This is a genomic window from Shewanella sp. 10N.286.52.A9, from assembly GCF_041468985.1.
Taxonomy (GTDB): Bacteria; Pseudomonadota; Gammaproteobacteria; order Enterobacterales; family Shewanellaceae; genus Shewanella; species Shewanella japonica.
In genome coordinates this window covers 1-57,671 of record NZ_JBFRJQ010000016.1, presented here as the reverse complement: position 1 = coordinate 57,671, position 57,671 = coordinate 1, and the positions used below count along the sequence as shown (strand labels likewise).

41 protein-coding genes and 1 riboswitch (1 of these 42 running past the window's edge) are annotated in these 57,671 nt (G+C 41.3%); of the genes, 23 read left to right on the top strand and 18 right to left on the bottom strand.

Annotated elements, in window-relative coordinates:
- From AB4128_RS13525 to AB4128_RS13515, 3 genes are all read left to right on the top strand, one after another.
- Positions 1-895, top strand: the 3' portion of a protein-coding gene (locus AB4128_RS13525) for a lipocalin-like domain-containing protein (RefSeq protein ID WP_372038076.1). 332 nt of this gene lie to the left of the window's left edge; only the last 895 of its 1,227 coding nucleotides appear in the window; its start codon lies beyond the left edge, outside the window; its stop codon occupies positions 893-895.
- 427 nt (positions 896-1,322) lie between these two features.
- Positions 1,323-3,806: a nitrate reductase catalytic subunit NapA gene (gene napA / locus AB4128_RS13520; protein WP_055022650.1), complete on the top strand. Its 2,484-nt coding sequence runs from the start codon at positions 1,323-1,325 to the stop codon at positions 3,804-3,806.
- Positions 3,807-3,913: 107 nt separating this feature from the next.
- Positions 3,914-4,339, top strand: coding sequence for a nitrate reductase cytochrome c-type subunit (locus AB4128_RS13515; protein WP_055022651.1), 426 nt, complete (start codon positions 3,914-3,916; stop codon positions 4,337-4,339).
- 416 nt (positions 4,340-4,755) lie between these two features.
- Here AB4128_RS13515 and fusA read toward each other — a convergent pair whose 3' ends face one another.
- Together fusA and AB4128_RS13505 are read right to left on the bottom strand one after the other, a co-directional pair.
- Entirely contained in the window at positions 4,756-6,840 is a 2,085-nt protein-coding gene (fusA, locus tag AB4128_RS13510) for an elongation factor G (protein ID WP_055022652.1), read from the bottom strand.
- Between the two features lie 435 nt (positions 6,841-7,275).
- The gene (locus AB4128_RS13505) at positions 7,276-11,832 is read right to left on the bottom strand and encodes a biotin carboxylase N-terminal domain-containing protein (RefSeq protein ID WP_055022653.1); all 4,557 of its coding nucleotides are present in this window, start codon (positions 11,830-11,832) and stop codon (positions 7,276-7,278) included.
- A gap of 124 nt (positions 11,833-11,956) precedes the next feature.
- Here AB4128_RS13505 and AB4128_RS13500 point away from each other — a divergent pair, with 124 nt between their 5' ends.
- The 11 genes from AB4128_RS13500 (at position 11,957) to AB4128_RS13450 (ending at position 23,891) form a co-directional block, all read left to right on the top strand.
- Positions 11,957-12,868 (top strand): LysR family transcriptional regulator, encoded by a 912-nt coding sequence (locus AB4128_RS13500; protein ID WP_055022654.1) that lies wholly within the window; start codon positions 11,957-11,959, stop codon positions 12,866-12,868.
- 53 nt (positions 12,869-12,921) lie between these two features.
- A complete protein-coding gene (locus tag AB4128_RS13495; RefSeq protein ID WP_372037984.1) occupies positions 12,922-14,091 on the top strand; it encodes a hypothetical protein in 1,170 nt (389 codons plus the stop codon).
- Positions 14,092-14,312: 221 nt separating this feature from the next.
- Positions 14,313-14,822: a SprT family zinc-dependent metalloprotease gene (locus AB4128_RS13490; protein ID WP_372038075.1), complete on the top strand. Its 510-nt coding sequence runs from the start codon at positions 14,313-14,315 to the stop codon at positions 14,820-14,822.
- Positions 14,823-15,038: 216 nt separating this feature from the next.
- Positions 15,039-15,752 carry an endonuclease gene (locus AB4128_RS13485; protein ID WP_372038073.1) on the top strand — a complete coding sequence of 238 codons (714 nt, stop codon included), beginning with the start codon at positions 15,039-15,041 and terminating at the stop codon, positions 15,750-15,752.
- Positions 15,753-15,761: 9 nt separating this feature from the next.
- The gene (gene rsmE, locus AB4128_RS13480) at positions 15,762-16,496 is read left to right on the top strand and encodes a 16S rRNA (uracil(1498)-N(3))-methyltransferase (protein WP_372037983.1); all 735 of its coding nucleotides are present in this window, start codon (positions 15,762-15,764) and stop codon (positions 16,494-16,496) included.
- A gap of 37 nt (positions 16,497-16,533) precedes the next feature.
- On the top strand, positions 16,534-17,487 hold the full coding sequence (gshB, locus tag AB4128_RS13475; RefSeq protein ID WP_055022659.1) for a glutathione synthase: 954 nt from the start codon (positions 16,534-16,536) through the stop codon (positions 17,485-17,487).
- 71 nt (positions 17,488-17,558) lie between these two features.
- Positions 17,559-19,064 carry an alkaline phosphatase gene (locus tag AB4128_RS13470; protein WP_235530818.1) on the top strand — a complete coding sequence of 502 codons (1,506 nt, stop codon included), beginning with the start codon at positions 17,559-17,561 and terminating at the stop codon, positions 19,062-19,064.
- 161 nt (positions 19,065-19,225) lie between these two features.
- Positions 19,226-20,257, top strand: coding sequence for a methyltransferase (locus AB4128_RS13465; protein WP_055022660.1), 1,032 nt, complete (start codon positions 19,226-19,228; stop codon positions 20,255-20,257).
- Positions 20,258-20,434: 177 nt separating this feature from the next.
- The gene (locus AB4128_RS13460; RefSeq protein ID WP_372037981.1) at positions 20,435-22,102 is read left to right on the top strand and encodes a DUF342 domain-containing protein; all 1,668 of its coding nucleotides are present in this window, start codon (positions 20,435-20,437) and stop codon (positions 22,100-22,102) included.
- Positions 22,103-22,280: 178 nt separating this feature from the next.
- Positions 22,281-22,661, top strand: a complete 381-nt coding sequence (locus AB4128_RS13455; RefSeq protein WP_372037980.1) for a DUF4144 family protein — start codon at positions 22,281-22,283, stop codon at positions 22,659-22,661.
- A gap of 99 nt (positions 22,662-22,760) precedes the next feature.
- Positions 22,761-23,891, top strand: coding sequence for a site-2 protease family protein (locus AB4128_RS13450; RefSeq protein ID WP_192022092.1), 1,131 nt, complete (start codon positions 22,761-22,763; stop codon positions 23,889-23,891).
- 60 nt (positions 23,892-23,951) lie between these two features.
- Here the strand turns inward: AB4128_RS13450 and AB4128_RS13445 are convergent, their stop codons facing one another.
- From AB4128_RS13445 to AB4128_RS13435, 3 genes are all read right to left on the bottom strand, one after another.
- Positions 23,952-25,091, bottom strand: coding sequence for a succinylglutamate desuccinylase/aspartoacylase family protein (locus AB4128_RS13445; protein ID WP_192022091.1), 1,140 nt, complete (start codon positions 25,089-25,091; stop codon positions 23,952-23,954).
- 53 nt (positions 25,092-25,144) lie between these two features.
- A complete protein-coding gene (gene lysC / locus AB4128_RS13440; protein ID WP_055022664.1) occupies positions 25,145-26,494 on the bottom strand; it encodes a lysine-sensitive aspartokinase 3 in 1,350 nt (449 codons plus the stop codon).
- A 143-nt stretch (positions 26,495-26,637) separates the two neighbouring features.
- Positions 26,638-26,814, bottom strand: a riboswitch (Lysine riboswitch).
- Positions 26,815-27,266: 452 nt separating this feature from the next.
- Entirely contained in the window at positions 27,267-27,701 is a 435-nt protein-coding gene (locus AB4128_RS13435) for a DUF3293 domain-containing protein (RefSeq protein WP_372037979.1), read from the bottom strand.
- A gap of 682 nt (positions 27,702-28,383) precedes the next feature.
- Here AB4128_RS13435 and arcA point away from each other — a divergent pair.
- Complete coding sequence (gene arcA, locus AB4128_RS13430; RefSeq protein WP_055022666.1) at positions 28,384-29,100, top strand: two-component system response regulator ArcA; 717 nt, start codon at positions 28,384-28,386, stop codon at positions 29,098-29,100.
- Between the two features lie 48 nt (positions 29,101-29,148).
- Complete coding sequence (locus tag AB4128_RS13425) at positions 29,149-29,292, top strand: hypothetical protein (RefSeq protein WP_160319065.1); 144 nt, start codon at positions 29,149-29,151, stop codon at positions 29,290-29,292.
- A gap of 51 nt (positions 29,293-29,343) precedes the next feature.
- Here the strand turns inward: AB4128_RS13425 and AB4128_RS13420 are convergent, their stop codons facing one another.
- Positions 29,344-31,614, bottom strand: coding sequence for a DPP IV N-terminal domain-containing protein (locus AB4128_RS13420; RefSeq protein ID WP_372037977.1), 2,271 nt, complete (start codon positions 31,612-31,614; stop codon positions 29,344-29,346).
- 234 nt (positions 31,615-31,848) lie between these two features.
- On the opposite strand from AB4128_RS13420, the gene AB4128_RS13415 reads away from it, so the two are divergent.
- Positions 31,849-32,841 (top strand): class 1 fructose-bisphosphatase, encoded by a 993-nt coding sequence (locus tag AB4128_RS13415; RefSeq protein WP_372037976.1) that lies wholly within the window; start codon positions 31,849-31,851, stop codon positions 32,839-32,841.
- An 86-nt stretch (positions 32,842-32,927) separates the two neighbouring features.
- Here the strand turns inward: AB4128_RS13415 and AB4128_RS13410 are convergent, their stop codons facing one another.
- From AB4128_RS13410 to AB4128_RS13365, 10 genes are all read right to left on the bottom strand, one after another.
- Positions 32,928-33,683 carry a thioredoxin family protein gene (locus AB4128_RS13410; RefSeq protein ID WP_372037975.1) on the bottom strand — a complete coding sequence of 252 codons (756 nt, stop codon included), beginning with the start codon at positions 33,681-33,683 and terminating at the stop codon, positions 32,928-32,930.
- A 129-nt stretch (positions 33,684-33,812) separates the two neighbouring features.
- Positions 33,813-35,057 (bottom strand): dicarboxylate/amino acid:cation symporter, encoded by a 1,245-nt coding sequence (locus tag AB4128_RS13405; RefSeq protein ID WP_055022669.1) that lies wholly within the window; start codon positions 35,055-35,057, stop codon positions 33,813-33,815.
- Positions 35,058-35,649: 592 nt separating this feature from the next.
- Complete coding sequence (locus AB4128_RS13400; protein ID WP_372037974.1) at positions 35,650-36,870, bottom strand: phosphoenolpyruvate carboxylase; 1,221 nt, start codon at positions 36,868-36,870, stop codon at positions 35,650-35,652.
- A complete protein-coding gene (locus AB4128_RS13395; RefSeq protein ID WP_225442170.1) occupies positions 36,867-37,556 on the bottom strand; it encodes a hypothetical protein in 690 nt (229 codons plus the stop codon). Before AB4128_RS13395 ends, AB4128_RS13400 begins: the two co-directional genes overlap by 4 nt.
- Positions 37,556-41,233, bottom strand: coding sequence for an ATP-binding protein (locus AB4128_RS13390; RefSeq protein WP_372037973.1), 3,678 nt, complete (start codon positions 41,231-41,233; stop codon positions 37,556-37,558). The genes AB4128_RS13395 and AB4128_RS13390 overlap by 1 nt, the downstream gene beginning before the upstream one ends.
- Before the next feature lie 440 nt (positions 41,234-41,673).
- On the bottom strand, positions 41,674-43,293 hold the full coding sequence (locus AB4128_RS13385; protein WP_065109794.1) for a methyl-accepting chemotaxis protein: 1,620 nt from the start codon (positions 43,291-43,293) through the stop codon (positions 41,674-41,676).
- A 196-nt stretch (positions 43,294-43,489) separates the two neighbouring features.
- Complete coding sequence (locus AB4128_RS13380) at positions 43,490-44,599, bottom strand: GGDEF domain-containing protein (RefSeq protein ID WP_192022084.1); 1,110 nt, start codon at positions 44,597-44,599, stop codon at positions 43,490-43,492.
- Between the two features lie 260 nt (positions 44,600-44,859).
- Complete coding sequence (gene ahpF, locus AB4128_RS13375; protein WP_192022083.1) at positions 44,860-46,467, bottom strand: alkyl hydroperoxide reductase subunit F; 1,608 nt, start codon at positions 46,465-46,467, stop codon at positions 44,860-44,862.
- A gap of 204 nt (positions 46,468-46,671) precedes the next feature.
- Positions 46,672-47,241: an alkyl hydroperoxide reductase subunit C gene (gene ahpC, locus AB4128_RS13370; RefSeq protein ID WP_055022675.1), complete on the bottom strand. Its 570-nt coding sequence runs from the start codon at positions 47,239-47,241 to the stop codon at positions 46,672-46,674.
- A gap of 180 nt (positions 47,242-47,421) precedes the next feature.
- Positions 47,422-48,165 (bottom strand): spermidine synthase, encoded by a 744-nt coding sequence (locus AB4128_RS13365; protein ID WP_372037971.1) that lies wholly within the window; start codon positions 48,163-48,165, stop codon positions 47,422-47,424.
- Between the two features lie 150 nt (positions 48,166-48,315).
- On the opposite strand from AB4128_RS13365, the gene AB4128_RS13360 reads away from it, so the two are divergent.
- On the top strand, positions 48,316-48,873 hold the full coding sequence (locus AB4128_RS13360) for a mechanosensitive ion channel domain-containing protein (RefSeq protein WP_055022677.1): 558 nt from the start codon (positions 48,316-48,318) through the stop codon (positions 48,871-48,873).
- A 104-nt stretch (positions 48,874-48,977) separates the two neighbouring features.
- Here AB4128_RS13360 and AB4128_RS13355 read toward each other — a convergent pair whose 3' ends face one another.
- On the bottom strand, positions 48,978-49,715 hold the full coding sequence (locus AB4128_RS13355) for a dienelactone hydrolase family protein (protein WP_055022678.1): 738 nt from the start codon (positions 49,713-49,715) through the stop codon (positions 48,978-48,980).
- 95 nt (positions 49,716-49,810) lie between these two features.
- On the bottom strand, positions 49,811-50,800 hold the full coding sequence (locus AB4128_RS13350) for a 2-hydroxyacid dehydrogenase (protein ID WP_192022081.1): 990 nt from the start codon (positions 50,798-50,800) through the stop codon (positions 49,811-49,813).
- A 188-nt stretch (positions 50,801-50,988) separates the two neighbouring features.
- On the opposite strand from AB4128_RS13350, the gene AB4128_RS13345 reads away from it, so the two are divergent.
- The 5 genes from AB4128_RS13345 to AB4128_RS13325 all read left to right on the top strand — a co-directional run bounded on the left by AB4128_RS13345 (position 50,989) and on the right by AB4128_RS13325 (position 57,532).
- Positions 50,989-51,408, top strand: coding sequence for a hypothetical protein (locus tag AB4128_RS13345; RefSeq protein ID WP_372037969.1), 420 nt, complete (start codon positions 50,989-50,991; stop codon positions 51,406-51,408).
- Between the two features lie 36 nt (positions 51,409-51,444).
- The gene (locus AB4128_RS13340; RefSeq protein WP_055022681.1) at positions 51,445-51,735 is read left to right on the top strand and encodes a hypothetical protein; all 291 of its coding nucleotides are present in this window, start codon (positions 51,445-51,447) and stop codon (positions 51,733-51,735) included.
- A gap of 128 nt (positions 51,736-51,863) precedes the next feature.
- Positions 51,864-52,541, top strand: a complete 678-nt coding sequence (rluA, locus tag AB4128_RS13335; RefSeq protein ID WP_372037968.1) for a bifunctional tRNA pseudouridine(32) synthase/23S rRNA pseudouridine(746) synthase RluA — start codon at positions 51,864-51,866, stop codon at positions 52,539-52,541.
- 420 nt (positions 52,542-52,961) lie between these two features.
- Positions 52,962-53,423, top strand: coding sequence for a transcriptional regulator AsnC (gene asnC / locus AB4128_RS13330; RefSeq protein WP_055022683.1), 462 nt, complete (start codon positions 52,962-52,964; stop codon positions 53,421-53,423).
- A 254-nt stretch (positions 53,424-53,677) separates the two neighbouring features.
- Entirely contained in the window at positions 53,678-57,532 is a 3,855-nt protein-coding gene (locus AB4128_RS13325) for a S8 family serine peptidase (RefSeq protein ID WP_372037967.1), read from the top strand.
- Positions 57,533-57,671 lie beyond the last annotated feature (139 nt).

The following is a 57,671-nucleotide window of genomic DNA, read 5'->3' as shown; positions in this document are numbered from 1 at the left end:
AGTAGTGAGTGCAATAGCTAACGCAGAAGTGAGTGAAAAAAGCAGCCACGCTCAAGCCAATGAATCCGCCCCACTTCAGCAACAAACTGACCACTCGAAATGGGCAACATCACAGATGTACATGTCCCATGCAGCTTTAACATCAATTGACACTCATCAAGCCGCGGAAAAATGGTCACGAGGTCACCCCCAATTTGCCGATGTAACAGCAAACCCTTTCACAGTGAAACTAGATAATTGGCAATGGATGAGTGAATCATCAGCAATGTTTCCTGCAACACTCAAGGTCGCAACTGATACCTTTAGTTATCAATTATCCTTAACAAGCTCTGCACCTATGCAACTACAGGGCGAAAGCGGCTACAGCATAAAAAGTGCTGATAGCGCAGTTGCCTCTTATTATTACAGCCAACCATTTATTGATTTAACTGGCACGATTACTCGTAACGGAAAACAAGAAACTGTCACAGGCAAAGCATGGTTAGATAGAGAATGGAGTTCGCAATTTCTGACCAAGGCGCAACAAGGTTGGGATTGGTTTTCCATCCGTCTTGATGATGATTCTGCATTAATGGTATTTCAGCTACGTGGAGCAGACAAAAATACACCAGCATTTTTCAGTGCTAGGAGAATGTTTGCCGACGGTAGTGGTCGAAATATCACTAACCAGAGAACGAACGATATTGCCATGAGACCGATAAGCTGGCAGCAAACTGACAGCGGAAAATATCCCGTTAGCTGGCAATTATCTATTGAAAGCGAACAAATCGATCTGACAGTAACAGCACTCAACCCTGACAGTAATATGTCACTTTCAATCCCTTACTGGGAAGGGCCGATTCAGGTTTCTGGTAGCCATAAAGGCAATGGTTATATGGAGTTAACTGGTTATTAGGTTAACTACTCACTATGTAATATATACCAAATACGATATGAATATGTGCCATCCACTTGGCACTGGGCTTATTGGATGTATGTTTATATTTAAATCAAACTCTGTATAAAATAAAAACAATTAATTTAGTGTGTTTTATCCCGCTAATTTCCTTCAAATTCTCTCATCTTGGCCTAGAATCAATGTATCGCTTAAATTATCATCACCTAATTAAGTGACTGAGTAACTTCTAAAATGTGTCTTAGATCACGTTGTAAAATGTGATCTACAACAACAAACTATCAGTATACTCATTGCGAGGTATACCCATGATAAATGTGAGGTTTAAACTCAACATTATAGAGATGAATAAAGCCATTATTTGGCATATAAAACGATGATTAACCTTTCAAGGTTATCAACTAACAGCAAAGAGTGAGGAAACACCATGAGCATAAGCCGTCGCGAGTTTCTAAAAGCCAATGCCGCTACTGCAGCCGCGTCGGCTGTTGGGCTTGCCTTACCAATCAAAATGGTTCAAGCAGAAGAGAAATCTGCAGAAATTAAATGGGATAAAGCCCCATGTCGTTTCTGTGGTGTAGGTTGTAGTGTATTAGTCGGAACAAAAGGCGGTAAAGTTGTTGCGACTCAAGGTGACCCAGAAAGCCCAGTTAACAAAGGTCTTAACTGTGTTAAAGGCTACTTCCTTTCTAAGATCATGTACGGTAAGGACCGTTTAACTTCGCCATTATTAAGAATGAAAGATGGCAAGTATGACAAAGAAGGTGAATTCACTCCTGTTAGTTGGGATGTTGCTCTAGACACTATGGCTGACAAGTGGAAAGAAAGCATCGCCAAAAAAGGCCCAACTTCAGTTGGTATGTTTGGTTCTGGCCAATGGACAATTTGGGAAGGCTACGCTGCATCTAAATTGCATAAAGCTGGCTTCTTAACCAACAACATCGATCCTAACGCTCGTCACTGTATGGCATCTGCAGTGGGTGGTTTCATGCGTACTTTTGGTATTGATGAGCCAATGGGTAGTTATGACGACTTCGAAGCGGCAGATCATTTCGTGCTTTGGGGCGCGAACATGGCAGAAATGCATCCAATTTTATGGTCACGCTTAACTGACCGTCGCTTAAGCCATGCTGGCAGCAAGGTTCACGTTTTATCAACGTTTGAAAACCGCAGCTTCGAGCTTGCCGACAACGCAATGGTATTTAAGCCACAGTCTGACCTAGTTATCTTGAACTATATTGCTAACTACATCATTCAAAACGATGCGGTTAATAAAGATTTCGTTAGCAAACACACAAACTTCGCTGAAGGTGTCACTGACATTGGTTATGGCTTACGTCCAGAGCATCCATTAGAGAAGAAAGCGAAAAACCCAGGTAACGGTAAATCTAAGCCTATCTCGTTTGAAGAGTACGCGAAGTTCGTTAGCACATACACTGCAGAATACGCTTCAGAAATGAGTGGTGTACCTGTTGAGAATCTTGAGGAAATGGCAAAAGCTTACGCTGATCCTAACATCAAGATCATGAGCTTATGGACCATGGGTATTAACCAACATACTCGTGGTGTTTGGGCAAACAACATGCTTTATAACATTCACTTGTTAACCGGTAAAATTGCTACCCCAGGCAACAGCCCGTTCTCATTAACAGGACAACCATCAGCATGTGGTACCGCTCGTGAAGTCGGTACATTCGCTCATCGTCTACCTGCAGATATGGTCGTCGCTAACCCTAAACATCGTGCGATGACTGAAGATTTATGGCAATTACCTGAAGGCACTATCCCGCCTAAACCAGGTTATCACGCCGTTCTTCAAAGCCGTATGCTTAAAGATGGCAAGTTGAATTGTTACTGGACTATGTGTACCAATAACATGCAGGCTGGTCCTAATATCAATGATGAAATTTACCCTGGTTTCCGTAACCCTGAAAACTTCATCGTGGTATCTGATCCATACCCAACGGTTACCGCAACTGCCGCTGACTTGATTCTTCCAACAGCAATGTGGGTAGAAAAAGAAGGGGCTTACGGTAACGCTGAACGTCGTACTCATATGTGGCATCAGCAAGTTAAAGCACCGGAAGGCGCTAAGTCTGATTTGTGGCAACTTGTTGAGTTCTCTAAGCGCTTCAAAGTGTCAGAAGTATGGCCTGCTGAATTAATTGCTAAAAAACCTGAATACGCAGAAAAGACGTTATATGACATCTTGTTCGCAAATGGTGTAGTGGATAAATTCCCTACTTCTGAGTGTAAAGGCGACTACAACGATGAAAATGATGCATTCGGTTTCTACCTTCAAAAGGGTCTGTTTGAAGAGTACGCACAGTTTGGTCGTGGCCATGGTCATGACTTAGATACCTTTGAAAACTACCACGAAAACCGCGGTAAACGCTGGCCTGTTGTTAACGGTACTGAAACAGTTCGTCGCTTCGTTGAAGGCAGTGACCCATATGTTAAAGCGGGTGAAGGTTATAACTTCTACGGTAAGCCTGATGGTCGCGCAGTCATTTTCGCTCTACCATTCGAGCCAGCAGCTGAAGAGCCAAATGAAGAGTTCGACTTATGGATGTCTACGGGACGTGTTCTTGAACACTGGCATACAGCAAGTATGACTGCACGTGTACCTGAGCTGCACAAGTCATATCCAGATGCACAGGTATTCATGCACCCTAAAGATGCGAGTAGTCGTGGTCTTAAAAATGGTGATGAAGTGAAAGTGATTTCTCCACGTGGAGAAGTTAAAACACGTGTTGAAACCAAAGGCCGTAACAAACCGCCTGTCGGCGTGGTATTTATGCCATTCTTTGACGCTAGACAGCTGGTAAACAAGTTATTACTCGATGCGACTGATCCGTTATCTAAAGAAACGGATTTTAAGAAGTGTCCTGTGAAGATTGTTAAAGCCTAATTTGACTGACTGTCATGCCTCTTTAAACGATATTGAGGCATGACAACATCACTAATTTTCTCTATCCATTGATGATGAAACATAATGGATATGACGGAGTGTAAATCATGAAGAAAATACTCAGCCTTGCTGCGATAGTGCTCAGTCTTAGCGCTTGCTCAGGCCAACAAGCACAAGAAGCTGCCGCACCAGTAAATGTTAAATCACTTGCCGGAGACGTAGCCATTACTGATACGTTACCTGCAGAAGCTAAAGCGACTTACCCAAGTCGTGGTACAGCTTTAGAAAGAGATTTTGTGCATATGCCGCCGCTCATTCCGCATAAAGACTCTTATAAACTAACAACCAAGAAAAATGGGTGCTTAACCTGTCACAGCACAGAAAAAGCAGCTCGCATGAAAGCAACACCAGTGCATGAGTCTCACTTAAGTGCAGACGGTAAGTTTGATGATAAATATTACTTCTGTGTTCAGTGTCACGTTGCACAAGCTGATAATAAAGAAGCGTTAGTGGGTAACACTCACACCAACTAAGCTTTATTGAGTCAGAATACTGCTCGCAATAAAATGCCACCGTCACATGACCGTGGCATTTTTTTATGGCCGTTCATTGTACTCATGAGGCGCTCTGGCAGTCACCTCAGCTAACAAATAGTGCTGACGGCTAACATTATGATGGTTTTAAGTTTTAGCTGCCATAGAGGCTTTACATCGCTTGCGGTAAAACGTCTTACCTTAATCATATTTCTTCCTTGATGAAATGTTGAGCCACATTTTGCGTTATGAGAGGCAAGTTCCAATAAGCTTTAGGTAGCCTCTTAATCAATAAGCGTTATTTGCATGTTTACTCTTAAACATAAACCGAATAGATAAGCTGTCTGTATTAATTTTGAAGCATAAAAAAACCGCTGCAAAGGCAGCGGTTTTTAATTAAAGGGTTTAGTTAAGAATTACTTCTTAGCTTCACGCTCTTTAACTTCAGCAATTACTTTTTCAGCAACACTGTTTGGACATGGTGCGTAGTGAGCGAATTCCATAGAGAATTGGCCACGACCAGATGTCATAGTACGTAGTGAACCGATGTAACCGAACATTTCTGATAACGGTACGTCAGCTTTAATACGAACACCAGTAACACCAGCCATTTGGTCTTTGATCATACCACGACGACGGTTAAGGTCACCAATTACGTCACCTACGTTGTCTTCTGGGCTGAATACGTCAACGTTCATGATAGGCTCAAGAAGTTGTGCACCGGCTTTAGGCATAGACTGACGGAATGCACCTTTAGCAGCGATTTCGAACGCGATAGCTGACGAGTCAACTGCGTGGAAAGCACCATCAGTAAGTTCTAGTTCAACGTCTAACACAGGGAAACCAGCAACAGTACCGGTGTTCATCATGCTAGCGAAACCTTTCTCAACTGCAGGCCAGAATTCTTTAGGTACGTTACCACCAACAACTGAAGAGCTGAAAGTGAAGCCAGAGTTTTGCTCACCTGGACGGATAACGTAGTCGATCTTACCGAACTGACCAGAACCACCAGACTGTTTCTTATGCGTGTAGCTATCTTCTGTAACTTTAGTGATAGTTTCACGGTAAGCAACTTGAGGCTCACCAACAATTAAGTCAACACCGTAAGTACGCTTAAGGATGTCTACTTTAATGTCTAAGTGAAGCTCACCCATACCTTTAAGGATGGTTTCGCCTGAATCTTCGTCAGTTTCTACGCGGAAAGATGGATCTTCTGCAATCATTTTACCGATAGCGATACCCATTTTCTCTGAACCACCTTTATCTTTAGGTGCTACAGCGATAGAGATTACTGGCTCTGGGAATACCATTGCTTCAAGAGTACAAGGATGTTTAACATCACATAAAGTGTGACCAGTTTGAACATTCTTCATACCTACGATAGCGATAATGTCACCAGCTTGAGCTGAATCTAATTCGTTACGCTCATCTGCTTGCATCTCAACCATACGGCCAACACGCTCAGTTTTACCTGTTGCAGAGTTAAGGATAGTGTCACCCTTCTTAATACGACCTGAGTAGATACGTACGAAAGTTAGTGCACCGAAACGGTCATCCATAATCTTGAATGCAAGCGCTTTTAATGGAGCATCTGCATCAACGATTGCGTGTTCGCCAGTTTCATTACCTTCTTCATCAGTAAGAGGTTGTGGATCAACTTCAACTGGGTTAGGTAAGTAATCAACAACAGCATCAAGAAGAAGCTGCATACCTTTGTTCTTGAACGCAGAACCACAGTATGTTGGGAAGAAGTCCATTGTACGAGTACCCTTACGGATACAACGCTTGATGTCTTCCATAGATGGCTCTTCGCCTTCCATGTAAGCTTCCATTAGATCGTCGTCTTGCTCAACAGCAGTTTCGATTAACATTTCGCGGTATTCTTCTACCATGTCAACCATGTCAGCTGGAACGTCTTCAATCTTGTAGTTTTCTGCTTGGCCTGTTTCATCCCAAACCCATGCTTTACGGGTTAATAGGTCAACAACACCAGAGAATTCGTCTTCGATACCAATCGGTAAAACCATAACTAATGGATTAGCAGCTAGAACGTCTTGAGTTTGCTTAACAACACGTAAGAAATCAGCACCCATACGGTCTAATTTGTTTACGAAGATGATACGCGCAACTTCTGATTCGTTAGCATAACGCCAGTTAGTTTCTGACTGAGGCTCAACACCACCAGAACCACAGAATACACCTACACCGCCATCAAGAACTTTAAGCGAACGATATACTTCAACTGTGAAGTCAACGTGGCCTGGAGTGTCGATAACGTTAAAACGGTGGTCATTCCAGAAACAGCTTACTGCTGCTGACTGAATAGTAATACCGCGCTCAGCTTCCTGTTCCATGAAGTCAGTAGTAGATTCACCATCATGTACTTCACCGATCTTATGGATCTTACCGGTTAGCTTTAGGATACGCTCGGTGGTCGTGGTTTTACCCGCGTCAACGTGAGCGAAGATACCAATGTTTCTGTATTTGGATAATTCGGTCATGATTCAACTTTAATGATTAGTTAAGAGGTAAACGGAGTATGTAAAAAAGCTAGACACACCGCACATCTGGTTATTTAAGGCGCATATTGTAAGTGGGAACCTTCAAATGCGCAAATGAGACTTGCAAAATTTATCACATTTCGCATAAAAAAAATGTCCATAATTTCAATATTTCTAAATAAAACAACAAAATAAAAGTTATTGTTTATTTTTCAAACAACTTAATTTTTTATGTTAAAACGCCGCATTTTTGACAACGGCTAGCTCAACCGAGGTAAATTTGGTGCAATTAGCAACAAAAAAGCCAATTTGTATCAAAATAAACATGCTATTGGTTAAAACTTGCTGGTAATTTCCATAAAAAAATCCCCAGCCATAAACTGAGGATTTTTGCTATATCATCGCCATAAACATTACATTATGGCTTGTTCATTATTACTCACCGTCAATCGGTAAAATAACAAACAGTAAGTCGCCTTGTGATACTTGCTGACCGTTACCATTCAGAATACGTTCAATACGGTACTTCTGATTTTCAGGGTAAAGAATCGCATTTTGACGGTTAAAGCCGGCTAATGTGACTTGTGAGAACATCTTCATCGCTTCTGTAAGCGCTAAAGTTTGATCTACAGTGACAATGTCACCTTCTTTAACGAAGTCAGGCTCACCTGGCGCTGGAGAGGTATAGAAGATACCGGCACCTTGTGCGAGTACTTTAAGTTCATTACTCTCTGCAACACGTAATGATTCAGTATCTAAACCAACAGTTTCAGCCGCTGCTTCCATTTCAGCAACCAATGCAGGTACGTCTAGCTCTGCCATTAGGCGTGGCAGATAATTCGTATCGTAAACGCCTTGGTTAAAGGTGGCATCTTTCAGAATTAGCTTCAGTAATGGAATGTTAGTCGCAATACCCTTGATAACGACACTGTCTAGATATGCAGACATCTTAGAGACAACATCTTCACGTGACTCACCACGGATAATGATTTGTGCGATTAAGCTATCGTAGTATGGCGATACTTCCTTGCCAGTTTCAGCGATAGAAATAATCTCAATACCTTCACCTTCTGGCATCACGCACTCAGTTATCATGCCAGGGTTTGGTAATAATTGAAGTACACCTTCGCTGTCTAAAGCTGCTTTTTCAGCAGTGACACGTACTTCCATCGCGTAACCTTGCTCAACAGGCTGTAAATCTTCAATTGAGCGACCTGCAGCAATATCGAACTGAGCGCTAACAATATCGATACCTGATGTTGCTTCAGTAACTGGATGCTCTACTTGTAGACGTGTATTCATTTCCATGAAGTACACTTCGTTAGCATCAAGGTTGTAAATAAACTCAACCGTACCAGCACCCATGTAATCAGTCGCATCACCTAAAGCGCGCGTATACTCCAGTACACGTTGCTTCAATTCTTCAGGCAACATGGTTGAACCAGACTCTTCGATTACTTTTTGGTTATTACGTTGAACTGAACAGTCACGAATACCCAATACTTTGGTGTTACCAAACTTATCACGTAACAATTGCACTTCGATGTGCCGAAGTGAAGTCACGTATTTCTCAAGGTATAAATCACCGTTACCAAATGCTGCAGCCGCTTCTGTAGAGGTTTTTTGGAATAAGCCAATCATGTCTTCAGGCTTAGTCACAACCTGGATACCTTTACCGCCACCACCTTGAACCGCTTTAAGCAATACTGGGTAACCAATTTCAATGGCCACATTCACTGCTTGTTCAGCATTAGTTAAAATACCATGTGAACCAGGTACAACAGGTACATTTTGCGCTTGCGAAGTCTTAATTGCATTCGACTTGTTACCCATGGTCGTCATTGAATGAACGCTAGGACCAACAAAGTTAACGCCATTGTTTACACACAATGCAGCAAACTGCGGGCTTTCAGATAAGAAACCAATACCAGGGTGAAGTGCATCTACGTTTTCGTAATCAGCAACTTTCAGAACAGAGTATGCATTTAAGTAACTTTCATCTGAGGTGTTACCACCAATACAAACCAGCTTATCGTTAACTTTCAACATATCTGCTGGCACTGAGGTCATATCAGGATCTGAAGCAACAAGAACAACATTGATGTCATTATCATGTGCCTTACGGATCAATTTAACCGCTGTACAGCCACGTGCGTGAACCAAAACTTTGTCAATTGGCTTCATCAGCATACGAGGATCGTCTTGAACGATTTTCTCTTCTATCGCTTTCACTTCCGGCACTAAGCTTGATAATGCTTTCGCAATGACATCATGAGCATGTAATGTCGGTAGTGGCATTAATGGATCAATGCTTGATAAATGGCTATCGAGTGTGTCGCTGAACGGGTTATGCACTAACCCCGTCATTGCACCAGGTACTTTTGATAAGTAGTTAGATAACGTTGCAGTAGACGGCAAGTAAGCAGGAACAACCATTTGACCCGCAAACGGCATATTTGTACCTGATAGGTAGTAAGTTTGCACTAAAGGATGCGTTACAAAACTTGCTTGAGCACCACCGGTACAATCACCAAAACCAAACATCAATACTGGTAATTCGTTATCACGAACAAAACGGGTAATACGGTCATTAACCACAGCCATTGAGAATAGCGCCGCTGCACCTTCTTTAGTTTGCATACCACCTGAACTGATGAAGCAAACGACAGGTAATTTACGCTTAGCACATTCAATCAACAGCGCGCTGAACTTCTCAGCACTCGCCATATCAAATGCACCCGCTTGGAATGCAATATTTGATACCGCAACACCTACGCGTAATTTACTTTCGCCATGTTCAAAGTCAGCAAGGCCTGTGATTAAACCACATGGGCGAATGCCTTTATCTAATGCATCTTCAATAGATAAACGGAAACCAGGGAAGTTAAGTTGGTTTGCCGACATTTTGTCGCCATTTAGCTCTTCGAATTCTGTGAAGAACTTAGCAATCACACTTTCCCAACCCATTTTGCCTTGACGTTTTTCATCACGTAAAACTTTTTGGATAAGTAAATCCTGGTAACCCATAGTCAAACGGTTCCAGAAGTCTTTACGACGACCAATGCGCACAGGGTTAATTGCACCCGTGTACTTAGAATGGTCTTCTTCACTGTCAAAGTATTCTGGTAATAAACGTTCAAAGAAGTAAGTTAAGATCACGAATAAACTGTCGTTTAATTGTGGGAAACCAACACTCTTCCATTGCTCAACACGAGTCAGCAGTTCAGCACGGTTAGATTGACCCATGAAGAATTTAAGCCACTTGTAGAACTTACTTTTATCATTGGCATCATCATTAGTAGATAATGCAGTGTCGATAGAGGTATGTAATAGCTTATCAACTGATTCACGCGATAAGCTTTTAGACATCATCGCTTCTTTAGAAATCGATGCTAAATTTTGAACCACATTGTCATATAACGCATTGAAGATAAGTACGTTGTGACATTGCCAAATAAAGTCTTCACGCAGCTCATCATTAACAACAATATCAAGCACGGTTAACTGATTAAGCTCAGGCCATGGCGCTTGTGTTGTTGAAGCAGGTAAAGACTCAAGGTACTTGATTAAGCCTTTAAAGTTGTTCGCAGCATTGCTTTTCCAGCGATGATATAGCGACCAACCAATGTTGAATAACAATGCCTTACGTGCTTTTTTATAGTTTTCTTTTGGCTCACCAAGAATGAAACGAGTAATGACGTTACGTTCAGCTGAAATTTCGCTTCGTTTACTGTCGAATGTGCCCCAAAGCTTATTCAATTCTTCATCGTACACTAGCTTATCTGGCGTTGATAACCATGCTTGGAAAACACTGTCTTGTTCTTGTTGAATACGTGCTAATAAATCACCTTCAGGCACACTGACTTTCGACAAGCGACCATACTGTTCAACAGAAATAGAATGAATACGGCTACGTAAGGTTAAATAACGTAGGTAACGATATGCACTGCCAAATAAGTTATGGTGCATGGTCGGGCTATTCGCCACAGCCAAACCTTGGTTATTTTCAAGTGCAGCTAAGTTCTTAGATGGGTCTAAGAAACGCGACAAACTGCGGTCATAATGCTCACGTAAATCATCAGAATCACGAACGAAAGTAATTGCTGCTTTCTCTACTGCTTCAATACCACTGATAATTGCACGACGTAAATTATGTTGGCGCTCATCTTTATCGTATGGTGAGAAATCAACGATACCGTCGATACAACCTGCAGAAAGTAACTCTTCTGGTGATACACCGACTGACTTAGCACATTCCTGCCAAGACAAGTTGTATTTACGGGCAATTGATTGCAAACCTTGAGGCTGAATAGTATTGAAAATACCATCACGCAGTGACAATAAGATGTTGGCTGCAGCTAATGGAATTGCACCGCCTGAGTAACCCGCACCAATGACAATACCAACGGTTGGAACATCAACGTTGGCACTTTCAGCAATCGCTTTTGAAATCGAGTGTGCTTGGTTTTGACTGTTAGCCACTTCACCCGCATCAGCACCTGGAGTGTCAATGAGGTATACGATTGGCATTGATAACTCAGCAAAATGACGAATCGCTTTACATGCCGCTAAGTGATGCTCTGGCATCCACGCGCCATTAGATGTGGTTCTTTCTTGAGCGATAAAACCAACACGGCGAGTACGAGAACCGAAATTTAATTCAATTTCAGCACTGTAAAAAGAGCCTAAATGCTCTTCAGTGATCAGCTTACCTTTAAGGTCTGCAATCACACGCTTGGCACTTGGGCGGTTTTTATCTTGAGTCGGTTGAATAACCTTAGATACATAACTGTCAACATCAAGTGTCGACAATTCTTTTAAATTCGATTGGATAGCATCTTCAGAAAGTAGACCTTTAACTTCTTCAGCTAATGTCTGCTTACTGTGGGCTGGGAAAAGCGAAAAATCTTTAGCTAAATGTTCCGCTTGTAAAAATAGTGGATCAGCCACTTGTTGTACTGTCTTGTTTACGGGCTGCTTTTTGCTAGTCATCCTTAGATCCTCTGCTTTTATAGCCTCTAAAATTTTTAGTCGGTAAATATAACTTTGTTCGCTGTCCAATTACCATTAAACTGTCGAAGACGCTTTGTTCCATTTTTGAGACAGTGAGGCTAAAGTGCCTGATTTAAACGGTATGATGCTGTTTGCAGCAGTAGTTAGAGCAAAAGGCTTTTCGCAAGCCGCCCGAGACATCGGACAACCAAAATCAACCATAAGTCGCAAAGTAGCTCAATTAGAAGAGCAACTTGGCGTGCGTTTATTGCAACGGGACACGCGTAATTTAAGCCTAACTCAAGTTGGTGCATTATTCTTTCAGCATTGCGATTCGATTAGCCAAGAAATTGATGCCGCCAAGGCCATTATTGAAAATACCCATAGTGATATTTCGGGGTCTTTGCGTATCGCAATTCCAGTGTCATTTTCTCAAGAAGTCATTGCTAACTTATGTAGTAGCTTCATGCGTCTTTACCCCAACATTGAGCTGGATGTTCAATTTACCGACAGTAATGTAGGCTTAGTGGGTGAAGGCTATGATATCGCCATCAAGTACGGGCCGTTAGAATCCTCTGACTTAGTCGCTCGATTGCTTTTTGAGCGCCAACCTATTTTAGTCGCAAGTCCAGGTTATCTCAAAAAATCGGGCACGCCAGCGACGCCCCAAGAGCTAGCTCAGCACAGTGGGATATTATTAGGAACAAGCTTATCAGCACCAATATGGCCTGTTGGTAAAGGGAGCCGTAAAACAATGGCCACCTTTAAACGCAAAGTACGCGTTAATAGTGCCAGTATGGTTAAGCGACTCGCTCAAGATGACTTTGGCATTGCGATGTTATCAAATACCAGCTGTAAGCAAGAGTTAGCCGCAGGAACATTAGTGCCACTGTTGCAAGAATGGCCGATGGAACCATTTAAAGTTTATGGGGTTTACTCAAGCCGCCGCCAGTTAGCCAGTAATATCAGTGCATTTTTAGACTTCTTCGCCAAACGTTATAGTAGTCAGGAATCATTACAATCTATAATGAATTAGCGATCTAGCCGTGTTAAATTAAACAATAACAAAGACATTCTAAAGGAATAGCCATGTTCAAGCCCTTAATCACAAGCACATTAGCTGCAGCAATGTTGCTCAGTGTTAATCCCGCCTATGCGCAAAATGAATCAAGCAGCCTAAATGTAGAAGAATTGCGCCTTCCTAATGTGATGGAAGTGATGGCAGATGTGGCTAACCGCTTTGATAACCTTAATACACAATTAGATAATAAGCTCAATTCATCAACGGATGAACTGGCTATTACGCAAATGGTGGCATCACAAGGAACCAAGCTTTGGCAACAAGCAGTCGCCGATGTTAAAGCAGGTAACTACGATGATCGCGCGCTCTACTGGAGCCGCTTAGCAATGCGAAAAACCTTAAAAACAGCAGATGCTGGTTACAATATAGTGCCTTGGCAGCGCGACATTCTGGTTAACGCATTTGAGAAGTCATCTCGCGGGTTAAGCGATATTCACTTTAAACCAGAAACACGAATAAAGATCCTAGTCACTGGCTTTGACCCTTTCTTTTTAGACAAAGACATCACTCAAAGTAACCCTTCAGGATTAACTGCATTAGCACTTGATGGCATGACGTTCGACGTTAATGGTAAACAAGCTCAAATCGAAACTGTGATGATCCCAGTTCGTTTTGCTGATTTCGATGACGGTATGATTGAATCTCTACTGACACCTATGTATCGCGATAACAGTATTGATATGATTTTCACCGTCAGTATGGGGCGAGATGATTTTGATATTGAGCGTTTTCCTGCAAGAGGCCGCAGTGCTGCAGCGCCTGATAATCTCAATGTTTATACAGGTGCCAGTAAAACAGCTCCACAAGCTCCGCTATTTAATGGAGGAACATTAAACGGCCCTGAATTTGTTGAGTTCTCACTGCCTGTTAGAGCAATGCAACAAGTAGAAGGTAAATGGAAGGTCAATGACAATCATCAAGTCACCACCGTGAGCCGTGGACAATTTGATGCGAAAAACATTTACGAATTAGCCAATGAAACATCAGTTGAAGGTTCTGGCGGCGGCTATTTGTCCAATGAAATATCTTATCGTAGTATCTTGCTAAAACAGCAGTTTAACCGTGATATTCCTGTTGGGCACATTCATACCCCGAGAGTCAGTGGTTATGATGCCGATACGGAATGGGCCATTGTTGAACAAATCGTCGACATGATAAAACTTGCCGCTGTAGAATAACTGCAGCATCACTCATCTTGCCGCATGCTATTATCTCAAGGTTTGCGGCAGGACGATTCTACACGCTATAATCAAGCTCGATGTATTCATTTCCTTATTCACTATAAACGCTTTCAACAAGCCTTTTAGCCAAGCCAAATATGCTTAAATCATTGTTCCGTCGTCAAACGCAGTCATCAATAAATCACGCTGCACCAAGTGTTCCCAACGATAAAACATCGATGAAAACTTGTTTACCTAAAACTGAGGCGCAACAACAAATTTTACGCAAAGTAGAAGCAGACTATCTGCAGGCAGAAAGCTTATTGAAACGTCAATTCCCACGCCCTACTATCCAATTTACCTTAAGAGGAAAAAGCGCAGGAACGGCTCATCTCCAATTAAATAAGCTCAGGTTTAATCCTGTATTACTTGAAGAAAATATCACTGAATTTATCGATCAAGTTGTGCCTCATGAAATCAGCCATTTACTCAGTTTTCAACTGTATGGTCGGGTTAAGCCCCACGGGCAAGAGTGGCAAAACATCATGACTAGTGTATTTAATGTACCTGCCGATACGACCCATCAGCTGAATACTCAATCCGTTGCAGGTAAGCAATTTCAATATCGTTGTGACTGTGGTCCTATCATGTTATCCATTAGGCGCCACAATAAAGTGCAACGTCATCAAACACAGTACCGCTGTAAATCTTGTCAGCAAGTATTAACGCCATTAACTCTTTCGCAATAACTTTCGCAATAATCTGCTATTTAATAATGCAAAATATGAGCTTATGGTCTGGTCGTTAAAATCCAAAATACAATCCACAGTTCTGATTGCATCCCAAGTTTCAATCCCTTACCATCCTTTGCAAATATCAGGCTAAACCAACCCGTATAGCCTGTGCCGTATTGAATGTCGTTAGGGTTTATTGTGCCGTATTTAAAAGTTTCAAATCTGTTCCAAATGGGTATCGTGTTATTTGTTATCACAACTATTACGAGTGTTAGTGCGCAAGCAGCCCAACATCCATCAAGTTTTAGAAGTGCGAAAAAAATTGCCCAGAAGATATATAGTCAGTCATTACCAATGAGCAGCTTTTATTGCGGTTGTGATATTGAAGTGATTGGTAAACAATGGAAACCAAACCTAGACAGCTGTGGTTACCAAGTACGCAAACAAATTCCACGAGCAAATCGAATCGAATGGGAGCATGTTGTCCCTGCATGGGAGTTTGGTCATCAGTTGCAATACTGGCAAAATGGCGGTCGTAAAAATTGCGGCAGAACCAGTGCAGAATTTAAGAAAATGGAAGCCGATTTGCACAATCTAACCCCTGCTGTTGGTGAAGTTAATGGCGATAGAAGCAACTACCGCTTTAGCGAATGGAATGGAGAAGCCACACAATATGGCCAATGTGCTATGGTTGTTGACTTTAAAGGCCGCAAAGCACAGCCGCCAAAGCAAAGCCGCGGCGCAATTGCTCGTACCTACTTTTACATGCAGCAAACTTATGGCTTAGCCATCTCTGCTAGCCAGAAACGCTTATTCAACGCATGGGATAAAACTTATCCAGTTGATAAGGTTGAATGTTTAAGAGATAAATTAATTTCAGAGAATCAAGGCAATCATAATAATTTTGTCTTAAAACAATGTCAGAATCTCGGCCTCATTGATTAAGGATTTACTATGCGCGTCCCAAGAATTTATCAAGCAATCAATGATCTTGCTGTTAATCAGCACGTAAAACTAGACGAAGATGGTGCTGCGCACATTGGTCGTGTTCTGCGAATGACCGAAGGCGAAAACATCCGTTTATTTACTGGAAATGGCAACGATTATTTGGCAACAATAATCAGTGCAAACAAAAAAAACGTCACCGTTGAAATCATTGAAAATACGCCAAATAATTCAGAGTCACCACTAGACTTACATTTAGGTCAAGTGATATCTCGAGGTGACAGAATGGACTTTACCATTCAAAAGTCAGTTGAATTGGGCGTAACCACTATTACCCCGCTCTTTTCTGACCGCTGTGGGGTCAAATTAAGTGGCGAGCGTTTAGAAAAGAAAATCAGCCAATGGCAAAAAATTGTCATCAGTGCTTGTGAACAATCGGGACGTAGTTTCGTACCGAAAGTCAGGCCTGCAATGACACTTAATCAATGGTGTGCTGAGCAAACTGACGCATTAAAGTTAAATCTGCACCCGCGTGCTGCACATGGCATTAATGGACTATCGCTAGAAAATACCAAGGTTCGGTTATTAATTGGCCCTGAAGGCGGTCTATCAGAAGAAGAGATCGCCATGACGGAAACACATCAATTTACGGATGTGTTACTTGGCCCTAGAGTATTACGCACAGAAACAGCTTCACTGACTGCGATTACCGCGTTGCAACTACGTTTCGGTGATATCGGTTAATCAATGATAATAAGCATTGAGAAAATAAGGATAAAGTATGATTAAGCTCGGCATAGTAATGGATCCAATCAGCGACATTAACATCAAAAAAGACTCAAGTTTTGCAATGTTAATGGCAGCCCAATCTCGTGGTTACGAACTGTATTATATGGAAATGCAAGATCTCGCTATGGTAAATGGCAAGGCAATGGCAACCATGCGTTCACTGACAGTTGAAGATAATGCCACTAAATGGTTTGAATTAGGCGACAGCGAAGATACGCCACTTGCTGACTTAGATGTCATTTTAATGCGTAAAGATCCGCCATTTGATACTGAGTTCATTTATGCCACTTACATGCTTGAACGCGCTGAAGAAGAAGGCGTTTTAATCGTCAACAAACCACAAAGTTTGCGTGATGCGAATGAAAAATTGTTCACTGCTTGGTTTCCAGAGTTTACCCCTGAAACCGTGGTAACTCGTGATGCCAAACGCATCCGTGCTTTCCTCGCTGAAAAAGGCGATATTATTCTTAAACCACTTGATGGTATGGGTGGCGCATCAATTTTCCGTGTAAAACAAGATGACCCGAACATTGGCGTTATTTTAGAAACGCTCACAGAGCACGGTTCACGCTACGCCATGGCGCAAGGCTTTATCCCAGAAATTAAGCAAGGTGATAAACGTATTTTAGTTGTTGATGGTGAGCCAGTCCCTTACTCACTTGCACGTATACCCATGAAAGGTGAAACCCGAGGTAATTTAGCGGCAGGCGGCAGCGGGGTTGCTCAACCGCTATCTGAAAGCGATTTTCATATTGCACGCACATTAGGGCCTGAACTTAAAAAGCGTGGCCTAATCTTTGTTGGGTTAGATGTTATCGGTGATAAGCTCACCGAAATCAATGTTACTAGCCCAACGTGTATCAAAGAAATTGAAGCAGCGTTTGATGTCGATATTACCGGCATGCTAATGGACGCAATTGAAGCACGAATCAATAAACAAGCTTAACAATATTATAGGCTCAATAATGACGGTCATTTACCATCAAGTTGAGCCTTAATTTTACTTCAGGATTTATCATGACAATAAGAACAACACTAAGCTTAATGCTTGGGATGACCCTGTGTTTCTCATCGGTTTCTATGGCAAGTCAGCCATTAGCAGAAGCCAATATGCTTGCAGCAACCAAACAGACCAATCAAGTACAGGTTCAAGTTTCTAGTGTTTCTGATACCACAGTTTCTAGTGCTCCAAGCACAGCACCACAAGCCACAAATTCTGACACAGCTTCAAGCAAGGACTCATCAACACCTATTGTCGCGCCCATCACTAATATTCCTAATAAAAAAGCAAAACAAACTTCAGGCCCGGCTAAACCCAAGAATATGATCATTATGATTGGTGATGGTATGGGTCCCGCATACACCACCGCCTACCGCTATTTTAAAGATAACCCTGAAACACAAGAGATTGAACAAACAGTGTTTGATCGCTTACTTGTCGGTATGTCAAGCACTTACCCTGCACCTGTTAGCGGATATGTCACAGATTCAGCCGCATCAGCCACAGCCTTAGCGACGGGCTTTAAAACCTATAACGGTGCCATTGCTGTTGATGAAAATAAACGTCCGTTGACAACCATTATGGAAATGGCTAAAAAGCGAGGTTTATCGACTGGCGTAGCTGTATCATCTCAGGTAAATCATGCCACACCAGCAGCTTTTCTTGCCCATAATGAACACCGCAGAAACTACGTCGAAATCGCTGAGGACTACCTTAACTCTGATGCAGATGTCATTTTAGGTGGCGGACAAAAATATTTTTCAGAAGCCTTACTGAAGCAATTTACCGATAAAGGGTATCAGCACATCACAGAGTTTGCTCAATTAGACTCTATAACCGAACCTAAAGTGCTAGGACTGTTTGCCGATGTGCAACTGCCTTGGGTCATCGATGACAAACAAGGACACAAACTCAGCACCTTAACTCAAAAAGCATTAGATTTATTATCTCAAAACGAGCAAGGTTTTGTCTTAATGGTTGAAGGTAGCTTAATCGACTGGGCTGGCCATTCAAATGATATCGCCACGGCCATGGGAGAAATGGATGAGTTCGCTAATGCTATCGAGGTTGTGGAGCAATTTGTTCGTGAACGCCAAGATACGCTAATGGTTGTTACTGCTGACCACAATACCGGTGGCCTATCTATCGGCGCAAATAATGAATACGCTTGGGAGCCCGCGATTCTTCATCAGATAACCGCTTCACCTGAAATGATTGCAAAAGCACTAATCGCAACTGATGAATGGCAAAAACGTTTTAATGAGCTCATTGGTTTTGAGGCAACAGACGAAGAAATCGCTAAGCTTAGCGCTGCAAGAATGCAGGGACAAAAGCAGCTATTTACAACCATTTTATCTGTCATAGATCTTCGTACAAACACAGGTTGGACATCTTTAGGACACACTGCTGATGACGTACAAGTGTTTGCCGCTGGACCGGGAGCAATCTTATTCAGTGGTCACCAAGATAATATTGATATCGCCACCAAGATGATGAGTTTATTGCCTAAAGCTGCTCAATAACCCTTAAATCTCATCTCTTGATGAAAGGGCGCAGTATTAGCTGTGCCCTTTTTTATGCAAGTTTACCTTTAATAAACACGCTTTGATAACGTAAACAGTTCAGCACTTCTTTGCTATAATCGCCCTCATAACAACTGAGTTAATTTATTAAGGTCGATTCTGTGCTCACCAACACTTCTCAAGTTTTAATGCGCAATGTTCAATTCATCGAAAACCAGCACCTGCTGATTTTAAACCATGAAGCCGATACTCTCGCATCAGAGCTCCTTAGTCATGCTGCATCAGTTACAAGCTTAGCGCTTGATTTTAATCATTATCAATATGTGGCTAAACAGGATAAAGCGCATCTTACGAGCTACTTTGGTCACCAACTGCCTGACGATACCAAACAGAAATTTGATACTGTCATTGTCTACTTTCCAAAAGCAAAAGCATTGGCGCCCTACCTATTTCAATTAGCAGCTCAACATCTATCAGTTGGCGGCACGCTTATCGTTATTGGCGACAATAAAGGCGGAGTAAAATCCTTAGCAAAGCTATTGCCTGACTATTATTCTGCGCCATTAAAGCGCGATAATGCTCGACACTGTTTACTATTCATTGCTGAATTAACCGCAATTGCACCAATATTCTCGATTGAAGATTGGGTCAGCCACTATTCATTATCGACACCACAAGGAGACATTACTATTTGTAACCTTGTTGGCGTATTCAGTGAGAAAAAGCTCGATCAAGGTACTGAATTACTGCTGTCAAACCTGCCAGAATTATCGGGAAGAGTTCTAGATTTCGGCTGTGGAGCTGGCGTTATTAGTGCAGCAATGCTTAAAGTAAACCCACAACTTAACGTTGAATGTATTGATATTAATGCAATGGCGCTCAAAGCCTGCGAGCTGACCTTAGCTGCCAATCAGATGACTGCTAAAGTTTATCCATCAGATGGCTTTAAACAAATACAAGGGCAATTTAACGGTATAATTTCTAATCCGCCGTTTCACGATGGATTAGCCGCCACCACACATATTGCCAAAGATTTCGTCAAACAAAGCGCCAGCAGTTTATCTGCCAATGGTGTATGGCAAATTGTGGCTAACCGTAACCTTCCGTACGCAGACACAATTGCAGCTGAATTTGGCCAAGTTAATGTTCCTGCTGAAAATAATAAGTACAAATTGTACTTTTTCCATAAGTAACAACAAATTAACAACTAAAGAAAGATGAGTGCTAATTCTCAATTTGCGCTCATAAGCTTGATAATTATCTAGTCTTTATTCATAAAAACAGCTACATTTTGATATCAACATCACACATTATGAAAAACAATACATGAGCTAACACGCATTTAAGTCTCATGGCTAATAAGGGTTTTTATGCTGGATTGGAGCATGGCTGTTTTTAATGAAACTCAAACCCAAGTAGAGTTTCGTGTTACGCCCAATATTCATGGGCCAATTTCTGAAGATGACGTAAAACAGCTACTGACGCAGGCAGAGTTTGCCATGCTGAAACCGTTAACCCACAATATTCATAATTGTGTCGCTGAAGTTAATGCCCTCAGCACTCATGACAATGGTAAACATGAGTTATTTTTTATCATTGGTGAACGAGCTGATGGCAGTGTGACCATAGAAATCAGCGAAGATAAAATGTCGGCCTCTATGACATTAGAATCAGCATGGGGTGGAAAAGACCCTTCACTTCCAATGATCCTCAACACCCTAAAATCCCATAAAGTCAAAATGGGATTAAGCAAACCTAAAATTCAATCTCTGATCCAGCAATTAGCGATTTTACCGCCGGGTGAAAGTTGCAGTAGCCAAATCGCCATTGGCAAATTAGCTGTAAATGGCATTAATGCAACATTAACAAGACAAGTCCCCCTTGCTCGTGAACGGTTATTACAACCTCAAGAACGTGAAGATGGCTCTGTCGACATGCGAAATCTGGGCGCAATGATCATGGTGAAACCAGGCGACGTTTTAATGATAAAAACGCCTGCGACTACCGGTACTCCAGGCTATAACGTACACGGGGAACCTATCATGCAGATTGAGGGCAAAGATCTGCAAATGAAGCCGGGTAATGGCACTGAATTATTAAGTAGCGATACCAACCAACTTGTCGCAACAGTATCTGGTCAACCTGTTGAAACACCAAAAGGTATGCAAGTAGATGATGTGCTGCAAATTAAAGATGTTGACGTAAAATACGGCCATGTTGATTTTGAAGGTAGTGTCTTAATCACTGGCGATGTCCACGAGGGTATGAAAGTAAAAAGCACTGGTGACATTACTGTTATGGGGTTTGTAGACTCAGCTAGCCTTGAAGCCCAAGGCGATGTAATTGTCAGTAAAGGAGTCATTGGCCGACAAATTAAAGAGCATGAGTTAAGTACCCATATTACTGCCCGTGGCCAAATCTGTGCTCAGTTTGTGCAATATTCCAATTTAACCGCCAAAAGTGACATCTTAGTCACTAAACAACTGCTTCATAGCCATTCAGTCTCAGACAATGTCATTACCGTTAGCGATCCTAATGCCAGACGAGGCGATCTTGTCGGTGGGCGAGCGACCGCTAAAAAAGGCATTAAGGCTGTAGCCTTTGGCGCAACGGCTGGCACTAAGACTGAGCTTTATTGCGCCATGGATCAAACTGAGCTCAAAGCTGAGGCTAAAGCCAGTGATGACCAAGCTAAGCTGCTTGTTGTCGCAGGATTAGATATCGAGTCTCGCTTGAGAAAGCTGCCTCCTAAAACGGAGTGGCAAACAGATGCGGGAATGATTGAGCAAGTGAAAATGATGCTTGATGAGAAAAAAGAAATCGCCAATCGCCGTGCGAAAGCTGAAGCAGAATGTAAGCAACTTCAGCAAGAAGTGGATGGCTATTACAGTAAATATTTTGTGCAAGCAGAGAAACACATCTTTGCCAATGTAGAGATTCATATTGGCCCAGCGCAAAATCGCACCCAGCGTGAACATGGCCCTTGTCATGTTAAAAACCTCCATAATGAAATCAGTTTCGATTATGGTAGCCATTAATTTCTAACTTGGCCGTTCGGGATCAGCTAACGCAGCAATTAGCATGGTAATTGTTGCTATCAAACAGCAACTTATAAAACATTCAACGTGAGAAACCTAATCGCTTTTTTACTAAAAATCGTACTTAGGAAACAGTTAACAAGTTGACTGAATTTATTGACCATTAGAGAAGAATTCGATGCTAGCGATTTGTTGGCCAGCAATTATAAAACAGCAAGCAAGTGAAGAGCTCATTTACCTCGCTAATCAGACTGACTGGCTAGAGTATTGTTGTTTACAACTGCACCTCATAAGTAGTAACGATAGGTTATTAGATAGCGAGGGCTCTACATTCGATATTGTTATCGAGGCGCAAGCTCACCCTCAACAACATCAGGCTAATGACCCAACAGCGGCATTACCACAACTTAGAGCAAGCCAGCACCCCATAGATTTAGTGACCTTTATTCAATACGTACGCACACATGCAACCCTTAATGGTCATTGCTGCAGTGCCAAACTGGTGTTTACGGATATCAAGCAAGGTATCGACACTGTGGCATATCTTGAATCTATTTAGCTTGAGTCACTGCAACCTATCGGGCAAAATGCCTAGCAATTTCACCATCGCTACTTCACTCATCATGACTCATCACACAACAATGGAACAGCAAAAAATATGGAACTGCTGAATATAGAATGCCTTGGCAAACGTTTACGATTAGAAGGCTCTATGGCCGGTTGGCAACAACTTTATTGGGATAATCAATTAGTCTCTCAAAAATCGGCATCAGCAGATAACCAGGCTTTCAATGTGCACGAATTCGAATTATCGCGCCCCGCTTCAATGGCAGGAGCAACGACTGATGACATTATTACTGAAACCAGTAAAACCATTGTAAAAGTAAGAGTAGAGGCTGATGTCCAGTGGCAGCCTTTTATCATTAACTACACGATTTTGGTTGATAATGACACAGTAGCTCAAGGGCAGAGAAATACTAAAGATATCGAACAACAAGTGCCTGAAGTCGCTCCTGTTAAAACGCAAAAATTCAGTATGATTGGCTTAGCCTCACTTGGGTTCAAGCTATTAAAAAGTGCCAAAGTTGTCAAAGCTATGCTCGCTGCGGCAAGTGTCGCGGCCTATTCATGGCTATTCTCAATTGAATTTGCACTAGCATTAATTGCCTGTCTGGTTGTTCACGAATATGGCCATATTAAAGCCATGAAGCACTTTGGTATGAAAACCAAAGGGATTTACCTTATCCCATTCATGGGCGGTTTAGCTGTCAGTGATGAGCGAATAAATACTCGATGGCAAAATGTCGTCATCTCTATCATGGGGCCAACATTTGGCCTCTTGATGTCAATAGCCTGCATGGTCGCTTATTGGATCACCGGCAATATCTTTTTTGCAGGTTTAGCCAGTTTTAACGCCTTACTAAATCTGTTTAATCTACTGCCAATTTTACCCTTAGATGGCGGCCATATTCTTAAAAGCATCACTTTTTCGATGAACAGCATGGTAGGGTTAATAGCCTGTATCTCTGGAGCGGCAATAGGCGTGTTTATCAGTTATAGCTTGGGGCTAGCTTTATTAGGGTTCTTGTTGCTAATTGGTAGTTTAGAGATTGTATTTGAGTGGAAAACTCGACACCAAAGTCACCTGTTGCCCTTAGATAGGTATGGGCAAATTTTCTCAACGGTTTGGTACTTTTTAACGGTTGGTCTACTTATCGCTATTATTTGGTATTTTGCAGCTTCAGGCGACGAGATGCTGGCTATGCCGCTTGAAATTTTAAAGAGTTAATACTTCAATATGCTATCGCTGGCAGTTTGCAATATCATTGCTAATGCCAGCGACTCACCATTAACTGATCTCAAAAACCTTAGTCATTACCTTATAAAGCTCTGTCCCTTGATGCACAGAAGCTGAGGCAAAATGCAGTACAGGAACGCAATCACAAGGTAAACTGATTGTCGTCATGGCATTCTCTGTTCCGTATTGATCAAGTCGTAAAAGGGTCACTAACGGCTCACCAGCTTTCAAAGGTTGTCCTACCTCTGCGCAATACTCAACTAATCCAGCTTTTGGTGCATGGAATTTTTTATAGTTAGCTAAATCACATCCCCAACGCTTCATTGCTGCAGGTTGCACTTTTTCTGCGATCACACCTCTATGACTTAAGTACGCCAAGATCCCCATCGCATCGAGTTCTGCATCAGCCATATCGACACGCTCTTGACTCGCCAATTCAAGCGTAAACGCCGCTACGGGGACGTCAAAATGTCTCCCTTGACGCGCACAAAAGCGTTGGAGCTGCCACCACGGGTAAAATGCAGCCTCATCCATAGCACCGCCAAACTCATTAGGAATAACCAATGAATAAGGAATTGAGAAATAAGCCGCAGATGCGACATCATACTCTGGGCAATATAGATGTTTTGCAGACTTAGGGCCGGTATGTAAATCCAATACAATATCCGCTTGATGCGCCATCGATTGTAGTGTCACCGCGAGTTGATGCCCCGTGCTAATTCCCCAAGAGTTATTTAAACGTTGCTGACAGCTTTGTGCTAATAACACTCGAAATGCGGCGAACAACTCATTATTTGATAAAGCCTTGTTTGCTTGATACCAATTAGGAATGTCTGCCACTATTGCGGCATGTTCAAAATATTCTCTATTCCAGTTCACTCCCGTAATAGGATCAAATCGCCCAAGAGTAAACTCACCACTTTTTTGATTAATCCCCAATGGGTTAGCTAAAGGAACACAATGTATATCACCTAAGATTTGATGGCCTTCCAATAGCGTCATCAACTGATGAATTACCGCGTTACCTTGCACTTCTGCGCCATGAACATTGGCTTGAATATAGACAGATGGTGCAGCACTATCACTTCCTTTAAACGTATAAATAGGAGCTGTTAGCGCTTGGCCAGTAGCCAATTCACCTAATTGAACTGTAGATACGTGAGCGTTGGAGGTGCGATTCGCTTCTGTCATATATTCTTTAGCCTCATATGTTCCAAGCATTGTTACTTGGTGAACACTTCCTTTTATTCAAATAAATTTTGGTGCAATGAATTGACCACATCTGCCGCTTCAGACTCTGCTACTAATACACATAAGTTATGCGGGCTTGCGCCTTGACAAATCATTCGCACATTGTGCTTTTCTAATACTGAGAAGACACGGCTACAAATCCCTGCTGTTGAGGCAATTTTATTACCAATAATAGCCACTAACGCCAATTTATCTTCAACACGAACTCGACAATGCTGTGATAACTCCTGCAGTAATGACTCACTCAATAACCCCTGACCGCTAGAGTCTGATCCTGTTTTATCGAGCGTTAATGAAACATTCACTTCTGAAGTAGTAATCAGATCAACTGAGATTTTGTGCTTGGCTAATGTCGCAAATGTTTCAGCAAGGAAGCCTTGTGCATGCAACATTTGCAGGCTGTGCAAATTAAGCAGGGTTTGATCACGTCTTAATGCAACTGCACGGTAAACGGGAGCGTTTTCTACTTGATGTCGAATCCAAGTACCGCCTTGTTCTGGCGCTTTACTTGAACCAACAAACACTTGAATTTGTTGACGAACGGCAGGAAGAATCGTCGCAGGATGCAATACTTTAGCACCAAATGTTGCCATTTCAGCGGCTTCATTAAAGCTGATTTCAGGGATTGGTCTAGCATTGGGAGCAAGACGAGGATCGGTTGTATAAATACCTGCTACATCGGTCCAGATTTCTACCGCATCAGCTTTTAAGCCCTCAGCCAACAGTGCTGCTGAATAATCACTACCACCACGGCCAAGAGTAGTGGTGCGCCCTTGGTCATCAGCGCCAATGAAACCTTGCGTAACAATAACTTCATTGGCTAATAGTGGTGCTAAATGCTCAGCACCTAACGATGCTATTTGCTCTATTTGCGGCTCTGCGCGGCCAAAATGGCTGTCTGTACGTAATACTTGTCTGACATCAAATGCACTTGAAGGAGTGCCCTTTTCACGAATAACAGCAGAAAATAGCAATGAGGAACATTGCTCTCCCATTGAAAGTAGTTCATCAATGATTGCTTTACTGCGATCTAATACAAGCGCATCACTGAGCACTGACATACGGCTAAGTAACTTATCAATACCTGCGGCAACATCTTGAGGACGATCGAGCTGATCAACAATGTCATATTGAATTTGGCCAATTTGCGTCAGTAATGCTAAACGACGCTTGTCATTCACATTAGCTTGCGTAAGCTCCACCAATAAATTAGTTACGCCGCTGGATGCACTAACAACAACGACTCGAGTATGTCTGTTCGCTAAGATAATATCGGCGCAGCGGTTCATTGCAGCGTAATCTGCCACAGAGGTTCCACCGAATTTAGCTACAACTAAGCTCATACTGACACCTCCACGCTTGAAGGCTGACATACAAATGCGAATTGACTACTTAGATTAAAAAACATGATTACACTCCGAACTTACTTCGTTCGAAGAGCCTGGTGCAGTGATAACGCACCCTTATAAGAAGGGAAACAGCAATCTTCACCAGAAGCTCTCCACCAATGAATAGGTGACAATCGTTAGGATTCAGCCTAATCGACCGATATGAAATGAAACCAACCATTTGACATACCTCGGCGCTAATCTCCCTCATAAGTGGTTTTAGGAATTGGTTTTCCTCGCACTTACTACCTAGCTAACGCTCCTCTTCTGTTTCTTCCCTCAGGAAGAAATTGAAAAATACCAATAAATAACCACCTAAGTCAATTATGGAATGTAATAAAATTACTAAATAACTGAATACTGAATATACGACATTCACACTCGCTGTCATCACATCAGCTTAGATATTTAAATAGTTAGGATAAAAATAGCTTTATTTACAGACACTAAAGATATGAAAGCAAGCATTAACTTTAACGTAAAATGCTAACAATACAGTATTTAGCTATATTAAATAGACCATAAGGGAAGTTTTAGTTTCAAACTCTGAATAAAGGCATTTTTAGATAGGTCGGCCTTCCATAAGCTATTTCTAGTTCAAATCAATACAGCGCTATTATAAATAACCTTGTCTATAATAAAGTGGGTTTATCAGCAGCCCTAATGCGTTGATATAATAGGTGACTAGCAGTATCAGCTTGACGGAACTGCTTTATCAATCAATAAATTACTCATGAAGATCAGGCAACTCATTAACCACCTGAGTGCGAGTCATAAAATCGCCTATCATCACTTCTTTATCAGGTGCATCGCCACAAGCAACTAATGACAAACGACCTTGATTGACATAATAGATTGCATGCTGTTTAAACTCGCGTCCAAGCTCCAAAGCTTGTTCTTTATCAATAAAGATAGCCCAGCTTTTTTCCATATGAGATAAATCGGGAGCGGCTCCAATAAGCGAACGATATGGACGCTTATATTGTTCGATTTTGGTTTGTAATTGGCGGTCGAGCAAACGGTTTTGACAAGGAGTTAAGATACTCCCTAACGGGTTATGAGCAGTGACGATTGCAAAAGGAATATCATTCGCAAGTCTCTGCGTTAGTAAGAATTGTGTCCCTTGATATTTGTGCCAAAGGCACTCAATTGCATTTTCCATTATTTCATTTTCTCTGTTGAACCCAGTTTACAGTAGCAAACCCTTTATTACAGTGACAGCCCATGTGATACAAGTCACAAGAACCATAATTATATTAACCTGTTAAATCAGCACCTTACCTAAAAAACCAATTTTGTAACAATTCTAGAGAGTAAATTTGTTAACATTTCATTTGTTAACAAATGCCTAAAACGAGTACAATAATCATCACTAGCTAGATTTTGCTACATAACTATTAACAGTGATACAAGCAGTTACATACTTCAGTAGTTTAATTGCTACTAAATTTTCAAGCTTGTACATTTTGTTCTACATTTTAGATGATATAAATATAGAACAATAATTAGTTTGCCAAGGAACTTTAACGAGCAATCTAATCTCATAGTTTTATGAATCATTGTTTTAATAGATCTTTCGACTGATTGTGAGTCAATTAATACTCAGCATACAATCTAAGTATTGATTTTTTATGATCACATTTATGTCACGTATGTCACTTTAATGATGTATTAAGCTGAATGTATATAATGTAGTTAGTCATGAAGCGTGTTTTGTTCAGGGCAGACATAGATAAACACCTATCGTGAAATTGAAAAATTATCGGCACTTTCATAAATAAGCAGTGCCACCGCCCTAGTGCAACATGACTAGAATCGAATTGTTTTTAATTTAGGTAAATAACATGCAAAACCCACACATTCTTATTGTTGAAGATGAAGCTGTAACCCGTAATACTCTGCGCAGTATTTTTGAAGCAGAAGGGTATGTAGTAACTGAAGCAAACGATGGCGCAGAAATGCACACAGCCATGCAGGATAATAAGATTAATCTTGTTGTTATGGATATCAATCTTCCTGGTAAAAACGGTTTATTGTTAGCTCGTGAACTTCGTGAAATCAACAACATCGGTCTTATTTTCTTGACTGGTCGTGATAACGAAGTTGACAAAATTCTTGGTTTAGAAATTGGCGCTGATGACTACATCACTAAGCCATTTAACCCACGCGAATTAACTATCCGTGCTCGTAACTTATTAACTCGTGTTAATAGCACTGGCGCAGAAGTAGAAGAGAAAGGTTCAGTTGAATTCTACCGTTTCAATGGTTGGAGCTTAGAAATCAACAGTCGTTCTCTAGTTAGCCCACAAGGTGAGTCTTACAAGCTACCACGTAGTGAATTCCGTGCAATGCTTCACTTTGTTGAAAACCCAGGCAAAATCTTAACTCGTGCAGACCTGTTAATGAAAATGACTGGCCGTGAGCTTAAGCCACATGACCGTACTGTTGACGTTACTATCCGTCGTATTCGTAAGCACTTCGAAAGCTTACCTGATACGCCAGAAATCATCGCGACTATCCACGGTGAAGGCTATCGTTTTTGCGGTAACTTAGAAGACTAATCACAAATAGTGATACAAAAAAGCCAAGTCAATGACTTGGCTTTTTTTATGACTTTTTATCAGTCACGTTTCTACAATGATCAGCATATGACATCTCGCCAAAGTGCATTTCGCACTTACTTGCTTATCCTTAAACCTAACATCCCTTTAATGGCGACGATTATTGTTGAGCAACTCTATCAAATTCTTTAAACACAATGCCCCCACAATCAAATTGAGGGCAATGAGTACCACTACAGCCATTTACTTCAACTCATTTTCCAAGAAAGCAGCCAATGATTTGTAAAGGTGATTTCTCACTTTCTCACCACGCATTGAATGTTTCGAACCTGGATAATCCATCATCTGAAATAATTTACCTTCGTCCTGCAATACCTTATAAACACGCGTACTGTTTTCAAACAATACATTGTCATCGGCCATGCCGTGATACATCATCAAACCTGATTGATAATTTTTCACATATGGTAAAACGCTCGCTGCATCATACCCTTTTTTATTTTTTTCTGGGTGACCCATGTAACGTTCTGTGTAATGGGTATCATATAAACGCCAATCCGTTACCGGAGCCCCAGAGATTGCCGCTTTAAAATAATCAGGCGCTTTAAACTGCGCCATAAGCGCCATGTACCCGCCATAACTATGGCCATAAATACCAATATTATCACCATCAACAAACGGTAAGCTTCTCAGGTAATCAACCCCGACTTTTTGATCCTCAACTTCCGCATCGCCCATATTTTGATAAATTACATACTCAAATTTTGTGCCGCGATGGGCAGAGCCACGATTATCAAGCTGAAATACTGCAAAGCCTTGTTGAAGTAAATACTGAGTAAAGTAATCCGCCTCACTCCAGCTATTAACGACTAATTGCGCATGTGGACCACCATAAACACGAACCACTACTGGATACTTTTTACTGTCATCAAATGGTACAGGCTTAAATAAGCGATACTGTAATGCTTGGCCATCTTCAGCTTTAAGCTCGCCAAACTCAGGCATTTCCCACAAACCAGCAAAGTCATATAGAGGATGGCTTTTAGTGACTTCGTTTTGTTCAACCCAAGCTAATTGTTCACCCGTTTCATCATGTAAACTCACCTGTGGTGGCTGACTTAAGCTACTAAAATAATCTAAGTACACAGGCTTATTATCTGCAAACACTGCTGAATGCATGCCACTACGAGATGATAACTTCTCAATTTTACCACCAGCTAATGGCACGCGGTATAAATGACGCTCAACCACGCTATCTTTTCGACCAGAGAAATAAACCCAACCTGCTTTTTCATCTACCAGTTCAAGCGCATCCACCACCCAGTCGCCTTGGGTTAGCTGTCTTTGTACCTTGCCATTTAAATCCACGACATAAAGATGATTAAATCCATCTCGCTCAGAGGCCCAAATAAATGAATCTTGTTGTTTTAAAAAATGTAAATCATCATTTAAATTCACCCAAGCTTCACTGAGTTCAGCAACTAAGGTTTTGGCTGCGGCTTTTTTTGTGACATTCACAATACGTAAATCTAATGCTTGCTGATCTCGGCTTTGCCATTGAAAAGACAAATGCTGACTATCTGGTAACCATTTTACTCGTGGTAAATACATGTCTTTTTCACTGCCTAAATCGACCCAAGACACAAGGTTGTCAGATAAATCATCGCTTAATTGAATAACACCAAGCTCAATCTCAACATTGGCTTTTCCAGCATATGGATATCGCTGCTCAGTCAGTTTGATGCCATCTGCATAAATTTCATTTCGAGTCACCAACTCAACGCCTGACTCATCAATGCGAGTAAAGGCAATGGAAGTTTCATCTGGTGACCACCAGTAACCTGTCATGCGCCCCATTTCTTCTTGGGCGACAAATTCAGCCATACCATTTTTTATCGGCCCTTTGCCATCAAAAGTCAGTTGGATGAGTTTTGACGTTTCTAAGGCTAGGACAAAAATATTCTGCTCACGTACAAACGAAACAAAGTTTCCTTTTGGCGATAATCTTGCGTCAGTAGCAAAGCCTTCACCCGTATCCAGTTCTACCGTTTTATTGTCTGCTAAAGTGAAGTAATAAAGCTTACCCGCAGCAGGAATAAGCAAAGATTGACTGTTTTCTGCCCAAAAGTACTCCATGATCCCTTGACCATAAATACGTTGGCGTTCGCGGCGAGCCTTTTCTTCATCCGATAATTCGCCTGACGCTAAATCATCAGCATTAAGCAATATGCTACGTTTAGATGTCTTAATATCCATTTGCCATAAATCAAACAAATATTGGTTATCCTCACGGCTCGCAAGGTAGGTTACTCGACTGCCATCAGGTGACAGCTTTAACCCTCTTGGGCTTGCTCCTGCTAAGGCAGGCGATGCATGAATACGTTCGATGGTGAGTGGGGTAGAATTTCCTGTCATTTTCGTCGCCGCTATTGCTTGTGAAGAAACCAGTGCGCCAGCCAATGCTAACGACATTACCGACACAGCTGACCATGTCGCTTTCCATTTATTTGTCATTGTTATTCCTTGCTGTAAACCGAGGCAAATTTCATTATTTGAATTATTTATTTAACCTAATGCCTACTAGAATTCGTTATTTTGCCTGAGTTTATAACAAATCGGTATCCCGTCCTAACTTGCTCAACTTTTTCACGCTGTATTGTGCGTCAATCTGAGGTATTATCGTTGCCAATAAATTAAAACATTAACCACTGGTTACCGACCTTAACCTCTACTGTCTTAGGAACAAGCATGCAAACTTTGACACAAACCCTTACAAAACAAGCAGTACCCGACTCACTTTCACAACTCATTTTGCGCTTAGCTGACTGTTCGAAAGACATCAGTCAAGCGGTTCGCCACGGCGCACTTGCTGGCGTCTTGGGCGCAACAGAGCAAGAAAATGTTCAAGGTGAAACTCAGAAAAAGCTCGACGTTATCACTAATGACATGCTTAAAGATGCGTTAAAAGCCGAAGGAAACGTGCGTGGACTCGCATCAGAAGAAGAAGATTATGTCGTTGAAGTCAATAAACAAGGCGAATTCCTTGTGTGTTTTGATCCCTTAGATGGTTCATCAAACATTGATATCAATTCGCTTGTTGGCACTATTTTTTCAATCTTGCCAGCACAAGATGGCGAATTAACAGAAGCCAGCTTTTTACAAAATGGTCGTCAGCAACTTGCTGCAGGTTACGTGCTTTATGGACCATCAACCATGATGGCATTAACCACTGGCCAAGGTACTCAGTTATACACCCTAAATCCTGATACCAATGAGTTTTTACTTACTGATGAAGCGGTTAACATCAGTAAAGACACTGCAGAGTTTGCCATCAATATGTCAAACCAGCGCTTTTGGGAAGCACCAATGCAAACTTACATCAGTGAATTATTGCTGGGTAACATTGGCCCTAGAGAAAAGTCATTTAACATGCGCTGGATTGCTGCGATGGTGGGCGATGTTCATCGCGTATTATGTCGTGGCGGTATCTTCATGTACCCAACTGACAATAAAAACCCAGAGAAGCCATACAAGCTGCGTTTAATGTACGAAGCAAACCCTATGGCACTATTAGTAGAACAGGCCGGTGGTAAGGCATCTACTGGCTATGGCGATATCTTAGACATTGAACCAGAAGCGATTCACCAGCGTGTAGCGGTCATCTTAGGTAGTGCCAATGAAGTTGATACTTGCTTGAGCTATCATGGGCTTGATTATAGTAACGAACCAGATATTGCATAATCGTGCACACTTAATAAAAAAACCGCCAATTGGCGGTTTTTTTATTAAGCTATCGACCCAAACTTATACGTTGACTCAACGATTCCCTATTCCCAACTGAATTTACCATATTCAGGAAAAGCCAGCGCTGTTTGCGGGTTAGCTGCCAGCTCTTGCTTCATTACTATAATATCTTTTTGCAACTGCGTTCTGTATTGCCACACTTCTGTCGCAACCGCTTGAAGCTCTTTTGAATCGCCAGCGTTACCATTTCTCACCGCAGCCCATATTAGGCGTAGATAATCAAAACCTTGTTTTAAGTGGGCCACATTAGCATCAATGAACTCATCTAGTTGCGGTGATGTTGGTAATGATTCAACAGGCTGAGTGCCAATGGTTGAGAAAAAATCGATATATTCATCTAACGGAACACTGTCAGCACTTTGCCATTTTGATAAACTTGCCTCATTAAGTAATTGCCCTGTTCTTGGATCAATAACCATTACAGTCGGTGTGCCAAAGTAAGCAGGATAACCATACTTTTGCGGTAAGCTATGCATATCGTCAAAATATGCCACATCGACGAATACGGTTTCAAAACGTGAGATTAAAATAGGCTGCATTGTTTGGTCTGAAAAGTTACCCGCCAGACCTCTGCTGTCATGACACCACTGTGCTCCCATCACAACTAACAATAACTTTCCTTGCTCTAAAGCCTTTGACTGAGCCAACTCAACTCTTTGCAGATCATTATCGTGTGCGATAGATGTATATTGCGGCAATGCTTCAGCATGGTGCTCTGTTGACTGACAGCCCATCAATAACATCAATGGTATTAATAATATTCCAATTGCTAATCTCACTTAACGCTCCCTTTTGGTCAGTGATACTGATTTACCTTATCAGCATATACAAAAAAGGCCTGCAAATGCAGACCCTTATCTAGCTTATTAAAAGAACTAATTCATTTAATAGTGAATCGACTCATCGCATTAAGCTTTTTCAGCTTCTAATTGATGCGGCTTCTCAGTTTGATCAACGATAGTTAATACCGCGGTATCACCTACTACGTTACATGAAGTCAGTACCATATCAATGATACGGTCAAGCGCTGCCACAATCGCAAAGGCTTCAACAGGTAAGCCCATCTGATGGATAAGCACACCAATCATGACCATCCCGCCACCTGGAACACCACCAGCGCCCACTGACAGTAAAAACACACTGAACAATAATGCTGGGATTTGCTCGCCACTGATTGGCATGCCAAAGGCATTCGCCACAAAGAAAATCGCGATAGTAATATAAATCGATACGCCGCCCATATTCATCGTTGCACCAAGCGGAACGCCAAAACCAGCAACGGCACGATTAACACCAAGCTTATCAGTCAAGGTTCGCATAGTAACCGGAATCGTGGCATTTGAGCTTGCGGTTGATAACGAGAATAAGATTTGCTCGCGGGTTTTCTCACGAAACTGCTTGGCAGTCACTTGCGTGAAGAAGCTGACTGCGAATGGGTAAACCACAAAAATCCACAGCAACAATAGCCCTAAAATGAGTAATAAATACTGCACAACACTGAAGAAAATTTCTGGCTCTAACGTTGCCCCTAACTTGAACATCAACGCAAACACACCAATAGGAGCCAAATTCATCACAACAGAAATCAAACGCATCATAATAATATTTGCAGTTTGAAAGCCTTTTACAGCACCTTTGGCAACTTCACCTAATGATTTAATCACGCCGCCAAGTAGCAGCGCCATAAAGATAACCTGAAGCATATTGCCCGAAGTAAATGCCGAGAACGGGTTATTCGGCACGATATTCACGATAAGCGTCATTAAGTTGGGTAATTCAGTCGCTGTAATGGCCACATCGACATTGCTTGTCATGTCGATCCCTTTACCAGGCTCTATGAGCATAGCAACGGCAAATGCTGCTGTGATAGCCACTAGGGTATTGATGATATAAAAACCAAATGTTTTACCACCAAGCCTGCCAAAGCTTTTTAAATCTTGCAGTTCACAGACACCGCAAACAATACTCACAAACACTAAAGGCACAACAAGCATCATGATCATATTGACGAACATCTTTCCGATGCCCGATGCAATGTCGACTAATGTCCCAGAAAAGAACGCTACATCATTTAGCGCAAATTGGACGATACTTCCGAGAAATACCCCTAAGAATAACCCGATAAAAATTCGAGTTGATAATGATTTAACCATGATTGTTGTATTCCTAGTTCAAGCCGACTTCAGAAGCAAACACCTAAAAACGACAATAAAATTGTTTTAATTATTTTAGCGACCACGATACTGAAACAAGTTGCAATACATTTCAATGTTAGAGATCAATAAGTTGTTACTCCCATTGAAACGGCAGATTTACAACTATAATTAACCAGCTGATTTTAAAGGTCTTACACTAAAACATTAATCATTTAAGAGTCAAAGCCAGTTTTGCTCACCAAAACACATCCCTTTAACAGCTAAACATATCGTGTTTAAAAGACTGAAAAGTTAAAGTCACTAGTATACGGGTTAATATTTCGACTTCACCCCATAGTGCATCACATGGGTAATATATGTTGCTAAATCAAATCGAAATATGAGTTAACGCAAGGAAAACAAAAAGAGGTCAAGTTGTAACAACCAGGTAGACTCTAGTTACATTTCTCTTTGGAAATACATGAAAACAAAAAAGCAGTTGAGGTTAGTCAACTGCTTTAATTCAATGATCGCTTTCTAGGCTATCTAACACACTCGATAGGCATACACTAAATACAAAAACATGTTATCAAACGAGCCGATAACGGGATTAGGCCAGCCACAGCTCTACATCATGGATCATAAAGTTACCGTTATAGATTGGGTCAGGCTCACCAATCGGTTCAAGTTCAAAGTAAACCTTATGCTCATCTGGTAAACCTTCATAACCGCCAATCACCTGATATAACCAGTTTTCAGCTTCCCATTCGAGCTTATTAGCATGAAGATACTCTAGCGCTGACTGTCGCAGACCTGAATCGATGACTTCACAAAAGTATTGATCCACAGCCAGTTTAAGCGGGTTATCAGGGATGTCGAAATCTTCTACATCACTCATGGTCGTTGCCACATTGTGCTCACGTACTTTTGTTGGCAATAAGTCACGACTAATGGCTTTTACTTTAGATACTACATCTAATAACACTAGTTCGTGCTGACTGTTATTAACGTCAACACTGGCAGGCTTAATCATTGCGTCGGCGCAATTGAATAAGTTTGGCACGTGCTTATGACCGACGTGGTTTTCAGGCTGGTAATCTGGATGCAGATCAGTATGTAACAAAAAGCCTTTAAGCAGACGAGTACGACCCTGAATTTGCCTAAACCGACCTAGCAATTCAAGTAATCGCCCTTGAACAGCGCTAATTTCTTGAGTGCATTGGCTCAGTGTTTCTTGCAAGTTAGTGACAAGCAGTCGTCTTAACTCTCGAATATCACCAGCAATGTCACTCAATTCACTGAACTGGAACATTTCCAATCCATTAAGCAACTCAGACACTTGGCTTTGTGCAAGTTCATTCTCACGAATTTTTGCACTAATACTGCCAACATAACCGAACTCGTTATTAATGCGGCTCCACAACACCCTAATAGAATATCTTAGGCTATCGGTGAAGCTATAAACATGTTCACTTAAATCGGCTAAGTAAGCCTCAGCAGCACTATAATCAATATTATGCCGTGCTTCTTTATAATGATCGGCTAACGTTTTAATCGTACTAAACGCAGAGCCAACATTGGCATCAATCTGACGATTGCGCTCATCGCTCAACGCTTCTTCCAGTAATGCTCTCACTGAACGCTTAAGACGTAAGGCCTCATCGGGTTCTGGTCGCCATAAAATACCACTCTTTTTTAGCTTTTCTATCACAGCAACGTCATGCGTTGATTCACTGACAGAACCCGCTAAATAGGCATCCATAACCACATCAGCATGACGGCTTAACTGCTTTAGCAGCTTAACCCCTGCTTGATGTAAATTATTACTCATACTAAATCCCTTTGTGTCGCAGTTTCAGCTTGAGCTTCAAGGCTTAATCCTTCTGTTTCATCAATAAAGCGGATCACTTCGTATAAATAATCAAGCTTACCTGTGGCAATGTAAATTTGCTTTTCACTGTTGGGTTTAACTAAATAACCTAGTTCAACTAAACGCTTAAATACCAGCTTGATTTGATTATCAACATTGTGACTGGTGGAGCCAAACAATCGATAATGACTTAGCTTAGCCAATTGCTCCATAAAAGCTGGGGTGTCTTCAATACGCGCTTGAAGCTCAGTCAAACGGATCGGTGCACCTTCACTTAAAGGAGCATCTTGACCACTGCTTTCTTGAACTAAAACCAGCCACTCAACTAATGGCACCAGCGCTGAGCAAATATCCTTAAATTGGCTAGAAATCACTTTCTTTTCTTGCTCGCCTAACTGCTGATAACCACAAAAAAAGACATCTCCTTCAGCTGCCGAAGAAATCGTACGATTAATTTGATTTAAATACTGTTCAATTTTCTCAAAGGTATGCGGGCTTTTTAAAGCACGCCAACCATCTTCATTTGTGGTGCGACAGATAAACTCACCACGCAATAATTGCTCGATAAGCATTCCGGTTCCGACCAAGGTGGTTTCTGAAGGCGCTACACTTTTAGAAGACAAAGGTGATTGCATTGATTCAGACATTAGATCGCCTCCTTATTATTGGCACGCTGACTTAATCGCTCAGCCAGTGGATTGCTTTTCGGTTTCACCACCTGCAATTTGCGTGTTTGTTTATTAATGATGTATCGGTTAGCAAACAGATTAAGTACTTCAGACTCCGGATTCGGGAAAGCCCCTAATACGCTAATGTTGTTATTCACACAGGCATCAAAGATTTTTTTCACATTGGTATGATGCAGAGTACCCAGCTCATCAATAGGCCAATGAATCGTGACATCCGCTTTACCACGTAATAAGCGAGTAAATGCGAGCAAGAACTTACACAGAATGAGATACGCCATACCGTGACTAGAAGACTCGTTAAGCTGTCTATCAGTACGTATAACTAAATCGCTGTTACCTTCTTTTAAGCGCAGCTCAATTTCTAATAGCTTGGCAATACCGCCCGAAAGCGCTGCACGACCAATAATATCTAGCGCACGACGCATGCTTGATGTGTAGTGCTCATCAGGTAATTGACTGAAACCATCTGCTTTCCATTGCTTAAAGGCTTTCACAAACACTTCCAGTTCAGGCCAGAACTCTAACTCACTAATGCGAGAACGAATCTTAACTGCCGATTCAGATACCCCATCAAGGAATAACTCTTCACCGACTTCACGGGTAATGCGAGCACTTTGTGAAGCAATACGTCTATCGATATCAGCTAATACATCGTAGTAAGCGGTTAAGTCGATACCAAAAATTCGTCCTTGTTCACGAATCGCCATAAGTGATTGCGGTACCATCACATTTAATAATTGTTCAAGTTGGGGCACTAACTTACGGTAATCCAGTAATCGAATACCTTTATCGTTGGTAAAGCTAGACTCATCACGAGCACGCTCCCAAAACTCAGCGAGGCTTGAACCAGATTTACTGGCAATAACGGAATCAAAATGTTCAACATATTGCTTCACTGAACCTAGAAGATAGTCACGTTGTAAAAGTAACTCTTCACCTTGTCTTAAACGTTCACCAATGCTGCCATCAGCTTCTTCTTTGCTTGTAGGTAATTTAAGCTCAGCGAGTTTACGCATCACTGCACGCAATTTCGTTAAGTTCTCTGATGCGTCAACTTGTGCTGCATCAGAGGCTTTTTTAACCGTCTCTAGCTGCTGTTTGCGCTGTTTAACTTCAGCCGTTTTATTCGCAAGTTGTTGCTCGAGTTCAAGCACGGCTTGTTTTACTTTAGATAAGTCTGTTTGCAACTTTGGCTTGCTGACAAGCCAGGCGTTTTGATACCAATGATCGTAACGCAATACATCACTGCGACGTTTTTCAGCATGGCTGATTTGCGCTTCTAGTTCTCGTATTTTCCCTTTAAGCGCCACAATTGCAGCTTCATCAACCCCACGAGATTTAAGCTCATTTTTATACCAAGTATCACAGGCTTTTTGCTCTTGTTTAGCATTGATGCGACGGGTTTCAATATTGGTTTTGATTTGTGCGAGCTGATTGTCTAATGCTCCGACAACATCTTGCCAATAAGCATTTTTTTCCATTCGAGCTTCAAGCGCTTGGTCTTTTTGCTCATCTAGCCACTCTAGATGTTGGTTATGTTGCTGCTTGAGCTCATTATCAAGCTGCACTAATCGTTTGGCGGCATGGGCTTTTCTATCTGCTAACGCTTGGTTAATTTGAGTCTGAGTGCTACGTTTTTCATCAAATAAACGCCTGACATCTTCACGGCTATTTTTATACGCCGTTCGTGCAAAAGTCAGTTCTTTACTGAGGTTATCTAACTCATCATTAATCATAACAAGCTGATCTTCATGTTCAGCCTTTAGCTCTTCAGCTTGAGATAAAGCCTCTTCTGCTTTGGTTAACCGCAAGCGTAAATCTTGCTCGGACGCAGCATAATCAGGGACATCTATCGCCTTTAAATCAAGCCCAATACCAAATAGCGCGTCATCGCTACTGCCTGCCACATTAGGATGTAAGTCGGTGCGATGAAGCAACTCAGGTGCTATCACTTTACCAAAGCTTTGCTCCCAACCTGGTGACTCTTTACGTAAAAACTCAAGTAACGTGTGTGACTGCGGAAATAATATCCCTTTAACATCATCAACATCAGCTAAACGTTCATTCACTCTGACACTCGCAATCCGCAGCGCTTCACTCACTTGATCGCGTTTAGCACGTAATTTACGTTCGTCTATGGATAAGCGATCGACCTTTTGATTACAGATTTCTTGTTCTTCATCTGCACGGCTAATGCGCTCATCAAAAATGGCTAACGTGGTTTTTTCTTCTTCAGTGTACGTCACACCGTCAACTTGGTGGCTAAGTTCACCACGAGTCAATTTAAGCTGATATTCTTGTTCCGCAAATGTCGCTTTACCCGCATCAGTTTTTTCGCGCCAAACATTTTCAAGATTAGCTAAATCTTCTGAAGCGGCCTCACGCTGAGCATCACGGTTTTCACGCAGTTCATCTTGTTCTTCATGGAGCGTTTCAAGCTCACGATGAAGCTGCTCTGCTATCTTGCTACGTCGACTACTGTAAGCTGCTTCAATATCTTGATGCTTTTCAGTTTGCAGTTTATGACGCTCTGTTAGATTTTCTAAATCACTACGCCAATTATCTAAACTGTCTAAATCGGCTTTGGCTTGTTCAATATTGGCATTTAAGAAACCTTCATATTGATCCTCAATTGCATCAAGCTCAGCCTCATACTTGCGAGTATCACCTTGTGCAAATGATAACTCTTGGCTTATTTCGTCCCTTGCTTCTTTCCACTCTTCATCTAACATGCGTAGTTGTAAGCTGGCATCTTTAGACTCGTTTTGACTTAACTCTTGTCTTTCTGCCTCAAAGGTTTCATCTGCGCGATAACCTTTGGCTAAACTGCCTAAACGAAGTTCAGCACTGAGTAATTGATTAAACTCTTGCTCTAGTTTTTCAAACTCTGGGCGAATTTGTTCAAAACCTTGTACTAACTGGCTTTCACGGATCCAACTTTCAACTCGCTGAGGGTTTAAACGTGATGTGGGCGGGTTAACGCCATCTTCCTCTAGAATCGCCGCTACCATCGACTTAACGGTTTCCATTTTTCCTTCTTTGGAATGCACCGCTTTAGCGAGTTTTTCAATATGACGTAGTGAGTATTCGCTATCACATAAGGAGAATTGATGCCCATAAGTGCGCAGCTCGCCTTTATTGCCGCCTGTGGTGAGTAAGCTGCGATCGTGCTGAATAATGGCTCGATACTCTCGGGTATTTAGCAAATGAGTGTGAGTCACTTGGGCACGCTTCATTTCACGACCAAGTTCAGCCATGGTATGACAAATAATGGTGTCGCCATTACGTGATTTTACGTAATCATCTAACTCAAAGCCTTTGGCAATAAACCGGTAATTAACCCCTTTACCATCACCAGCAGAAGCCATAATCGCTTGGTATAGCTTGCCATCGCTCTTTTGATATTCGTAAATGATGTAGCTTGAATCATGAGGCAAATACCAACGCTCAAAGCTATCCCTAGTCGACGGAACGACTCGACTTGGGTACTCACCATAGAATACAGGTACCAGTCGTTGTAATGTCGTTTTACCTGATGCATTGGTACCACAAATATTGGTATGTCCATCAAGTTGTAATTCAACGACACCCGGTAAATGGGTATTGATTAATACGATTCTGATCAAGCTTGGCATTGGGATCCTTTTACGCACTATCTGCGAAAGCAAAAACTCGTTTTATCACGGTTATTGTTGTGAGCAATTTTCTTATGCTAATAAGTTAAATCAAAGCGATGCGTGAAGCAATTTCGCTGATTAAATTGGCCTAAATGATACGCTAACATAACTCAAAACAGCGCTTAACAAAGCAGCAGTTGAAGTATAATTTGCTTAATCAGCATACAATTGTGAGCAGGTTTTGGCGTTTTAAGGTGTTAACTCACTACCAAGTAAAAGCTGCAACCGAAAAACCGCTAACTACAGCCACAAAAAAACCACCTAAGAGGTGGTTTTTTCATTAATTTAATGTGCCAATGTTTAGTTAAAGTTTGAACATATCCAGTGAAAAAGGCTAAGAACCCCCCTTAAGGTATAAGGCTAAGTCACATACCTCAGACATAAACTTAGAAAGCACATTAAAGCTTAAACTGAGAGGTGGCATTATTCAGCTCGTCAGAAAAATCTAACAACCCATCAGACACATCTTGTACTTCGGCTAAAATCTCTAATGTTTGCACAAATGAAGCATTCATTTCAACAACGTTATGGCTGACTTGTGCTGCTACTGCAGATTGCTGCTCTGTTGCCGCTGCTATGTGTGTATTCATGGTATTGATATTCACAATCTGTTCTTGAATAGACTTTAAAACATCACCAGTTTCACGGGCATGTTTTTCATTATCAGACGCTTTACCAATAGCAACATCCATCGTTGTAACTGATGATTCTGCCGCGCCTTTTAAGCGAGACAGAACTTCACGAATTTCTTTAGTGGCATCTGCAGTTTTAGAGGCTAAAGCCCGAACTTCATCCGCTACAACCGCAAAACCTCGGCCTTGCTCACCCGCTCGTGCAGCTTCAATCGCGGCATTAAGCGCCAATAAGTTTGTTTGCTCTGCAATGGAGGTAATGACATTGAGAATTGAATTTACACTTTCAGTGTCTTTGGCTAATTCATTAATCGACTCTGAAGCGATTTCAATTTCTGCATTAAGTTCTTGAGAAATATTAATCGTACTTGCCACCACAGCTAGGCCGTTTGTAGCTTCTCGCTCTGCACTATCAGCCGCTTCAGCTGCCTGTTGGGCGCTTTGAGAAATTTCATTAACAGATAAGCCCATTTCTTCCATTGAGTGCTGCACTGTTTTGGCATCTAGACTTTGCTTTTCTGTTGCTTGAGTCGCAATACCCATTCGCTCTTTTAATGACTCTGCGCTTTGTAGTAATGGCGCTGTAACGCTTACCACTTGCTGAATCGCATCGGCAAGTAAACGTAAAAAACGATTAAAGTTGGTCGAGACTTGGCCTAGTTCATCGCGCCCTGTGACATCAAGTTGATGACGTAAATCACCTTTACCATCGGCTAATTCACCAAGCGAGTTAGCTAAATTACCCGCAGAGCTACTTAACGATTTAGCAATAGAGATAGTTGCAATAGCCATTAATAATAGTAAAGACAAACCAATAGATAACGTCAGCATTAAACCGGTTTCTGAATGGCTAACCGACTCTTGAATCGTATAATTAAACTCGGTAACTTTGTCCGCTTTATATTGCTGAATACCTACCATTAATTTGTCATAAACTTGGGTTTTAGTAGCAATAATCTGGCCGACTTTGCTCATGTCAATTGTGTTATCAACCATGCCTTTAGCAAGGTCAAAGGTCACCTCATTATATTGATTTAGTTCTTTATTAAGTAATGACAAATTACTCGACTGTTCACTGTCGAGACTAATAAGGCTATTAATGTTTTTTTGCAGAGATTGGTATGTTTTATTGGCGTTATCAATCAAGTCTTCATCAGAAAATGACACCGCTTGAGTATAAAGTTCATCAAGCCTTTGAACATAAATAACATTTTGATTGGCAAGCTCAACACGCTGCGAGACTTTGTCTTGCATGAACGTCATTGCATCGTTGTTCTTATTAATCGAAATAATACTGATCGTTAAATTGACGGCAAAGATGATGACAGAAAGTACGAAAATCAAGCCGACTTTCTTGAAGATTGACATGTTGCTAAACCAATTCATTTGTTGCCCCCCAAAGCACTCGTAAAAGGATATTTGCCTTAATAAAACACGTATAAATAAACTGCGCTGTCACTTTAAAGTGACCATATTATTTATCGCAGCTTACCTTGCTAAAACGCGTTAAAATCCTTTTATACTGCTATTAACGACAAATACGTTACAATTTGTATATCGGCCACTCGGCAAATTGCTAAAGTTAATAAGCAATATTATTTCGAGTTGTCGCTTTAACTTCGTAAAGCTTATCATCAGCTTGCTTGATTAATTGTTCTGCATTGATCCCAGGTTGCCATTGCGCAGCCCCTTGAGAGACAGTGACATATTCGCTCACCAAAGAGTCTGGGTGCTGAAATGCTAATTGGTTAAGGCGTAACTTAATATTATTAGCGACTTCAACTGCGCCTGCTATATCGGTTTCTGGAAGCAACACAATAAACTCTTCTCCGCCATAACGAGCACAAACATCTCTCGGTCTTTTAATCTGATGTTTTAATAACTTTGCTAGCTCAATCAAGCATTCGTCACCACGCTGATGGCCTGAGTAGTCATTGAGTTTTTTAAAGAAGTCTATATCCATTAGAATGATTGACATGGCCGAGCCACTTCGCTCGCAATGCTGAATTTCTTTGGTTAACATCGCATCAAAATAACGTCGATTACTCAGCTTGGTCAAACTGTCTGTTAACGCTAATTGATTGAGTTCATTCACTAAGCGTTGATTTTCAACATCTTTAAAAATCGACTTCCTAAACCATTTTTCAATGACTTGCTGACCTGAAATGACAATCCCAAGAAAGCTCAACATTTTCATGATTGGGAAAAACAACTCATCAGCAAAAAAGAAAACTCTCACCGATGCCATATAAGTCGACATGATGAGTACAGCAAAAAGCAATAAACGACGGACGGGGAAAAATGCGATAGATAAAGCAAACATCATTAAATGCAATATTGATTCTACTTTTCCCTGAGCAAATGGTGCTGATAATATCAACCAGTTACAGACTGTGATCCAACATAAAAGTAACGCCAATATATAACGATAGAAGCGGCCGTAGTCATTTATCTTTTGCGACGAAGGAAGAGAGAAATCACGCATTGCGCCGTAAAGCGATACCAATGCTAATGGCAGGATACTAATCAGTGTGAAGGTGAAATTTAGCTCTGGAATATTCAACAATCGAGTAATGGCAATCACAACCGCTAAAATAAAGCTCAGTACACTTAACCAACGACACCCTTTGGCAAGGTATTGCTGGGTTTCAAAGTGTAACTGTTGCTCAAATGTCGGGGTTGTTTTTTGCATCTTTCACTTATGTATGAGGATATCTCAATTGATTATAGCGACTTTCACACCTGTTGCGACATGCTTTTTGCTTTTAATTTAACCAGCACTTGAACTTAAACAACAATAGCTTACATAGTATTGCCACTTGGTTTAGTCACTTCACCGTTAAGGCTAAATTTGCTCGCCAAACAAAAAACAGCTAACAAAGTTAGCTGTTTTTACTTTTTCGATATTTGCTAAAGTAGCCTAAAGGCTATCGCCTTGTTTGTGGAGGTGACTTATGCAGCAACGGTATCAGAGTTCAATGCTTTCTCAACAGTACCATCAGTTGCGTTATCTGCTTCATCACTATGACGAATCAAGTAATCGAATGCCCCTAATGATGCTGTTGCACCACTTCCCATCGCAATGATAATTTGCTTGTAAGCTGAGTTAGTCACATCGCCAGCTGCAAATACTCCGGGAATAGATGTCTCACCTTTACCATCAACAATAATCTCACCACGCGGAGTTAAGTCTACGGTATCGGTTAGCCACTCTGTATTGGGTACTAAACCAATTTGAACAAAAATACCCGCGAGTTCAACATTATGAGATTCGTTTGTGCTGCGGTCAGTATATGTAAGACCCGTTACACGCTTACCGTCACCCAAAACTTCAGTGGTCATTGCTTGAGTAATAATGTCAATGTTGCCCATTGAATTAGCTTTACGCTGCAAGACTTCATCAGCACGTAAACTAGCGTCAAATTCAAGTACGGTGACATGTTCAACGATGCCAGCTAAGTCAATAGCGGCTTCAATGCCGGAATTACCACCGCCAATCACTGCAACACGCTTACCTTTAAATAAAGGGCCATCGCAATGTGGACAATAAGCTACACCACTACCGCGATATTCTTGCTCACCAGGTACATTCATTTCACGCCAGCGTGCACCCGTTGCTAATAAAATGGTTTTACTTGTTAGCTTAGCGCCACTTTCAAGTTCTAGTTCAAATTGTTTACCCGACTTTAATGACAAAGCACGTTGATTATCCATGATATCGACATCATAATCTTTAACGTGTGCTTCAAGGTTGGCCACCAGCTTAGGGCCTTCTGTTTTAGACACTGAAATAAAGTTTTCAATGCCAACAGTTTCAGCCACTTGACCACCAAACTTATCGGCAACTACGCCAGTGCGAAGTCCTTTGCGCGCTGCATATATCGCAGCTGACGCGCCAGCAGGGCCACCACCAACAACTAAAACATCAAACGATTCTTTGTTATTTAACTGTTCAGCTTTTCTTGCTGCTGCATTTACATCTAACTTGTTTAAGATTTCTACAACAGAAATCGCGCCAACAGAGAACGGCTCTCCATTCATATACACTGTGGGCACAGACATGATATTGCGGTCATTAATTTCATCTTGAAATAATGCGCCATCAATCATCACATTAGTAATATTTGGGTTGATCGCAGCCATCATATTCAACGCTTGCACCACTTCAGGACAAGTCTGACAGCTCAACGACACATAGGTTTCGAAATGGAATTCACCAGGTAAGTTTCGGATCTGTTCGATCACATCCGCATCTAATTTGATCGGATGACCACCAGAGTGCAGTAACGCAAGCACTAAAGAGGTAAATTCATGCCCCATTGGTAAACCAGCAAAGGTAATATTTGATCCATTTTGTGGATTTTTAATGCTCATTGACGGCGTTCTATCCGACGTTTGCTGCTGTAAACTCACTAAAGATGATAAACCTTCAATATCTTGAGCAAGTGATAACAACTCTTGAGACTTAGAGCTTGCATCTGCTGACACGACAAGTTCAACTGGGCGCTTGAGGTTTTGCAGGTAGGTATTCAGTTGATTTTTAATATTCGTATCTAACATACGTGTGCTCCTGGAAAATAAAATGAGATTGAGCAAAAAAATTGTCAATCTTAGTATCTCTGCATGGTGATGAATCACACAGAAATCGGGATGCCTAAGATTGACCGGAGATGATTTGAAACAGGCTTGCTAACTTTTGTTAGCAATATGGCTTACTCAGATGATGAGATGAGTAAGCCATTATGACGTATTAAGTCTGTAAGCTTAGATTTTACCGACTAAGTCAATTGATGGAGCAAGTGTTTCTTCACCTGGCTGCCATGCTGCTGGACAAACTTCGCCGTCGTGTGTTGCTACGTACTGAGCAGCTTGAATTTTACGTACTAGCTCTGATGCGCTACGACCAATACCTAGGTCATGTACTTCAGCAACTTTGATTTCGCCTTCTGGGTTCATTACGAATGTACCGCGAAGTGCTAAACCGTCTTCTTCAATCATCACACCGAAATTACGCGTGATTGCACCAGTTGGGTCACCAATCATTGGGTAGTTGATTTTGCCGATAGTGTCTGAGCTTGCGTGCCATGCTTTGTGAGTGAAGTGAGTGTCAGTAGATACTGAGTAAACTTCAACGCCCATTTCTTGTAGCTTAGCATAATGGTCTGCCATGTCGCCTAATTCAGTAGGACATACGAAAGTAAAATCAGCAGGGTAAAAGAATACTACTGACCATTTACCTAGTAGGTCTTGCTCAGTCACTGGTACAAATTCGCCATTGTGAAATGCAGTAGCTGAAAATGGCTTGATTGTAGAATTGATAATTGATTGAGTCATTGTGTTACTCCGATAATTTAATTAAGTGTGTCGCTGTATCCGTTTGATGGAATAGATAATAGCGAGTCTTTAAAATTAAATATAACGGGTAAAAACTATCACCCTAATCGGTTTTTCAGAACAAAGACAGATAAAAGACTTGGATAATCGGATTTTCCGAATCACTGATATTAAACTTGCTTATTCCCATTGGGTAAAACGTGTTAGCGCCCGTCCAACTGGATAATCAAGCTGTTTGGATAATTGCTGCACATGCTGTTTATTGACTGCACTACCAAAAGAGTGTGGCTGCTTACTGGCATACACAACCCAATTGCCACCACCTGTTAATGTGGCATAAACATTTGCAAAGTGCATAGACAATGTCTGCTTTAATAGTTCACTTTTGCTATGCTCTTTCCAGCAATTGAGTACCAAAAATCCGTCAGCTTTTAAGCTTTGATGACAATGGTCAATAAACTCCACTGTAAGTTGTTTTTCATCGACGCCTTGCTCTATGTACATATCCGCGAAAATAATATCTACGCGTTTATGATTACCTTCAGCAAGAAATGCGGTGCCATCTTGATGAACCAAATTCAACTTTTTGCCAATTGGCAACTGGAAAAATCGTTTAGCAATATCAATAACAGGTGAACGCAGTTCAACAGCGGTCAATTTTATGGCTGCATCATAACGGCGCAAAGCATGAATTAACCCACCGCCACCTAAACCTAATATGATTGCACTTTTAGGTTGGCTAAAAAGCAATACTGCTAACATCGCTTGAATATAGGTATGCTGAGGAATATGGGGCTGGGCTTTAAGGATTTTACTTTGTTCGTCATTGTCACCAAAGGACAAAATTCGACATTCATTGTCTTCTAAGACATAGATAGGACCGATCTCATCACTAATATGATGTAACTGCTGATAATCTGACATGGAACTGACTCTGGTATACCGTCAGCTAATTTCAACCTGACGAATTTGGTTGCAAGAAAGACAGTTTACAGGATAAATTCAAACTCACATCATCTTGACTTCAAACTTAGCTTAAATAAGTCGGAACTTGACGCATTAAAGTGAGCCACTATGACAATTCAAATCCTAATTTGCGCTATTTGCATTGCTGTATTTATCTTTATACAGCAACAGCTGAAGCAATTTATCAGCCAACAAGCCAAGAAAAAACAGGTCAATGAAGTACGCAGCCGTTTAGTGACAAGACTATTAACTTACCTACTCTTTTTTATTACTGCATCCATTATGGCTGTGTCATTAGGATTGGGGTACCAAGAAGTCTCGTTATTTGTTTCATCTGCCTTTGCCGTTTTGGGGGTTGCGTTATTTGCCCAATGGTCAATGTTAAGCAACATTACTGCAGGGGTACTGATTTTCTTTGCATTTCCGTATCGAATTGGCGATAAGATAAAAATCGTGGATAAAGATGAAGATATGACAGGGGTGATTGTCGAAATCAGTTTATTTCATGTGATAATTAAACGCGATCAAGGCGATATGATGACTTACCCGAATAACCTTATGCTACAAAAGGCAGTCATAAAAATACCTAAAACAGTGAAGGAACCAAACTCATCGACAGAGAAAACCGCCTCTCAATATGTCGATGAAGATATCACACCTGATTAGCTTTACACATTGCCCTAATAAAAAATGCGCCACATGGGGGAGCTCCCATAGCGCATTCATTAATTAAGCTAACTTCACGAGTGCTATTGCATCTGTGTATCGGGTTAATTTAATAAGCGCTGAAAAAATGCCACAGCTTGTAAATACATTTGCAATGCCAGTGCCGCATCATAACGTTCACCTTCATCACGCATAAACGCATGCTGAGCATTGACTTCTTGCCAGCTAAAACTCACGCCTTCTTGCTCAAGCTTTTGGTAAATCACTTTGCGCCCTTCACTAGACACGTGAGGATCTTGCTTGCCAAACACCAAGGCCACTTCACCAGCAATATCCCCCGTGCGGGTAAGTGAATCATTCAATGCTTCACACGGTAAGGTATTGGAATGTATGTCTGTAGGATACAAGCAAAAAGCGCCACTGATATCCGCATTCAGCGCTGCTCTATATGCTAAATGCCCTCCGATACACACTCCCATAGCAGCGACTTTACTGGTGCAATAGGCTTGGCTACGAGCAAAATCTACCATTGCTTGCGTATCACTATCATGATGTTCTAAGGGCTTTGCAAATTTATCTGCATTGCCTTTATCTTTACCAATATCATCATAATCGAGCACGGTACCAATCGGGTTTAACTCGTGAAAAACCTCAGGAACTAGCACGACAAATCCGTGCCCAGCAAGTATTGCTGCACTGCGAGCTATAGGTGCTGTTTGCTGAAAAATTTCAGAGTAAAAAATAATTGTCGAGAACTGTCCTGCGACATCTGGGCGATAAACGTAGGTGCGCATCACGCCTGTTGGCGTGTCAATATCATGAACTTCCTTGGTGATTATCATATTCCCTCTTTTTAGTCAGTCTGAGTGCTGGTTTTATTAACATGTGTAAACCTTGAGCATTACCTAAAATAAGTCTCACCATGTTTGCTTACGATCTAATTTAACTCGTTTGCTGAATGCTGCCCTGAGAGTAAGTCGGTAACATTTTTTAAGGTTGTCGAGGCAATTGCATTAAGCGCCTCATCAGTTAAAAACGCTTGATGACCAGTGAAGATAACATTGTGACAGGCTGACAGCCGTCTAAAAACATCATCTTGAATTATTTCGTTGGACTTATCTTGAAAAAAGAGTTCTTTTTCATTTTCATAAACATCCAAACCTAATGCACCAAGTTGCCCCTCTTTTAGCGCTTCCATGGCATCAATTGCATTTAACAATCCACCACGTGAAGTATTAACCACCATAACCCCTGTTTTCATTTTATGAAAACTTTGAGTACACAGCATATGATGATTATCTTCAGTCAATGGGCAGTGCAAACTGATGATGTCACATTGAGGGTACAATTCATCGAGACTGGTATAGTTAACTCCTAAATCAATCACTTGCTGATTAGGATATGGATCGTAAGCAATCACCTTACAGCCAAAACCAAGCAAAATCTTAATCGTAGCAATGCCTATTTTCCCTGTGCCAATAACACCGACGGTTTTGCCATGCATGTTAAAACCCACCAAACCCGATAGGGCAAAGTTGGCGTCACGAGTGCGTTGGTATGCTTTATGTATTTTCCGGTTCAATGTCAGCATAATCGCAATAGTATGCTCTGCAACCGACTCGGGAGAATAAGCTGGTACGTTGACGACAGTGATCCCTAATCGATGCGCTGCATCTAAATCCACATTATTAAATCCGGCGCAGCGCATTGCGATAATTTTTGTGCCACCTTTAGCGAGCTCTACTAACACTTCTTCGCACAATGAGTCGTTAACAAATGCGCACACCACTTCAAAACCATCAGCCAATTTAACGTTTTGCATGCAAAGTCGATAATCGAAATATTCAATGGTTGCACCAAAATCTTTGTTGATTGCATCAAAGTGCTGAATATCGTAATTTTTGGCACTGAAGAAGCCAATTTTCATGTCATTGTCCTTAATAGAAAGCGTTACAACGGCTTATACTTGAAATCAAATAAGTAAATCGGATATCAAGGTTGCGCATTTTTATCACATCAGCATAGCAATAATTTAGAGTTTGCTATAGATCGCTATTCATTCGAAATGAATTTGTTAAGCTGATACGTCAATAACTGACCAATTACGTATTTTCTATGTCTAAAAAGCAGCAACAAGAAGTATCAGAATTTCAATTTTGGGTCCAACGCCTCGGAAAAACCAGTTTACGCGCCTTGCATATTGTTGGTGTCGTCGGTGCCGGTGGCGGTCTGCTACTGGGTATAGAGCAAAGTGAGTGGCTTAACTATTGGATCATAGCAATGGCCAGTGGTGTTGCCCTGTTTGCTTGGGAAGTTATTCGCGATTGGCGCTGGTTAATTCAATTAAAAGGCGTATTAACCATCTGTAAAATTTTACTCTTGTTGCTATTTATCCCAATGGCAAATTGGAAGCCTGAGATCACTATCTTTATTGTGCTGTTATCAGTTGTGGTATCTCATGGACCTGCTGGGCTTAGACATTATTCTGTGGTCCATCGAAAAGTAATACATGGCAAAAAGGAAATTAAAGGTTAATCTAGTAGTATCTTTTGTTGCTATTAAGGTTATAGGATGTTTCCTTATCCAGAACAATATCGGTTAGCTGCACCGCCGCTAACCACCAGTTTTATGGTTTTTTGGGCACTGTTTAGTCACAGTATTTTTGCTGATGCGAGCCCGTTTGCCCTCTATCCGCTACTGTCATTATTTCCTTTAGTACTCATCGCGCATGTGTATTTAATCTGGAATGCTCAAGGTATGTCTCGATTAGATCAAAGTTTTTATGCCTTGGTTCATGTTCCTCTCGCTTTTGTTGTTTGGACTTTTACCATTATGCACGTTAATGGCAACGCTTTTTCTTAATACAAAATTTAACGATTTGATTTAAGTAAAGGCTGAAATTGTCATTTAGCCACAAAGGTAGCGAGAACAACTTGCACAAATATGGCGGCAAAGGTATCTTTGCCGCGCATTTACGTTAAAGGCTTACCATGGCAGATTTCATTTACCTTCCTCCAACCGATCCTTGGCTTGATATCATTCACGAAGATAAAGACATTATCGTACTGAATAAGCCTTCAGGATTGTTATCTATTCCTGGAAGAGAAGCTCAATACCATGACAGCATATATAGCCGTGTGCTTGAGAAGCACCCCAATGCACAAATTGTACATCGCTTAGATATGGCCACATCTGGGGTTATTGTCGTTGCACTGCGCCGTAATGCAGAGCGTGAGTTAAAACGTCAGTTTCGAGATAGAGAAACGGCCAAAACCTATTACGCAAGAGTTGCGGGCCATGTGAATCCTGCGATTAAGCAAGTGGATTACCCGCTGATTTGCGACTGGCCAAATCGCCCGAAACAAAAAGTGGACCATAAGTTAGGTAAGCCCTCATTAACCTATGTAGAAGTCATCAGTTACGCCAAACAATCTACCTTAGTTAAACTCACGCCCATTACAGGTCGCTCTCATCAACTAAGGATTCATATGATGGCAATAGGCCATGTCATTTTAGGTGATGGTTTTTACGCTGATCCACTCGCCAAAAGATTATCAACACGATTACTACTGCATGCTACAGAACTTTCGTTTAATCATCCGTATCATCAGCAAGCATTAACCTTTAAAGCCGAAGTGCCATTTATAGAACCTATTAATGATCAATAATTAGGGCTTAATTAGCGATAAAACCGAGATATTATCGAGTACTCAATCATAGATTGTCGCACTGTCAGCCCTATGACTATTGCTATTGTTATTGCTATTGCTATTGCTATTGCTATTAATATGGTTCCCCTTATTGTTACTTGCTTGTTTCTTTTACTTAAGTCTCTTACTGAGTTCTCATACTTAGCTCTCATACTTAGTTTTCCAGCTTACTTGTCTTTACTACATACTCTGCATCGTTATTTTAATGACTTATCTCTAGATAGTTGTCGATAGTCATATTCAAAATCACCTCCTCTGAAGCGACTTAATCACAAAATTGTTATTCATCAAAATCACTTCATGAGAAGTTTTTGATGGTATTTATGTATATTTAGCCTTAAATTAATAATTAATTGTAACTAAATTAGGCATTTTAATATGGAAACTCCATTTCAAAGAGATCAGCTCGATAATCAAATTCTTGAAGCATTGATGGAAGAAGCCCGCACCCCTTTTGCTGAACTGGCGAAACGATTTGCCGTCAGTGCAGGGACGATTCATGTCCGAGTAGAAAAAATGAAACAAGCAGGCATTATTACTGGAGCAAGGATAACAGTAGATCCTAAAGCTTTAGGCTATGACGTTTGCTGTTTTATTGGTATCAATTTAAAAAGTGCAGGTGATTATCCTGCTGCCATATCAAAGTTAAATGCCCTTGAGGAAGTTGTTGAGGCATATTATACCACTGGTAATTACAGTGTTTTTGTAAAGGTAATGTGCCAGTCTATCGATGGATTACAGCATGTTTTAATCAATCGCATCCAGTCAATTGATGAAATTCAATCAACAGAAACATTAATCAGCCTACAAAACCCTATTGTTCGTGGTGTTAAGCCTTAGTCCAAAAAATAATGGCTTATAACTTACTTAATAATGATATACCACTTAAGAGATAGTTAAAATTCATAATAATTTTGCAAATTTGTAACACCTTTGGTTACCTTTGTTAAAGTTTTGTGTTAAAAAGTCGTAGAGTGCATCGAAGAATGCGCCATACGCATTATAAACAAAATTATAAAACAGCATTACCACCGACCTAGTCTCTACCCTACACATGCTTGGACGTGGTCAATGCTTTAACCAAGGAAGAAGTTGTGAAGACTAAATTATCAATAGCTATATCAGCAGCACTACTATCAAGTGCTAGCTTTGCAAACACCGAACTAACTGGTAACAAATACCCATTAGAAATTTTATCAATCGAACAGCATAAGAAACCAGCAAATAAATTAACCACCATAAACACCCCTCAACGTTTTATTGTAGAACTGACATCTCCAGCTTTGGCGGTATCAAGTAAATCAGCAGCAAAATCGGATAAAAACACTAAACTCGATATTCAATCAGCAGCAGTACAAAGCTACGCTTCACAGCTAGTCAATGAACAAAAAGCATTCTCGAATGCATTAAATAAAGTTTCAGCTAATAGCAAAGTTGAACGCCAATTCAAAACTCTTTTTAATGGCGTAACAGTCGCGGGTCAAAATTTAACTGTTGAGCAGTTAATGGCTATTCCTGGGGTTAAATCTGTTTACCCTGAAACTATGTATGACATCAGTATGGATGCATCGCTTCAAGTTATTAATACTGAAGCAATGTGGACAACTGTGAATGGAATGGCAAATGCTGGTAAAGGCATTCGAGTTGCTGTTATCGATGGTGGTATTCGACCAGAAAACCCAATGTTTGCCGATGAGGGTTTTGAAGCACCTATGGGCGTCATGCCAACTGATGATTACTGTTCAACTACAGATGAGTCATTCTGTAATAACAAACTGATTGTAGCTCGTTGGTCTCAACCGACTTTTGAAGTCTGTCCTGATGAATACATGAGTCCACTCGGTTACGGCGGTCACGGTACACACGTTGCTGGTACAGCAGTAGGTAACTTAGTCTCTACACAATTTAATGACATTGATGTTGAATTATCAGGTGTAGCTCCAGCAGCATACTTAATGTCATACAAGGCGTTATATTCTAAAGCAGACTGTTCAGGTGGTAGTGGCTCTAACATCATGTTAATGGAAGCGTTAGAGCATGCTGTTAATGATGGCGCTGATGTTATCAACAACTCTTGGGGTGGTGGCGCAGGTGCGGATCCTGCCAGTAGCCCATATAAAACCATGTTTGAAGCAGCTGAAGCGGCGGGTGTTGTCGTTGTTTCTGCAGCGGGTAACGACGGTAATGGCGCAAGCACTATTGGTTGCCCCGCATGTATTGAGTCTGGTATTGCTGTAGCCAACAGTACAACAGGCCGCTACTTTGCCAACAGTTTCAATGCTGGTGGTGAAGACTTACTCGCAATCCCTGGTTCTGATACGGTTATCGAAATGGATGTTACAGCACCTGTTGTTGCTGCAATAAATATCGATGAAGCTAATTTTGAAGGGTGTGATGCTTTCCCAGTTGATAGCTTTAAAGACAGTATCGCATTAATATCTCGAGGTGCTTGTGCATTTTCGTCGAAAGCTGAAAATGCGATGAATGCTGGTGCAAGTGCACTTGTAGTATATAACAGTAATCCTGGTGCACCGATTACCATGTCTATGCCTGGCGTTACATTCCCATCGGTGATGATTTCAAATGGTGACGGATTAGATATTATCGATGCTATGGGCGAAACGGCAACCGAAGGTACTGTTGGTTCAGAAATTAAGCGTTTAATGGTACCTGAACTAGCCGATACCATTAATAGTTCTAGCTCACGCGGTCCAAACGGTAACCAAAATATCTTAAAGCCGGATATTGCTGCTCCAGGTACTAATATCTTATCAGCTTACTCGCCTGATGATGGTGGACTAGATTTCAATATGATCTCTGGTACCAGTATGGCAAGCCCTCATGTTGCTGGCGCTGCAGCAATGATGCGTCAATTACATCCTGATTGGTCTGCAAATGATATTAAGACCGCGCTAACATCAACTTCAACTGTTGATGGCATCCTAGATGATGATGCAACTACTGCAGCTTCACCGTTTGCTATGGGTGCGGGTCGTATGGATTTAGATGCTGCAGCTAAAGCGGTACTAACTTTCGATAAGCCTTCAATTGCTGCTGATTCATGTGTTGGTCCATGTACTTTCACTCGCACGGTTTACAATAAGAGTGAAGAAGATACATCTTGGTCATTAGCTACAAGTTCTGACGCTACAGGTATTATGGTTTCCCCTTCTACATTGGATATTCCAGCAGGTGGCTCAGCGACCTTTATGGTTACTGTTGATTCTACATTTGCTGAATACGGCGAATGGATCTTCGGTAATGTGATGCTATCAAGTGCATCTGGTATGCAAGATGCTCATTTACCACTTGCAGTATTGGCGAAGGAATCGAGTGATTCTACACTAATTTCTATTTCTTCAGATGACAGTGATTTAACCACGTCTGATGATATGGAAATTTCAGCAGTATTAAACAATACCATGTTTGAAAATACTGTTACTTTCAAAAGCATGGCTCCTGAAGGTTCAAAGTTAACTTCAGCAGATGACGTATCAGTGACGTTAACTAACGCTTCTCAAAATGGTATGAGCGTTGATACGGATACAGGGGTGATCACTTGGGTTGGTAGTTTGGAATTACCAGAAATGGTATCTACTAAAGGCTCTGGTTCATACCCTAACCTTGCTTCATTAGGCATTGTAAATAATGTAGATTGCGATGACGGCTGTGATGAAAAAAGCTATGTATTTAGTGTTCCATCTTTCAAATATAATGGCCAAAGTTACTCTCAAATCACTGTTTCAGACAATGGCTTAGTGATTCCTGGAGACAGTAACTCATCAGGTACTTACGCGAACAAAGAGCTACCCGACTCTGGAACGCCAAACAATATCGTAGCTCCATTCTGGTCGGACTTCGATTTAAGTGATGGAACTGCTGGTGACACTGGCGGCGGGACGATTAACTTTACTCAAGTCGGAAATGGCACAACGAGTTGGATAGTTGCTGAGTGGAATGATGCTCAACTTTGGAATGATGCGTCTGGTGATCAATATAGCTTTAGTGTTTGGTTTCAAATTGGTGAAACTGAAGAAGTTACATTTAACTACTATAAAGTTCCTACAATACCTGCTGCGTTAACTATTGGAGCAGAAAATCTGGGTGGTACAATCGGTACAACTTTCCACTTTAACGGTGAAGGCGATACGGTCGCACCAAATGATTATATTGAAATTTCAGCAGCAGCGGCAGGTCAAGTTAAAATTGATTACATGGCAACAGGTAGTGACTTTGACTTAGGTTCTATGGACAGTTCAACTACAGTTGAGGAAACAGCTGTTACATTCAACGTTTTAGAGAATGATATAATGCCAGCTCAAAAAGTGGCTCGTTCTCAAGTGACAGCTGATGGTGTTACAGCTTCAGCTCAGCGTATTATCAATATTGCCGCTACAGGTGATCTTGGTATGGTGAAAATTGTTGATGAGCCAGCAAATGGTACAGTGACAATCACAGAGTCTGGCGAAGCAACTTACACGCCTAATAAAGATTTCTTCGGTAAGGATATGTTTACCTACTCAGCTACAGACGCTGCAGGTACTGTAAGCACTCCAACTGAAGTAGTGGTTGATGTAACCAATGTTAACGATGCACCGACTGTATCCCCTTCAGCCAGCAAGATCTTAGTAGGTCTGGAAGCAACGGTTAGTTCTGGTGCTGCTGATGTTGATGGTGACTCGCTAACATATGCTTGGACTCAAACAGCTGGACCTGTAGATGTATCTTTCGATAGTACAGCCAAAGATATTAGCTTTGTTTCTACTAAGACTGGTGTCTATACCTTCACTGTCACAGCAAATGATGGCGAAGCAGATAGTACTACTGAACAAGTTTCAATAGATATTCTTTCTGCTCCTGACCTTAAGGATGACAGCGGCTCTATGGGCTGGTTAACTACGCTTCTTCTTCCTTTAGCGATGTTCCGTCGTCGTAAAATGAAGTCATAATCGTTATTTAACTGTCTAGTCCTAAAATAGGTTGACGGTTTTTGTTAAGCCAGTTGGTACTCCCTACTGGCTTTTTCATGCACCTCGTTTGGGGTTTTCATCCCTAAACTAAGATGCGGTCGTAATTCATTGTAAATTG

Coding starts and splice junctions, on each gene's coding strand:
- napA (WP_055022650.1), top strand. CDS start 1,323: ATGAGCATAAGCCGTCGCGAGTTTCTAAAAGCCAATGCCGCTACTGCA.
- AB4128_RS13515 (WP_055022651.1), top strand. CDS start 3,914: ATGAAGAAAATACTCAGCCTTGCTGCGATAGTGCTCAGTCTTAGCGCT.
- fusA (WP_055022652.1), bottom strand. CDS start 6,840: ATGACCGAATTATCCAAATACAGAAACATTGGTATCTTCGCTCACGTT.
- AB4128_RS13505 (WP_055022653.1), bottom strand. CDS start 11,832: ATGACTAGCAAAAAGCAGCCCGTAAACAAGACAGTACAACAAGTGGCT.
- AB4128_RS13495 (WP_372037984.1), top strand. CDS start 12,922: ATGTTCAAGCCCTTAATCACAAGCACATTAGCTGCAGCAATGTTGCTC.
- AB4128_RS13490 (WP_372038075.1), top strand. CDS start 14,313: ATGAAAACTTGTTTACCTAAAACTGAGGCGCAACAACAAATTTTACGC.
- AB4128_RS13485 (WP_372038073.1), top strand. CDS start 15,039: ATGGGTATCGTGTTATTTGTTATCACAACTATTACGAGTGTTAGTGCG.
- rsmE (WP_372037983.1), top strand. CDS start 15,762: ATGCGCGTCCCAAGAATTTATCAAGCAATCAATGATCTTGCTGTTAAT.
- gshB (WP_055022659.1), top strand. CDS start 16,534: ATGATTAAGCTCGGCATAGTAATGGATCCAATCAGCGACATTAACATC.
- AB4128_RS13470 (WP_235530818.1), top strand. CDS start 17,559: ATGACAATAAGAACAACACTAAGCTTAATGCTTGGGATGACCCTGTGT.
- AB4128_RS13460 (WP_372037981.1), top strand. CDS start 20,435: ATGCTGGATTGGAGCATGGCTGTTTTTAATGAAACTCAAACCCAAGTA.
- AB4128_RS13455 (WP_372037980.1), top strand. CDS start 22,281: ATGCTAGCGATTTGTTGGCCAGCAATTATAAAACAGCAAGCAAGTGAA.
- AB4128_RS13450 (WP_192022092.1), top strand. CDS start 22,761: ATGGAACTGCTGAATATAGAATGCCTTGGCAAACGTTTACGATTAGAA.
- AB4128_RS13445 (WP_192022091.1), bottom strand. CDS start 25,091: ATGACAGAAGCGAATCGCACCTCCAACGCTCACGTATCTACAGTTCAA.
- lysC (WP_055022664.1), bottom strand. CDS start 26,494: ATGAGCTTAGTTGTAGCTAAATTCGGTGGAACCTCTGTGGCAGATTAC.
- AB4128_RS13435 (WP_372037979.1), bottom strand. CDS start 27,701: ATGGAAAATGCAATTGAGTGCCTTTGGCACAAATATCAAGGGACACAA.
- arcA (WP_055022666.1), top strand. CDS start 28,384: ATGCAAAACCCACACATTCTTATTGTTGAAGATGAAGCTGTAACCCGT.
- AB4128_RS13425 (WP_160319065.1), top strand. CDS start 29,149: ATGACTTTTTATCAGTCACGTTTCTACAATGATCAGCATATGACATCT.
- AB4128_RS13420 (WP_372037977.1), bottom strand. CDS start 31,614: ATGACAAATAAATGGAAAGCGACATGGTCAGCTGTGTCGGTAATGTCG.
- AB4128_RS13415 (WP_372037976.1), top strand. CDS start 31,849: ATGCAAACTTTGACACAAACCCTTACAAAACAAGCAGTACCCGACTCA.
- AB4128_RS13405 (WP_055022669.1), bottom strand. CDS start 35,057: ATGGTTAAATCATTATCAACTCGAATTTTTATCGGGTTATTCTTAGGG.
- AB4128_RS13400 (WP_372037974.1), bottom strand. CDS start 36,870: ATGAGTAATAATTTACATCAAGCAGGGGTTAAGCTGCTAAAGCAGTTA.
- AB4128_RS13395 (WP_225442170.1), bottom strand. CDS start 37,556: ATGTCTGAATCAATGCAATCACCTTTGTCTTCTAAAAGTGTAGCGCCT.
- AB4128_RS13390 (WP_372037973.1), bottom strand. CDS start 41,233: ATGCCAAGCTTGATCAGAATCGTATTAATCAATACCCATTTACCGGGT.
- AB4128_RS13385 (WP_065109794.1), bottom strand. CDS start 43,293: ATGAATTGGTTTAGCAACATGTCAATCTTCAAGAAAGTCGGCTTGATT.
- AB4128_RS13380 (WP_192022084.1), bottom strand. CDS start 44,599: ATGCAAAAAACAACCCCGACATTTGAGCAACAGTTACACTTTGAAACC.
- ahpF (WP_192022083.1), bottom strand. CDS start 46,467: ATGTTAGATACGAATATTAAAAATCAACTGAATACCTACCTGCAAAAC.
- ahpC (WP_055022675.1), bottom strand. CDS start 47,241: ATGACTCAATCAATTATCAATTCTACAATCAAGCCATTTTCAGCTACT.
- AB4128_RS13365 (WP_372037971.1), bottom strand. CDS start 48,165: ATGTCAGATTATCAGCAGTTACATCATATTAGTGATGAGATCGGTCCT.
- AB4128_RS13360 (WP_055022677.1), top strand. CDS start 48,316: ATGACAATTCAAATCCTAATTTGCGCTATTTGCATTGCTGTATTTATC.
- AB4128_RS13355 (WP_055022678.1), bottom strand. CDS start 49,715: ATGATAATCACCAAGGAAGTTCATGATATTGACACGCCAACAGGCGTG.
- AB4128_RS13350 (WP_192022081.1), bottom strand. CDS start 50,800: ATGAAAATTGGCTTCTTCAGTGCCAAAAATTACGATATTCAGCACTTT.
- AB4128_RS13345 (WP_372037969.1), top strand. CDS start 50,989: ATGTCTAAAAAGCAGCAACAAGAAGTATCAGAATTTCAATTTTGGGTC.
- AB4128_RS13340 (WP_055022681.1), top strand. CDS start 51,445: ATGTTTCCTTATCCAGAACAATATCGGTTAGCTGCACCGCCGCTAACC.
- rluA (WP_372037968.1), top strand. CDS start 51,864: ATGGCAGATTTCATTTACCTTCCTCCAACCGATCCTTGGCTTGATATC.
- asnC (WP_055022683.1), top strand. CDS start 52,962: ATGGAAACTCCATTTCAAAGAGATCAGCTCGATAATCAAATTCTTGAA.